The organism is Planctomycetaceae bacterium (genome assembly GCA_039680605.1).
GTDB lineage: Bacteria > Planctomycetota > Phycisphaerae > SM23-33 > SM23-33 > JAJFUU01.
Map to the genome: position 1 here is coordinate 1 of JBDKTA010000054.1, position 55,533 is coordinate 55,533.

At 64.2% G+C, this 55,533-nt stretch carries 62 protein-coding genes and 2 tRNA genes (1 of these 64 only partly in view); 54 read left to right on the top strand and 10 right to left on the bottom strand.

Annotation, left to right across the window (positions count from 1 at the left end; translation table 11 throughout):
• The 3 genes from ABFD92_16490 to ABFD92_16500 all read left to right on the top strand — a co-directional run.
• Window positions 1-92, top strand: a 92-nt coding sequence (locus ABFD92_16490) for an IS3 family transposase (protein ID MEN6506136.1), incomplete at its 5' end; no start/stop codon positions are given.
• 77 nt (window positions 93-169) lie between these two features.
• Window positions 170-442: a hypothetical protein gene (locus ABFD92_16495; GenBank protein ID MEN6506137.1), complete on the top strand. Its 273-nt coding sequence runs from the start codon at window positions 170-172 to the stop codon at window positions 440-442.
• Between the two features lie 1,047 nt (window positions 443-1,489).
• Entirely contained in the window at window positions 1,490-1,789 is a 300-nt protein-coding gene (locus ABFD92_16500; GenBank protein MEN6506138.1) for an acylphosphatase, read from the top strand.
• Here ABFD92_16500 and ABFD92_16505 read toward each other — a convergent pair.
• Window positions 1,773-3,386, bottom strand: coding sequence for an alkaline phosphatase family protein (locus ABFD92_16505; protein MEN6506139.1), 1,614 nt, complete (start codon window positions 3,384-3,386; stop codon window positions 1,773-1,775). The two genes, ABFD92_16500 and ABFD92_16505, sit on opposite strands and share 17 nt — an antisense overlap.
• A gap of 204 nt (window positions 3,387-3,590) precedes the next feature.
• Window positions 3,591-4,466 carry a DUF1571 domain-containing protein gene (locus ABFD92_16510; GenBank protein MEN6506140.1) on the bottom strand — a complete coding sequence of 292 codons (876 nt, stop codon included), beginning with the start codon at window positions 4,464-4,466 and terminating at the stop codon, window positions 3,591-3,593.
• Window positions 4,467-4,893: 427 nt separating this feature from the next.
• Here ABFD92_16510 and ABFD92_16515 point away from each other — a divergent pair, with 427 nt between their 5' ends.
• On the top strand, window positions 4,894-5,904 hold the full coding sequence (locus ABFD92_16515; GenBank protein ID MEN6506141.1) for an NAD-dependent epimerase/dehydratase family protein: 1,011 nt from the start codon (window positions 4,894-4,896) through the stop codon (window positions 5,902-5,904).
• Window positions 5,905-6,072: 168 nt separating this feature from the next.
• Here ABFD92_16515 and ABFD92_16520 read toward each other — a convergent pair whose 3' ends face one another.
• On the bottom strand, window positions 6,073-6,633 hold the full coding sequence (locus ABFD92_16520; GenBank protein MEN6506142.1) for a response regulator: 561 nt from the start codon (window positions 6,631-6,633) through the stop codon (window positions 6,073-6,075).
• A gap of 487 nt (window positions 6,634-7,120) precedes the next feature.
• Here ABFD92_16520 and ilvB point away from each other — a divergent pair, with 487 nt between their 5' ends.
• A complete protein-coding gene (gene ilvB / locus ABFD92_16525; protein ID MEN6506143.1) occupies window positions 7,121-8,839 on the top strand; it encodes a biosynthetic-type acetolactate synthase large subunit in 1,719 nt (572 codons plus the stop codon).
• Window positions 8,840-8,924: 85 nt separating this feature from the next.
• Window positions 8,925-9,437, top strand: a complete 513-nt coding sequence (gene ilvN / locus ABFD92_16530; GenBank protein MEN6506144.1) for an acetolactate synthase small subunit — start codon at window positions 8,925-8,927, stop codon at window positions 9,435-9,437.
• A 214-nt stretch (window positions 9,438-9,651) separates the two neighbouring features.
• Here ilvN and pncA read toward each other — a convergent pair whose 3' ends face one another.
• Window positions 9,652-10,281 carry a bifunctional nicotinamidase/pyrazinamidase gene (gene pncA, locus ABFD92_16535; GenBank protein MEN6506145.1) on the bottom strand — a complete coding sequence of 210 codons (630 nt, stop codon included), beginning with the start codon at window positions 10,279-10,281 and terminating at the stop codon, window positions 9,652-9,654.
• A 275-nt stretch (window positions 10,282-10,556) separates the two neighbouring features.
• On the opposite strand from pncA, the gene ABFD92_16540 reads away from it, so the two are divergent.
• Window positions 10,557-11,936, top strand: a complete 1,380-nt coding sequence (locus ABFD92_16540; GenBank protein MEN6506146.1) for a family 20 glycosylhydrolase — start codon at window positions 10,557-10,559, stop codon at window positions 11,934-11,936.
• Window positions 11,937-12,133: 197 nt separating this feature from the next.
• Window positions 12,134-14,314, top strand: a complete 2,181-nt coding sequence (locus ABFD92_16545) for a right-handed parallel beta-helix repeat-containing protein (GenBank protein MEN6506147.1) — start codon at window positions 12,134-12,136, stop codon at window positions 14,312-14,314.
• A 284-nt stretch (window positions 14,315-14,598) separates the two neighbouring features.
• Here ABFD92_16545 and ABFD92_16550 read toward each other — a convergent pair whose 3' ends face one another.
• From ABFD92_16550 to ABFD92_16565, 4 genes are all read right to left on the bottom strand, one after another.
• Window positions 14,599-15,447 carry a DUF4190 domain-containing protein gene (locus ABFD92_16550; GenBank protein MEN6506148.1) on the bottom strand — a complete coding sequence of 283 codons (849 nt, stop codon included), beginning with the start codon at window positions 15,445-15,447 and terminating at the stop codon, window positions 14,599-14,601.
• A gap of 24 nt (window positions 15,448-15,471) precedes the next feature.
• Window positions 15,472-16,224, bottom strand: coding sequence for a DUF4190 domain-containing protein (locus tag ABFD92_16555; GenBank protein ID MEN6506149.1), 753 nt, complete (start codon window positions 16,222-16,224; stop codon window positions 15,472-15,474).
• Between the two features lie 119 nt (window positions 16,225-16,343).
• On the bottom strand, window positions 16,344-17,804 hold the full coding sequence (locus ABFD92_16560) for a papain-like cysteine protease family protein (GenBank protein MEN6506150.1): 1,461 nt from the start codon (window positions 17,802-17,804) through the stop codon (window positions 16,344-16,346).
• 87 nt (window positions 17,805-17,891) lie between these two features.
• Complete coding sequence (locus ABFD92_16565) at window positions 17,892-19,250, bottom strand: alpha-L-fucosidase (protein ID MEN6506151.1); 1,359 nt, start codon at window positions 19,248-19,250, stop codon at window positions 17,892-17,894.
• A gap of 293 nt (window positions 19,251-19,543) precedes the next feature.
• Between ABFD92_16565 and ABFD92_16570 the strand changes: the two genes are divergently transcribed.
• The 5 genes from ABFD92_16570 (at window position 19,544) to ABFD92_16590 (ending at window position 22,954) form a co-directional block, all read left to right on the top strand.
• Window positions 19,544-20,518 carry a YafY family protein gene (locus ABFD92_16570; protein ID MEN6506152.1) on the top strand — a complete coding sequence of 325 codons (975 nt, stop codon included), beginning with the start codon at window positions 19,544-19,546 and terminating at the stop codon, window positions 20,516-20,518.
• Window positions 20,515-21,018, top strand: coding sequence for a D-aminoacyl-tRNA deacylase (gene dtd, locus ABFD92_16575; GenBank protein ID MEN6506153.1), 504 nt, complete (start codon window positions 20,515-20,517; stop codon window positions 21,016-21,018). The genes ABFD92_16570 and dtd overlap by 4 nt, the downstream gene beginning before the upstream one ends.
• A 325-nt stretch (window positions 21,019-21,343) precedes the next feature.
• Window positions 21,344-21,425 (top strand) — tRNA-Tyr (locus ABFD92_16580).
• Between the two features lie 82 nt (window positions 21,426-21,507).
• Window positions 21,508-21,579, top strand: a tRNA-Gly gene (locus tag ABFD92_16585).
• A gap of 112 nt (window positions 21,580-21,691) precedes the next feature.
• A complete protein-coding gene (locus ABFD92_16590) occupies window positions 21,692-22,954 on the top strand; it encodes a site-specific integrase (GenBank protein MEN6506154.1) in 1,263 nt (420 codons plus the stop codon).
• A 10-nt stretch (window positions 22,955-22,964) separates the two neighbouring features.
• Here ABFD92_16590 and ABFD92_16595 read toward each other — a convergent pair whose 3' ends face one another.
• Entirely contained in the window at window positions 22,965-23,516 is a 552-nt protein-coding gene (locus ABFD92_16595) for a hypothetical protein (GenBank protein ID MEN6506155.1), read from the bottom strand.
• Between the two features lie 383 nt (window positions 23,517-23,899).
• Window positions 23,900-24,763, bottom strand: a complete 864-nt coding sequence (locus tag ABFD92_16600; GenBank protein MEN6506156.1) for an XRE family transcriptional regulator — start codon at window positions 24,761-24,763, stop codon at window positions 23,900-23,902.
• A gap of 672 nt (window positions 24,764-25,435) precedes the next feature.
• Between ABFD92_16600 and ABFD92_16605 the strand changes: the two genes are divergently transcribed.
• The 41 genes from ABFD92_16605 to ABFD92_16805 form a co-directional block, all read left to right on the top strand.
• Window positions 25,436-25,819, top strand: coding sequence for a hypothetical protein (locus ABFD92_16605; GenBank protein ID MEN6506157.1), 384 nt, complete (start codon window positions 25,436-25,438; stop codon window positions 25,817-25,819).
• The gene (locus ABFD92_16610) at window positions 25,816-26,028 is read left to right on the top strand and encodes a hypothetical protein (GenBank protein MEN6506158.1); all 213 of its coding nucleotides are present in this window, start codon (window positions 25,816-25,818) and stop codon (window positions 26,026-26,028) included. Before ABFD92_16605 ends, ABFD92_16610 begins: the two co-directional genes overlap by 4 nt.
• Window positions 26,025-26,363, top strand: coding sequence for a hypothetical protein (locus ABFD92_16615; protein MEN6506159.1), 339 nt, complete (start codon window positions 26,025-26,027; stop codon window positions 26,361-26,363). The genes ABFD92_16610 and ABFD92_16615 overlap by 4 nt, the downstream gene beginning before the upstream one ends.
• A gap of 146 nt (window positions 26,364-26,509) precedes the next feature.
• On the top strand, window positions 26,510-26,740 hold the full coding sequence (locus tag ABFD92_16620; protein ID MEN6506160.1) for a hypothetical protein: 231 nt from the start codon (window positions 26,510-26,512) through the stop codon (window positions 26,738-26,740).
• Window positions 26,734-26,874 carry a hypothetical protein gene (locus ABFD92_16625; protein MEN6506161.1) on the top strand — a complete coding sequence of 47 codons (141 nt, stop codon included), beginning with the start codon at window positions 26,734-26,736 and terminating at the stop codon, window positions 26,872-26,874. Before ABFD92_16620 ends, ABFD92_16625 begins: the two co-directional genes overlap by 7 nt.
• Entirely contained in the window at window positions 26,871-27,557 is a 687-nt protein-coding gene (locus ABFD92_16630) for a hypothetical protein (GenBank protein MEN6506162.1), read from the top strand. The genes ABFD92_16625 and ABFD92_16630 overlap by 4 nt, the downstream gene beginning before the upstream one ends.
• 4 nt (window positions 27,558-27,561) lie before the next feature.
• A complete protein-coding gene (locus ABFD92_16635; protein MEN6506163.1) occupies window positions 27,562-28,101 on the top strand; it encodes a putative metallopeptidase in 540 nt (179 codons plus the stop codon).
• 641 nt (window positions 28,102-28,742) lie between these two features.
• On the top strand, window positions 28,743-28,931 hold the full coding sequence (locus tag ABFD92_16640; GenBank protein MEN6506164.1) for a hypothetical protein: 189 nt from the start codon (window positions 28,743-28,745) through the stop codon (window positions 28,929-28,931).
• 32 nt (window positions 28,932-28,963) lie between these two features.
• The gene (locus tag ABFD92_16645) at window positions 28,964-29,491 is read left to right on the top strand and encodes a hypothetical protein (protein ID MEN6506165.1); all 528 of its coding nucleotides are present in this window, start codon (window positions 28,964-28,966) and stop codon (window positions 29,489-29,491) included.
• Complete coding sequence (locus tag ABFD92_16650) at window positions 29,488-29,742, top strand: hypothetical protein (protein MEN6506166.1); 255 nt, start codon at window positions 29,488-29,490, stop codon at window positions 29,740-29,742. The genes ABFD92_16645 and ABFD92_16650 overlap by 4 nt, the downstream gene beginning before the upstream one ends.
• Window positions 29,743-29,801: 59 nt before the next feature.
• A complete protein-coding gene (gene bet, locus ABFD92_16655; protein ID MEN6506167.1) occupies window positions 29,802-30,722 on the top strand; it encodes a phage recombination protein Bet in 921 nt (306 codons plus the stop codon).
• Window positions 30,709-32,004, top strand: coding sequence for a hypothetical protein (locus tag ABFD92_16660; GenBank protein MEN6506168.1), 1,296 nt, complete (start codon window positions 30,709-30,711; stop codon window positions 32,002-32,004). Before bet ends, ABFD92_16660 begins: the two co-directional genes overlap by 14 nt.
• A gap of 20 nt (window positions 32,005-32,024) precedes the next feature.
• Window positions 32,025-32,831: a hypothetical protein gene (locus ABFD92_16665; protein MEN6506169.1), complete on the top strand. Its 807-nt coding sequence runs from the start codon at window positions 32,025-32,027 to the stop codon at window positions 32,829-32,831.
• 114 nt (window positions 32,832-32,945) lie between these two features.
• Window positions 32,946-33,551 carry a hypothetical protein gene (locus ABFD92_16670; GenBank protein MEN6506170.1) on the top strand — a complete coding sequence of 202 codons (606 nt, stop codon included), beginning with the start codon at window positions 32,946-32,948 and terminating at the stop codon, window positions 33,549-33,551.
• A complete protein-coding gene (locus ABFD92_16675) occupies window positions 33,541-34,527 on the top strand; it encodes a DNA adenine methylase (protein ID MEN6506171.1) in 987 nt (328 codons plus the stop codon). Before ABFD92_16670 ends, ABFD92_16675 begins: the two co-directional genes overlap by 11 nt.
• On the top strand, window positions 34,514-34,969 hold the full coding sequence (locus ABFD92_16680) for an XF1762 family protein (GenBank protein ID MEN6506172.1): 456 nt from the start codon (window positions 34,514-34,516) through the stop codon (window positions 34,967-34,969). The genes ABFD92_16675 and ABFD92_16680 overlap by 14 nt, the downstream gene beginning before the upstream one ends.
• Window positions 34,959-36,044 (top strand): phosphoadenosine phosphosulfate reductase family protein, encoded by a 1,086-nt coding sequence (locus ABFD92_16685; protein ID MEN6506173.1) that lies wholly within the window; start codon window positions 34,959-34,961, stop codon window positions 36,042-36,044. The genes ABFD92_16680 and ABFD92_16685 overlap by 11 nt, the downstream gene beginning before the upstream one ends.
• Complete coding sequence (locus ABFD92_16690; protein ID MEN6506174.1) at window positions 36,044-38,335, top strand: DNA cytosine methyltransferase; 2,292 nt, start codon at window positions 36,044-36,046, stop codon at window positions 38,333-38,335. Before ABFD92_16685 ends, ABFD92_16690 begins: the two co-directional genes overlap by 1 nt.
• Window positions 38,332-38,694 carry a hypothetical protein gene (locus tag ABFD92_16695; GenBank protein ID MEN6506175.1) on the top strand — a complete coding sequence of 121 codons (363 nt, stop codon included), beginning with the start codon at window positions 38,332-38,334 and terminating at the stop codon, window positions 38,692-38,694. The genes ABFD92_16690 and ABFD92_16695 overlap by 4 nt, the downstream gene beginning before the upstream one ends.
• Window positions 38,691-39,176 carry a hypothetical protein gene (locus ABFD92_16700; GenBank protein MEN6506176.1) on the top strand — a complete coding sequence of 162 codons (486 nt, stop codon included), beginning with the start codon at window positions 38,691-38,693 and terminating at the stop codon, window positions 39,174-39,176. The genes ABFD92_16695 and ABFD92_16700 overlap by 4 nt, the downstream gene beginning before the upstream one ends.
• A complete protein-coding gene (locus tag ABFD92_16705) occupies window positions 39,173-40,621 on the top strand; it encodes a DUF5131 family protein (GenBank protein MEN6506177.1) in 1,449 nt (482 codons plus the stop codon). Before ABFD92_16700 ends, ABFD92_16705 begins: the two co-directional genes overlap by 4 nt.
• Entirely contained in the window at window positions 40,618-40,923 is a 306-nt protein-coding gene (locus tag ABFD92_16710) for a hypothetical protein (protein ID MEN6506178.1), read from the top strand. The genes ABFD92_16705 and ABFD92_16710 overlap by 4 nt, the downstream gene beginning before the upstream one ends.
• The gene (locus tag ABFD92_16715; protein MEN6506179.1) at window positions 40,916-41,218 is read left to right on the top strand and encodes a hypothetical protein; all 303 of its coding nucleotides are present in this window, start codon (window positions 40,916-40,918) and stop codon (window positions 41,216-41,218) included. Before ABFD92_16710 ends, ABFD92_16715 begins: the two co-directional genes overlap by 8 nt.
• Window positions 41,219-41,223: 5 nt before the next feature.
• Window positions 41,224-41,688 (top strand): hypothetical protein, encoded by a 465-nt coding sequence (locus ABFD92_16720; protein ID MEN6506180.1) that lies wholly within the window; start codon window positions 41,224-41,226, stop codon window positions 41,686-41,688.
• Window positions 41,676-42,314: a hypothetical protein gene (locus ABFD92_16725; protein MEN6506181.1), complete on the top strand. Its 639-nt coding sequence runs from the start codon at window positions 41,676-41,678 to the stop codon at window positions 42,312-42,314. Before ABFD92_16720 ends, ABFD92_16725 begins: the two co-directional genes overlap by 13 nt.
• Window positions 42,311-42,922, top strand: coding sequence for a RusA family crossover junction endodeoxyribonuclease (locus ABFD92_16730; GenBank protein MEN6506182.1), 612 nt, complete (start codon window positions 42,311-42,313; stop codon window positions 42,920-42,922). Before ABFD92_16725 ends, ABFD92_16730 begins: the two co-directional genes overlap by 4 nt.
• Window positions 42,923-42,955: 33 nt before the next feature.
• The gene (locus tag ABFD92_16735; GenBank protein MEN6506183.1) at window positions 42,956-43,969 is read left to right on the top strand and encodes a hypothetical protein; all 1,014 of its coding nucleotides are present in this window, start codon (window positions 42,956-42,958) and stop codon (window positions 43,967-43,969) included.
• Window positions 43,966-44,313, top strand: a complete 348-nt coding sequence (locus ABFD92_16740; protein ID MEN6506184.1) for a hypothetical protein — start codon at window positions 43,966-43,968, stop codon at window positions 44,311-44,313. Before ABFD92_16735 ends, ABFD92_16740 begins: the two co-directional genes overlap by 4 nt.
• A 136-nt stretch (window positions 44,314-44,449) precedes the next feature.
• Complete coding sequence (locus ABFD92_16745; GenBank protein MEN6506185.1) at window positions 44,450-44,749, top strand: hypothetical protein; 300 nt, start codon at window positions 44,450-44,452, stop codon at window positions 44,747-44,749.
• A 223-nt stretch (window positions 44,750-44,972) separates the two neighbouring features.
• Window positions 44,973-45,242: a sigma factor-like helix-turn-helix DNA-binding protein gene (locus ABFD92_16750; protein ID MEN6506186.1), complete on the top strand. Its 270-nt coding sequence runs from the start codon at window positions 44,973-44,975 to the stop codon at window positions 45,240-45,242.
• Complete coding sequence (locus ABFD92_16755) at window positions 45,242-46,225, top strand: hypothetical protein (protein ID MEN6506187.1); 984 nt, start codon at window positions 45,242-45,244, stop codon at window positions 46,223-46,225. The genes ABFD92_16750 and ABFD92_16755 overlap by 1 nt, the downstream gene beginning before the upstream one ends.
• Window position 46,226: 1 nt before the next feature.
• Window positions 46,227-46,808, top strand: coding sequence for a methyltransferase domain-containing protein (locus tag ABFD92_16760; GenBank protein ID MEN6506188.1), 582 nt, complete (start codon window positions 46,227-46,229; stop codon window positions 46,806-46,808).
• Complete coding sequence (locus ABFD92_16765) at window positions 46,808-47,488, top strand: hypothetical protein (GenBank protein MEN6506189.1); 681 nt, start codon at window positions 46,808-46,810, stop codon at window positions 47,486-47,488. The genes ABFD92_16760 and ABFD92_16765 overlap by 1 nt, the downstream gene beginning before the upstream one ends.
• Before the next feature lie 27 nt (window positions 47,489-47,515).
• Complete coding sequence (locus tag ABFD92_16770; GenBank protein MEN6506190.1) at window positions 47,516-47,785, top strand: hypothetical protein; 270 nt, start codon at window positions 47,516-47,518, stop codon at window positions 47,783-47,785.
• 217 nt (window positions 47,786-48,002) lie between these two features.
• Window positions 48,003-49,406 carry a DNA modification methylase gene (locus tag ABFD92_16775; protein ID MEN6506191.1) on the top strand — a complete coding sequence of 468 codons (1,404 nt, stop codon included), beginning with the start codon at window positions 48,003-48,005 and terminating at the stop codon, window positions 49,404-49,406.
• A complete protein-coding gene (locus tag ABFD92_16780; GenBank protein ID MEN6506192.1) occupies window positions 49,366-49,917 on the top strand; it encodes a helix-turn-helix transcriptional regulator in 552 nt (183 codons plus the stop codon). The genes ABFD92_16775 and ABFD92_16780 overlap by 41 nt, the downstream gene beginning before the upstream one ends.
• Window positions 49,918-49,923: 6 nt before the next feature.
• Window positions 49,924-51,390, top strand: a complete 1,467-nt coding sequence (locus ABFD92_16785; protein MEN6506193.1) for a hypothetical protein — start codon at window positions 49,924-49,926, stop codon at window positions 51,388-51,390.
• Window position 51,391: 1 nt separating this feature from the next.
• Window positions 51,392-52,915 (top strand): hypothetical protein, encoded by a 1,524-nt coding sequence (locus tag ABFD92_16790; protein ID MEN6506194.1) that lies wholly within the window; start codon window positions 51,392-51,394, stop codon window positions 52,913-52,915.
• On the top strand, window positions 52,915-54,504 hold the full coding sequence (locus tag ABFD92_16795) for a hypothetical protein (GenBank protein MEN6506195.1): 1,590 nt from the start codon (window positions 52,915-52,917) through the stop codon (window positions 54,502-54,504). The genes ABFD92_16790 and ABFD92_16795 overlap by 1 nt, the downstream gene beginning before the upstream one ends.
• On the top strand, window positions 54,501-54,719 hold the full coding sequence (locus ABFD92_16800; GenBank protein MEN6506196.1) for a hypothetical protein: 219 nt from the start codon (window positions 54,501-54,503) through the stop codon (window positions 54,717-54,719). Before ABFD92_16795 ends, ABFD92_16800 begins: the two co-directional genes overlap by 4 nt.
• Window positions 54,720-54,912: 193 nt before the next feature.
• On the top strand, window positions 54,913-55,533 hold the 5' portion of the coding sequence (locus ABFD92_16805) for a hypothetical protein (GenBank protein ID MEN6506197.1). The gene runs 303 nt beyond the window's last position; the window shows 621 of its 924 coding nt (coding positions 1-621); the start codon lies at window positions 54,913-54,915; its stop codon lies off the right edge, out of view.

The window sequence follows — 55,533 nt, forward strand, 5'->3', positions numbered from 1 at the left end:
TTGAATACATCGAAGTGTTTTACAATCGTAAACGGCTACACAGTTCGATAGGCTATGTCAGCCCCGAAGCGTTCGAGGCGGGCCTGAATTGATACTTCGGCGCGCCCACCATTCGTGGGGAAGCCCACACAGTGACCTTGAGGCAAGATCACGTGTGTGTTTTGATGCCATGTCCGCATTTGTGGCGCCGGGGCTCGGGGCTGATTATACTCTTGATGTTCACGGTGAACTTCGACCTTTGCAGGGCACTGACCTTAAAACGGATATCCTGATTAAGGTCGTTGTATATGACTCAAAAGGCCGGGTCATGGGACAGGACGATCAGGAAATAACCTCGTCGGACTTCTATGGATTTGAAGTCTTTGCGATATCGGTGTTCCACCTGCCCTCTAACGAGATTTCCAAGATTGCCATAATCCCAAAGAAGTCCAGTTCAACCTGAGCTTGGTATGAATCGCTATTCTTGTCCTTTACAGCTTCGTTCACTTACTATTCGTGGCATTGGCTCATATATTCATGGTGCTCGGGTATCCGGGGGTATCCGGGGACACCATGTGTATCCGGGGACATCCATGAGCAAGTCTGTGTCAAGACTCTAGCGGGCGGGAACGTGGGGCAGTCACGTATTAGTGCTCCACAGAAACGGGGCGGCTCTGCTCTTTGTTCGGCGCTTGGGGGTGCGGCCGGGGGCTATTGTCGGGCGCCCCTGCCGGGGCGGAGAGGGCCCCCTGGAGTGCGGCGGCAGCGACGCCGCCTTGGCTGTTGTTGGCTGGTAATACCCCGTCGAGGCACAGACACTCAGGAAAAAGAAGATCGATGTCTTGGCGTTCTCGGCGGTTCTTGCTCCCCGCACGATGGCGTTTTGACCTGCCCGAAAAAACATCCAGGGCGGCGTCGCGGCCGCCGCACTCCAGGGTCGCTTTGCGGCGACGGGGGACGGATGGTGGACAAGGGCGGCTCCGGTTCTTATCTCCATCTTCTCGCTTTTCCCTGTGCCTCCTCTCAATCTCAAAAGGAAAGGGGACAGGCTATTTTGACGGGTTGGTCTTTGGATGTAGTTCCTTTATTCAGGGGCAGACTCGGGGGCGGAGGGTGTGATCCAGGCCCAGCGCTGCGGCCGTCCGCTTGGCGAGCATGGTCTGGCACGACACCGCCTCGAGCCCGGTTTGTTGCCCGCGCCGTTTGAGCGGAGCGCGCGGAGTGGAATGTCTACTATTAAGGTCTGCGCATACCACAATTGGACGGGCTTCCCGCGAAACGGCTGTGAAAAGTACAACAAAGTGCAAGGAAGTGGAATTGTGGTATAGGCCGTACCGCTGTCGGGGCGGTCTGCTGCCCCGGCCATGCCACAAGGCGGGGAGCATGGGCGAGACGCCCATGCCACAAAGCGGGAGCATGGGCGGGTCCTTCGGCAGGCTCAGGATGACCTCCGGTGGTAATGGGTTGAATTGATCGGCGCAGGGGCACTAAAATCCATCGGGAGCTTCTTATGGCTGATGAACAGACGGCAGTGGCGCAGAACCAGCAGCGGATCATCCGCTTTTTCGGCACGGTGCAAGGGGTGGGCTTTCGCTGGCTGGCGTGCCGCGTGGCCAAGTCGTATGACATTCGCGGGTACGTTCGCAACTGCCCCGACGGAACGGTCGAGTGCGTGGCCGAGGGTCCGGCTGACCAGATCGACGGCTTCATCGGCGACCTGAAGGAACGCATGTCCGGGTACATCCGCAAGGTCCAGCAGCAGACCGCCCCGGCGGCTGGCACGTTCGACAGCTTCACGGTGCGGTACTAGCAGGTCGCGTCGCGGCGGGTTGCGTGTCGGCCGCTCTGGCGTGGTAGATGTTGCTCTTGAGAATGCTGCGTCCGTCGAGGTGCGGCGGGATGGGTCGCCCCAGCAGTTCCAGGACGGTCGGCACGATATCGGTGGACCGGACCGTCGAGACGCGCCCATGCGGGATGCCCGGACCGGCGGCCATCACCGGGATGTAGGCCTCGCAGTCGCGCAATCCGCCGTGTCCGGCGTTGAGAACGGTATGGAAGTCCCAGTCGGGTCTGGCGAAGGCCATCACGTCCGCTCGGCGGTTCTCCTCGCGGAAGAACGCCAGCAGCGAGGCGATAAAGGCCGGAAAGGGCGTATGCTCGGTGGCGTCGAGCCACTGCCTCGGGGCAGCGGGCTTGCCCGCCAGCAGTTCGGCGGGCACCGTGCCTTCCCACTCGAAGGGGTCGGTTCCGCTGACGAGGCGATAGGTGACGTCGCCGCCGCGCCCGGCGGGCTGGCTGAACTCTGCCTCCCCCATGCTGCGGCGAACGCGGACACGATTGGGGCCGGCGGAATAGGCGATGGCTTCGACCGCATGCTGGTCCAGCAGCAGCTTGAAGATGTCGATCGTGCCGCCCCGCGCGGCGGGGTAGGCCGCTATCTCAGCGGCGGTGGGGCGCTGCGACCAGTCGTCCCAGTGTGCGAACCGCCCGTTCTTGAAGACGGGCTTTCGCAGCCACAAGCCCAGGTACCGGTCGCCCGTGCGATCCACGACGGCGCTGAAGCGGTCGTAGTATTTCTTGCGGTCGGCGAACGAGGTCTTTTCCCACAGGTACTTTTTGGCCACGTTCAGGTCGGGGTGGTCCTCGATCATCTCCTTGAGCCGGGAGTGGTTGTTGACGGGGCACATGCCGTGATCGCTGACCAGAAGGATCGCCAGTTTGTCCAGCAGGCCGGCCCGCTCGAAATCACCCAGCACCCGCCCGAGTTGAAAGTCCAGTTCCACCAGGCATTGGCGATAGTGGGGACCCTCCAGCCCCTGGCGGTAGGCACAGAAGTCCGGCGTCAGGAGATAGGAGATGGTCAGTGCCGGCCACTGCCCACGCTTACGGGCCAACTCGGCCAGTTCCTTAAAGCGGTACAGCGACACGCGATCGACCAGGTCGTACCACCCGAGGTAGAATGCCACGCCGGCCGACAGCCAGTTCTCGAACCATTTGTCGCTGCCGCGGTTGGCCTGGAAGAAGAGCGAGGCGGTAAACTCATCGTCGAGCATCTCGAAGACGGTCGGGGCGGCGTAGTCGCAGTCGAGCGTGTTCTTCTGTGCCAGCGTCTCGTAATTGCGGTAGACGTACTTGCAGCGGTCGAACCAGTGGTTGCCCGTGACGGTGTGGTGGCCGGGCAGCAGGCCTGTGGCGATGCTGGTGATATTGGCCAGCGTCACCGACGGCACGTGCGCCACCGCCCGCGGCGCATACAGACCGCGATCGACGAAATACTTCTTCAGCGTCGGCAGCTTGCCATCGGCGAGCATCTCCTCGACGATGATCCCGCTGAGACCGTCGACCATGAACACGATGGCGCCGGCAGCTTTCGCCCCCGGTTTGACCGTCACGGCACCGGGCGGCATGGACAAGTCCAGACCGAACGAATCGGCCGGACCGTGCGGGCCCGGAACGCCGCAGCCCTGCCAGAGAGCGGCACTCAGAAGAAGTAGCGACACGCTGGGCAGGAAGGAACATCTTGGCGAATGCATGGCCGGCGTCTCCAAATGCAAACGCCTCTGGATTTCAGAGGCGTCTGGTTTGGAGAATTATATTCGCGAGGGGTGCGGCTATTTGCGGCCGCTGATTTCGTTGGCCTCGGGCAGGAAGTCAGCCGCTTTGAGCGGTTCGTTCCAGCGGATGTCTTTGTACTCGTAGCTGCAGAGCAGTTCGGGGGTCTTCTGCCATCCCCATCCGCGTACGCAAATGGGAACGAGGTGCTCCAGGTCGATAAAGGTTTCGGTCTTGGCGGCGGGATAGTCGTCCTTGGGCGGCAGCAGGCGGATCAGGACGACAGCGTTTCGTCCGGCGACTTCGGCATAACCGCCGAACTGTTCCTTGAGATCGCCGGCGGCCTTGGCCTTGACATAGACTTCCAGCAGGCTCTGAAGGCTTCGTTCGAAGCCGAACTCATCAACGGTCCGCAGGCTGGCGGCGCGGGCGTCTTTGCCTCGGGGATCGACAGCCACCGATCCGCCGGCCAGCGCTCGGGCCAGGGCATTGGTGGGGCGGACGATCATCTTGTTGTCCCACTTCCCCTTGACGTACAGGACGCGGTCGCCCTGACCGGGGTTCTTCGTCCAGGCCATGGCGACGCTGAAGGGGTTCTGCATGAACTTGACGTCTACCGCCTGCACGGGCAGGAGCGTTGCATTAATGCGTTCCTGCTTGATCAGGGTGCAGCGGTAGCTGGAAATGGTCTTCTTGTAGTTTTCGAGGCACTTTTCGAGCAGGGCGATGTGGTCGGTCTGGGCCAGTTTCTTGACATTGATGCTTGTGTTCTTCGGCTCGGCGATCAAGGTCGTTTCGCCGGGAAGGACCGCGACATACTTGTCGGGCTGAAATGCCACCCGCGTGCATTGCACGCAGAACAGCACCGCAAGGAACAACCCTACCCACAGGCGAACGCGGCGATTGCGGGGGGCGAAAAATCCTCGTATGTTCATACCGGCACCTCGCGGTTAAGGTCGACCTTCTCGCAGCGACCGCGCAGCACAAAAGCACCTGTCGGCGCAAAGAGGGCAGACATTTCTCGTGATCGACTCGCGGCCAAGGATTCCATTAGGCCTTTTCGCATACAAACCGGCTTATCCTTTTTGCAGCAACCCCGCTTGCCATCCGCGCGGCCGGCACGGCCGGGCGAATGATTTGGATAAGTATAGGGACTCGCCCTCGCCAGTCAAAGAAAAAAGTAAATTCGTTGGGGCCGCTCTGTCCGATTATTCCGAGTTGCCGCCGGGGCAACAACACGGGGCATGAAGCAACAACGCCGCTCCGTGTTGTCGCTCCTGCACGTACACCGCCTTGACGGGCCTCTTGCCAGCGCGTATAGTCTACCCTCCCACCCCGATAGACCTTCAGAGGATGAGAACGATGAACCTGATCACCGGAGCCACCGGGCTGCTGGGCAGCCACATAGCCGAACAACTGGTCAAGGGCGGCCACAAGGTGCGGGTCCTTGTTCGCCGCGGCAGCGACACGGCGTTCCTGGACAGCCTGGGCGTCGAGAAGGCCGTCGGCGACGTGACCGATCCGGCCAGCATCGCTACGGCCATGCAGGGCATCGACGTGGTCTACCATTCCGCCGCCAAGGTCGGCGACTGGGGCCCCTGGAGCGACTTCGTCAACATCACCATCGAGGGGACGCGCAACATGCTCGATGCCGCCAAGGCCGCCAAGGTCAAGCGGTTCCTGCACGTCTCGAGCATCTCGGCGTACGGGCACCTCAACGGCGAGGGGCTGGTCGTCGACGAGAGCTACCCGCTGGGCGCCAACCTGTACAAGTGGGCGTACTACAGCCGCTCCAAGGCCACCGCCGAGGCGATGGCGTGGGAATACTTCAAGCGAGGCGACGTTCCGCTGACGGTGGTCAAGCCCAGTTGGCTGTACGGCCCGCGCGACCGCGCGTCGATGCCGCGGTTGATCCGCGCCATCCGCAACCGCAAGATCAAGCTCTTCGGCGGCGGCGACAATCTGTTCAACCTCACTTACGCCGGCAACGAGGCCCATGGGTGCATCCTGGCGGCCACCGCCGACAAAGCCCTGGGGCAGATGTACAACCTCTCCAGCGACGGGGCGATCACGCAAGGTCAGTTCATCAACCGCATCGCCCAATGCCTGGGTGTGGCGCCGGTGACGCGGTCGGTGCCGTACGGCGTGGCCAAGGGCGCCGCGTTCCTGATGGAATGCGTCGGTCACCTGACCGCCAGTGAGAAACCGCCCCTGCTGACCCGCTACGGGCTGTGGTTGATGGGCCGGCGATGCTTCTTCTCCCCCGAAAAGGCCCGCCGCGAATTGGGATGGCAGCCGACCGTCAGCTACGACGAAGGAATTCCGCTGTCAGTAGCCTGGTGCCTGGAGAACGTGATGGGGGAGAAGAAATAGCTTTCAGCGGTCAACTCTCGGGTTGCATGGCGACACGCGCGGCGGGTCGCCATGGGCGCAACGGGTCGGCGGCAAGAAACGCGCGGGGCAAGTCCCGCCGCTAACGGTTCAGCGGCGGCAGTTGAGACCGGTGGAAGACCGCTAATAGCTGATAGCTGTCAACTGCTTTCACAGGCACTTGCTGATTTCTTTCAGGAGCAAGTCCATGTCCAGGGGCTTTTCGAGGCAAACCTCCGCGCCACAGTCGGTGATCTGCTGGACGTTTTCCTCGCTGGGATAGGCCGTCATCGCGATCACGCGCGCGTGTCGCGTCTGGTCGTTGGACTTGATGATCCGGCACACGTCATAGCCGTCGACGCCGGGCATCTTCAGGTCCAGCAGCACCACCTCAGGCGCCAGCGTAGCGACCAACTGCCCCGCACGGAACCCGTCGTTGGCCTCAATGACCTCGAACTCCTGGAAGGCTTCCTTAATGGTCCCGGCCAGCAGTTGCGTGATTGCCGGTTCGTCGTCGACGATCAGGACGCGGCAGGGCCGCGCCTGAGCTTCCGCCGGAACGGGCATCCCATGCTGGCGGCAGAAATGAATCAAATCGTCCACGACCACCCGCCGATGCCCGCCGGGCGTACGGTATGCTTTGAGCAGACCCTGATCGATCCAATTGGCCACCGACCCGGGGTCCACATGAAGCATCTGCGCTATCGCGAACGTCGACAAATTTTTAGCCATTGCCGCCTGCCTCAAGCCTCGCTGGGGGGCTCTTATCGCCGAAAACAAGCCACTAAATCATGATAGGCAGCATGTGTCGGAAAAATGCCGCCAAGAAATATCGAGAAGGCATGAAAAAAAAGCCAAACTTACTCGCCCCCCTCGGAATACACCCTCGGATTTTTGCAGGAAGTTCAACGAGAAACATTGACAACCGGCATTCGCAGCCGATATCATAAACAGGCGTCTGTTTCTTTGGCAAGAGTTAAAATGATGCTCCTCAGGTATATTTTGAGCATGTTCTTCGCGGCGATGGCTCCCCGCCCCGCCCTCTGCCCTGTCGTGTACACACATCCGCGACTGGTCGCTGTACGATAGGCTGCTGCGGGGATTTGTCGCGCAGCAGCCGTCTTGAGTCCGACTCCCGGATCGTCCCGCGGTCATGATGCAGGAATATGAGGTCGCCGGCCGATCAATCTGATAATATCCAAAAAAAGGTATAGGTAAAATGGCAGAATCAAACGCAAAAGCAACGCCCTCCGCGGGCTACATCGGCGCCTCGGGCGCCCAGATGATCGAGCGCACGCTGCGCGAGGAAGGGGTCGACCTGATCTTCGGATTCCCCGGCGGGGTCGTCCTTCCGCTGTTCGACGTGCTGTACGGCTCGCCCATCAAGTTCGTCCTGACGCGCCACGAACAGGGCGCCACGCACATGGCCGACGGTTACGCCCGCGCCACCGGAAAGCCCGGCGTCGTCATCGTCACCTCCGGTCCCGGCGCGACCAACACCGTCACCGGACTGGCCAACGCGAACATGGACTCCATCCCCATGGTCGTCATCACCGGGCAGGTCAAGAGCACCCTGATCGGAAACGACGCGTTCCAGGAAGCCGACATGACCGGCATCACGCGCCCCATCACCAAGCACAACTTCCTGGTCAAACGCGCCGAAGACCTCGGCCGCGTGCTCCACGAGGCCTTCCACATCGCCCGCACCGGCAGGCCCGGACCGGTGCTGGTCGACGTCCCCGTTGACGCCCTGGTCAACAAACTTGCCGAAGAACCGGACCTGGCCATGCGCCTGCCCGGATACAAACCCCGCTACAGCGGGCACACCGGGCAGATCAAGACCGCCGCCGACGCCATCAACGCAGCCCAGCGCCCCGTCCTGTACGTCGGCGGCGGCGTCGTCATCAGCGGCGCCACGCAGGAACTGCGCGCGGTGATGCACAAGGGCAAGCTGCCGGCCACCACCACGCTGATGGCTCTGGGCAGCGTCGACGAGAGCGACCCTCTGGCCCTGCAGATGCTGGGGATGCACGGGTCGGCCTCGGCCAATTACGCCGTCCAGGAGTGCGACTGCCTGATCGCCGTCGGCTCGCGGTTCGACGACCGTGTCACGGGCAAGCTCGAGACCTTCGCCCCGCACGCCAAGATCATCCACGTCGACATCGACCCGACGTCGATCTCCAAGAACGTCGTCGTCGACATTCCCGTCGTCGGCGACTGCAAGGACATCCTCGCGCGGATGCTCGAACACATCCAGACTCCCGACCGATCGGCCTGGCTGGACAAGATCGCCAACTGGAAGAAGAAGCACCCCTTCAAGTACGACCGCAGCGGCGACGGCAAGATCAAGCCCCAAGCCGTTATCGAGGCCGTCGGCGACCTGACCGACCACGATGCCATCATCGCCACCGGCGTCGGGCAGCACCAGATGTGGGCCGCCCAGTTTTACGGCTGGCGCAAGCCCCGCCAGATCATCACCTCCGGCGGGCTGGGGACGATGGGCTTCGGATGCCCGGCCGCTATCGGCGCGCAGTTCGGGCGTCCGGACGCCGCGGTCATCGACATCGACGGCGACGGCAGCTTCTCGATGACGATGGTCGAGGTCATCACGGCGGTGGCTCACGACCTGCCGGTCAAGTTCGTCGTGCTCGACAACGGATACCTGGGCATGGTTCGCCAGTGGCAGGAGATGTTCTACGGGCGGCGGTACTCGTCCGTGAACCACCCCTGTCCGGATTTCGTCAAGGTCGCCGAAGCCTTCGGCGCCCGCGGGCTGCGGGTCTCGCACCCGGGCGAACTTCGCGACGGCGTCAGCGAAATGCTCAAGAGCCCCGGGCCGACGATCCTGGTCGCCGACGTCGAAGAGGAAGAAAACGTCTACCCCATGGTGGCCTCGGGCAAGAGCCTGCACGAGATGGACCTGGGCAAACTGGCGTAGTGGCACAGGCTTTCCAGCCTGTGGCCTCGGAAATGAAAATAGACTCAGACACAGCCTGGAAAGGCTGTGCCACGGAGAACAGCACATGAAACACGTTATCAGCGCTTTGGTCGAGAACCAGTCGGGCGTCCTGGCGCACGTCGCCGGGATGTTCGCCGCCCGCGGGTTCAATATCGATTCCCTCGTCGTCGGGCGAACAGAAGACAGCAACCTGTCGCGCATGACGATCGTGGTCGTCGGCGACAGCCGCGTCCTCGAACAGGTGCGCAAACAACTGGGCAAGATCGTTCCGGTCGTCAAGGTGCGCGACTTCACCGACGTCGCGTACGTCGAGCGGGACCTGCTGCTGGTCCGCGTCCATACCCCGCCGGAAAAACGCCCCGAGGTGCTCGACCTGGTCACCCTCTTCCGCGGGCGCGTCGTCGACGTCGCCCGCGACAGCGTCATGATCGAGATGGCCGGTCCCGAGGAGAAGCTCGAGGCCTTCATCGACCTGGTGCGCCCCTACGGCATCCGCGAGTTGGCGCGCACCGGCGTGATCGCCATGCAGCGCGGCCAGCAGAAACGCCCCGCCGAAACGCCCGACAACGGCGAGTAGAACACCGTTCGAAGTTCGCATTCGAAGTCGCGGACGCCGTCGTCGGGTGGCATGGCGACACGCGCCAGCGGGTCGCCATGGGCTTCGGCGATCAGGAAAACAACCGCGTCGAGCAAGCTCGACCGCTAACGGAACAAGACGGTCCTGCAAACCGTTAGCGGCGGGGCTTGCCCCGCGCGTTCACGGCGGACTCTGGCCGCTCCGAACTTCGAACTCACGTCCTGAGCGGTTGCAGCACCAGGCTCGAGTCGATGGGCACGGCGCCGGCGGCGACGATGTCTTCCAGCGCCTGCTGGATGTCGCCGCTGTGCAGTTCGATGCCGCGGCAGGCGTCCTGGATCAGGTACGTCGCGAAGTCCATCCGGCAGGCGTCGACGGCCGTGTGCCGCACGGCGTACTCCGTCGCCAGGCCGCAGATGTAAACCTCGCGCACGAGATTGTCGACAAGGTAGTCGGCCAGGCCCGTGGGGTTGCGAAGGTGAACGTCGAAGAAGCTGCTGTGGGCCTCCGTGCGCGCGTCCATGCCTTTGTAGAGCACGTAGTCGACGCGGGCGATGTCCAGGGCGTCGGCCAGTTCGGCCCCGCTGGTGTGCTGCACACAATGTTCCGGAAGGAGGATCTGCCCCACGCCGGCGGCTTCGATCACCTCGCCGGGGCTCTTGCCGGGGTGGCTCGACGCGAAGCTGACATGCCCGCTCGGGTGCCAGGCCTTGGTGGCGATGACCAGGTCGAAGTGGTCCATCAGGCGGTTGATAACCGGGATGATCCTCTCGGCGTTGGGCACGGGCATCGCCCCGCCGCTGAGATAGTCGTTCTGCAACTCTTCGATGATAAGGGCACTCATGGCTCGTCTCCCTCAATTCATCATACGCTCGCCTATGGAGGATGGGCTGTCTCCTCAGTTACGGGGGAATAGTCGCGGCGGAGGCACTAAATGAAGAAGTAATTCGTTGTGAATTACTTCTTCATTTGGGGCCGCATACCCCTGTCCATCGCAAGTATTCATCAAAGCCACACAAGGGCTTTGATAAATACTTGGTGCCTCCGCCGCGACTTTTCCCCCACGCGGGCGGGGGAGAGCCTCTTGCCAGAGCCCGCGCGCCGGGCGAGAATGGCCGCATGATCCCATACCCACTCAAGAGCGTGACACAATCCGCAAGCCTTGCACTAAGCCGCAGCAGCCGCATCGTGCCCTGCACGCCCGCCCTGGCGCCGCTGGCGAAGGTTCTCTCCGGCGAGATCGCCCAGCTCACCGGCCTGCAGTTGGCGGCGGAACATGCAGCCCCGCGCGACGGCGACATCGCCCTGGCTCTCGATGCGACGATGGCGCCCGAGGCCTATGAATTGACCGTGGGCGCCTCGGCCGGCGTCCGGGCCGGGTCATACGCCGCCGCGGCGATGGGAACCGTCACGCTGCTGCAGGCGCTGCGCGGAACGTCGCTGCCGCACATGCAGGTGCAGGACGCGCCGCTGGCGCCGTACCGCGGGCTGCTGATCGACACCGCCCGGCGATGGCACACGCTCGAGACGCTCAAGAAGCTCGTCGTGCTCTGCCGCTGGTACAAGATCAACCACATGCAACTGCACCTGACCGACGACCAGTCGTTCACCTTCCCCAGCCGCGCCTATCCCAGCCTGGCCACGCCGGATCGCCACTACACGCTCGATCAGATCGCCGAACTCGTGACGTTCGCCGGCGACCGCGGCGTGGCCATCCTGCCCGAGCTCGAGATGCCCGGTCACGCGGCCGCCGCGGTAGGAGCCCTGCCCCAGCGCGTTGCCTGCGACCCGCCGACGGGCAACGTCCTGTGCCCCTCGCACGAGCAGACGTACGAGACGATGGACACGCTCATCGGCGAGATGTGCGAGGCTTTCCCGGCCAGCCCGTACTTCCACATCGGCGCCGACGAGGTCAACAAGACCCCGTGGGAAACCTGCACCCGCTGCAAGGCGTTCATGGCCCAGCGCGGCATGGAGAGCACCGAGGAGCTGTACCGCCACTTCATCGTGCGGATGAACGAAATCGTCAAGCGACATGGCAGGCGGATGATCGCCTGGGAAGGCTTCGCCAAGACGGGCAAGATCGCCATCCCCACCGATATCACCGTGATGATCTTCGAGAGCTACTACAATCTTCCGCCGGACGTGCTTGCCGGCGGGTACCCCGTCATCAACGCGAGTTGGCAGCCGCTGTACGTCGTCAACGACCGCAACTGGACCCCCGAGCACATCTACGGCTGGAACATGTACCGCTGGGAGCACTGGTACAAGATCTCGCCGGCGTTTGAAAAGCCCATCCAGGTGCCGCCGACGGACCAGATCGTCGGCGCCCAGATGTGCGCCTGGGAACAGCCCGACGAGCTCGAGCTGCCCAGCCTGCGCCATCGCGTGCCCGCGATGGCCGAGCGCCTCTGGAACCCCCAGGCCGCACGCACCTTCGCCGACTTCGAGTCGCGCCTCAAAGACATCGACGCCAAGCTCGACAAGCTGCTGGCCTAGCGCAGGGTGCCACGCACAACTCCGTTGTGCGTGTCTGCGACCTATCGCGGCGGAACCGGCGAAGCGTTGCGGTGTTTCTTATGATGAGGTTTGCACTGCCGCAATTGTTCTGGTGGTCTGGAATCCCGGACACGCACAACGGAGTTGTGCGTGGCACCCTGGTGCGGCATCGCGCTTAATACACGAACGAGGTAGCAATGCACAAGGCAATCCTGATCGCGGTGGGATGCGTGGTTCTGGCCGGCTCGGTCGCTCGGGCGGACGAAAAGGCCGATTTGTTCGTCTCGCCGGATGGCAAAGATTCCAACGCCGGAACAAAAGACGCGCCGCTGGCGTCGCTGGCGGGGGCGCGGGACGCGGTGCGCAAGATCCGCGCGGGCGCGCCGGACCGCGCCACGCCGATCGTCGTCGAGTTCGCCGCGGGGTTCTACCCGCTCGAGGCCACCGTGCATTTTGTGCCCGCCGATAGCGGCACTGAAAAGTCGCCGACGATCTACCGCGCCGCGGCAGGGGCCAACGTCGTGATCTCCGGCGGGCGGATTCTCACGGGCTTCAAGAACGACTCCAAGGGACGCTGGACGCTGGAGATTCCCGAGGCCAAATGCCCCGAGCGCGACCCGACGGACTCCGAGGCCTGGGACGCGTACCTGGCCAAGACCGAGCTCAAGCAGCCCTCGGCAGGCAAGTGGGAGTTCAGCCAGTTGTTCGTCAACGACCAGCGGCGCTACCGCCCGCGGTTCCCCGAGACGAGCTACCAGCGGGCCAACCCCGGCCCGCCGGATGAGTTCGGGGCCAAGTTCAAGAGCGAAGGGACCAACTCCGTCAGCGGCTGCGGCGGCGATCCGAAATGGCACAACATGTCGGATGTCGAGTTCGTGCTGATGAACGGCTGGAACACCGGGCGCTACCGCGCCAAGAAGATCGAGAATGACACGCTATGGGTGACCGGCCCGGGCTGCGGCGGGGCGTGGTGGAACGGCATCGCCCGTGGACGGCGGTATTATCTTGAGAACATCTTCGACCTGATGAAGGAAGGCAACTTCTACCTCGACCGCAAGATCGGCGTCCTGACCTACCACCCCCGGGCCGGCGAGACGCCCGAGAATTGCACGGTCATCGCCCCCAAGGTCAACCGCCTGCTCGACTTCAAGGGCGACCTTGCGACGGGCAAGTTCGTCGAGCACCTGCAGTTCGTCGGCCTCACGTTCGCCCATGCCAACTGGAACCTGCAGCGCGGGACGCCCAAGGGCGGGCGCGGCTTGCCGCAGGGCGAGTTGGACGTCGACGCGGCGATCAAAGGCTGGGGCTTGCGGCATAGCGTGTTCAAGGGCGTGACGGTGCGGCAGATCGGGCAGTACGCCCTGCGTCTCGACGCCGGGTGCAAGTACAACCGCGTCGAGGACAGCGAGTTCATCGACCTGGGCGGCGGGGGCATCTGGCTGGGCTCGACCCATAACGGCGGCTGGGGCTATCACGACGACCTGCCGCTGGTGGAGAAGGTCAACAAGGAGACCGGCAAGAAGGAGATGGTTCCCGGCGACCTGACGGACGAGCTGGCGGCCTCGCACAATCTTGTGCGCAACTGCCTGGTCGCGCACGTGGGTCGCCTGCATGCCGGAAGCCTGGGCATCTGGCTGGGCCAGACGCACCACACGACGGTGGAGCACTGCGATATTTTCGACGTGTACTACAGCGGCATGAACGTCGGTTGGAACTGGGGCCCGGCGCCCGGGGCCGCCCATGACAACATCATCCAGTACAACCACATTTCGCAGATCGGTCAGGGCGTGCTGGCGGATATGGCCGCGATCTACACGCTGGGCTGGAGCAAGGGTACGGTGATTCGCAACAACGTGCTCAAGGACATCTGGTCGCACCGCAACAACCAGGGCTGCGGGTTCTACAACGACTCGGGCTCGCGGCTGTTTCGCTTCGAGAACAACCTGGTCATCGGCGCCAACGACGGGGCGTATCACAACCACCAGGGCCACGATATCACGCTGGTGAACAACATCTTCGCGCTCAACAACGGCACGATCAAGATGCAGGAGTCCGGACCGTTCACCTTTAACAATAACATCGTGTACTGGAGGCACGGGTACGGCACCAAGGGCGGGGCGCGGGTCGATGCCGCCAACAACCTCTGGTCCGGAAAGGGCGGGTTCCGCGGCGAAAAGAACTCGCTGCAGGGCGCCGACCCGATGTTCGTGGACGCCGCCAAGGGCGACTTCCACCTCAAGCCCGAGTCCCCCGCGTTGAAGCTGGGCTTCAAGCCCTTCGACTACGAAAATGCCGGCCGACTCAAAGGCTTCAAGCGCTGGTCCGACCTGGCCAAACAGCCGCAGGTGATGTACTTCGACACGCGAAGCTGGAAATAGTTTTGCAGCAGTGGTGAGTTGTGGGTTGTGAGTGGTGAGTTAGCGGCGGGGCTTGCCCCGCGCGTTGCAGAGCGAACAACCCGCCACAGTCGAACATGAACCTTCGGTGCCACCCGAAACCATGAAAGTCTCGGGTGGCATGGCGACACGCGCAGCGGGTCGCCATGGGCGTGAGATGAGCATCGTGGCGCCCCACGAAAAACGGAAACGTGTGTCGCCTGCCACCCATCTGCTCGCGTCATTCTCCTGAGGCAGAGACAACAACGCGCGGGTAAGCCCCGCCGCTAACGGTGCAGCACGACGTGCTTGGCGCCGGCGGCTTCGAAGGTGCGCAGGGCGGCGGCGAAGGCGGCGTTTTCCGGCTGTGACAGCGCGGTCTGGAACGTGTCTTCGGTCATCCACCCGACATTGCCGCTGCGGGTCAGATAGGCGCGGCCGTTGCCGTGATTGTCCTTGAGATCGCAGGCGATCATTGCGCGAGGATTTGCCTCGTCCGAGGTCTGGCTGCTCCACTGAAAGAAGTAGCTGCTCAGACCCTCCTGCCATTTCTTGTCGCCGCCGCACCTGAAGGCGCTGGGGGGCAGATATCCCGCATCGACCAGGTCCCAGGGTTTGGCGGGCACGGCATCCTTCGACCGCTCGTATTGGCGCATTGCCCCGCCAATTACCTTGAGGTTCATCTGACACGAAGACTTTTGGGCTTCGCCCAAGGCGCTGCCGATCACGGGAATCAGGATGGCTATCAGCACACCCACCAGCAGAATCGTACTGCCGGAGACGACCGTTGCGGCGATGGCCATGCCCTTGCCGCGTTTCGCGTGGGCGCTGCGCACCCAGGCCACGATCCCCACCACCAGCCCTGCCAGCGAGAACAGCACTCCCGCGCCCCAGAGCACCAGCAGCGGCAGGGCTACCAGCGACAAGATCAGCGCCACGATCGACAGCGCCGGGATCGGAGCGGCGGCGACCGGCGGGGCGCCCCACGGACCGGACATCGGCGGGGGGCTGACGGCCGGCGGCGCTGCTGCGGGCACCGTGACGACCTGTCCGCACTTGGGACAGCGGCCTTGCTTGCCGCCCATGTCGTCAGCGACTTCGATGCTCTGCCCGCACGTGCAGTTGAAGGTGATCATGCTATGACGCTTTCTGAAGAATCGCTATTTCAGCGGAATATTTTTAGCGCCCGAGGCCTCGACGGCGGCCAGGGCGGCAGCGAATGCCGCGTTGTCCGGCTGTTGCAGCATAGTGCGAAATGCGTTTTCCGGAACGAACGTTACGTTGCCGTGGACGGTGAGAACGCAGCGCCCGCCGCTGTGGTGGTCTTGGAGGTCGCATGCGGCCAGGGCGTGGCCACGATACTGATCGAACTTTCGAGCGTCCGGGGCAAGATAGAAATAGCTGCTGCGCCCCAGGGTCCAGGTGGTGTCGCCGCCGCACTTGAAACCGCTTTCGGGCATCAGGCCCGCTTTCACCAAGTCCATCGGGCGCTGAGGCCGGACGGCGTTCTGACGCTCATACTCGCGCAGGGCGCTGCCGAACATCTTCATGTTGCTCAAGCAGGCGGCCTTTCTGGCCTCGCCCAAACTGCTGCCGATGACGGGAACCAGGATCGCCACGACTACCGGCGCGGCCAGCAGTGTCATGCCCGAGAGAATGGTGGCCGCCAGGGCAACACCGATGCTGCGTCCCTTGCGCCCGCTGGTGGCCAGGGCGATGATGCCCAGGACCAGCGCTATTATCGTCAACAACAACCCCACGCCAAAGATGACCGTGAGGATGCCGATGATGGCCAGCACCAGCGCCGTGACAGCCATGCCACCGGCGGGCTTGCCCGCTACCGCCGCGGCGTAAGGCGATGGTGGCGGACTGGCATTGGCGAATGCGTTTTCAGGTTGCTGGTTCTGACTCATGATGTTTCCTTTCCCGTAGCAGAAGGGCGTTTATGCCGTGTTGCCCAAGATGTACCCTCTGCGCTAAGGCCTGTCAATGGAGGGAGGATATGGAATATCCAGCGGGTTGTTGGCTTGGCTTATGGAAACCGCAGCGTCAGCACCCATTTCTCCCATTGCTTCTGGAAGACGGCCATGTCGGGATTGCCCAGAACCGTCTTGAGCGTCTGGTAGCCGGTGGGGTCCTTGGCCGCGTTGGCGGTGAACTCCTGGTAGTACTTCTTGAGCAGGCCCTTCTGCTGGAGGTAGTAGCAGAGGTAGCGGCTTTGTCCGTAGTTGTCGCCGCCGTAGAACGTGCGGCTGTCCATTGCCGTGAGCTTCTCGAACGTCGGCAGGCGTTTGGCGGCGATGGCCTTTTGCAGGTGCGGCAAGCGCCAGTTGGTGTATCCGCAGATGCGTCCGTCCTGCTCGCCGGACTGCTCGTACAGCGAGCCCAGCCCCTCATTGAACCACGCCGGGCAGTCGGCGAAGTTGGCGGCCATGAACGGATGCACGATCTCATGCACCAGCGTGCCGCCGCCGGTGGCGATGTTCATCACCAGCGCGCCGTCGGCGTCGCTGAAGTACCCAAACGGCGTGCTGGGCTTTGATCCGAACAGGGCGGTGGCGTTCTTGTAGTAACTGTCCTCATCCTTGAACAGCCAGATGTCGAGGATCTGCGTTGGGTCGCGCGAAAAGTATTCGGCCTTGAGTTTATCGACCGCCCATTTGACGGTGCTGACGCTGCGGCGGCGGAGAGTCGCGGCGTCCTCGTCGCCAATGACCACGAACGGCGGCTGCAACACGATGGTGAACTTGTCGCTGGGCAGTTTCTTCTTGAGCTTCATGATGTGCTGGGCGTAATCGGCGGCGGTGAAATGTCGCGGCGTCGGGCCCAGGGTGTGCGGCGGCGGCGCGGGGGTGGGCTTGCCCTTGAGGGGCAGGCGGATGAGGGTCCACTTCTCGCTGCTGTACTTCAGCGGCCAGAGCTTCAGCAGCATCGGGCGCTTCATGCGCAGGTACGCTCCGCCGGCCGCGGCGGGCTCGTGGTAGATCACTTCGTCGGCGGCCGCGTCGTAGCCCAGGATCAGGCGGAAGTGCTCGCTGGCGTTGGCGGTGTCGTCGTAGTGCATGCAGATGATGGAGGGCACGCCGGCTCGCAGGTCGCCATGGAGGGCGGCGAACTGGGCGTCGATGTCGGCCGCGGCGCCGGCGGAGACGGTCGCGGCGCCGTCGCCGCATTTGAAGCCGATTCGCTCCAGGGCGGCCATCAGATCCCGCGTGTAGCATCCCCGCCCCAGTTCGGCGGACAGGCCCGAGACGTTGAAGACATAGTCCTGATTGATATCGGGGCGCCCGAGGTGCGCCGCCCACATGGCCGCGCATGCTTCGCCGCAGAAGTCCGGCTTTTGCTGCACGTGGGGCACGCCCGCGATCGCCACCGATTTGAGTTTCGCCGTCGCCCGAGCGGCGGTGGAAGACGGCGCTGCGCCCAGCGACGCTGCCGCAAGGGCCGCCAGCAGGACCGGGATGATAACGGCATTTTGCAGGATCAGTCTCATGGCAGCTTCTCCGCGCCGCTTACGGGCGAGACGCCCGTGCTACTCATGGGCAAGATGCCCATGCTACTCACGGGCGAGACGCCCGTGCTACTGTCGCTTGCGCTTGCTCAAGGCGGCATTTACCTGCGCCAGTTGTTCGGCCGCCGCTCGCGAGATGTGCCCTTCCTGATAGATCTCCAGGTTCAGCGTGACGGCACACCTGCGGCGTCTGGCCTCGGTCAGCATGCGGATCAACTGCGGCGTCTGGTATGCCTGCCCCCCGACGGGAGTGTTGGGCGTGCTGTGGACCCACCCGCCCTTAGTCGCCGGCGTGGTGATGTGCGCCTGCAGGCCTTCCTGTGGACCGTCGGGATATCGCCCGCCGGCCGACAGCGGCAGATGCCCATGCCCGCGGATCAGCTCCGGCGAGAGCATGTCTTCCCAACTCGCCAGGTCGCCCCAGTCGGTGACCTTGGGCATCACCCAGGAGTTCCAGCAGATCAGGCGCTGGGGGTTGCCGGTGCGGGCGGTCGCGGCGAGCTTCTGCCACGGCGGGTTATACGGATAGTAGCAGAACATCGCGTCGTCGAACCACCACCCGGCCAGGCGCCGCCCGTACCGCTTGCCCGCCTCGGCGATGATCTTCATCCAGCTTTTGAAGAACGCGCTCTTGTCGGTCTTGTCGAACCCGGTGAGCGACCACCACGGCCCGTCGTCATGGCCGGGGTGGTAGTACAGCATCAGCCGCGCGCCGCGCTGGGCGAGGGCGTCGGCCAGTTCGCCGATCAGGTCCCGCTTGCAGGTTCGCCCGGGCAGGATTTTGTCGATGGCGGCATTGGGACCGGGCCAGAAGAACCCCGCGTGGCTGGTGGTCCAGATGACGTGCCCCGCGCCGGCGGCGGCGACGGTGTCGGCCACGCGGTCCACGTCCAGGGCGTCGACCGCCTGGGCGTAGGGTAGCGGCCCGCCGTGATGCGGGCAGGTCTGGCTGGTCCAGTGGAACATGAGTCCGTAGCCTGCCTCGGCGAGCCACTGGCAATCGCCGCCGCTCTTGCGGGCCTGCTGGGCGATGCGTTTGGCAACGGCGGGTTTGACGATCTCCAGCGAGAACAGCCGCTGGAGATGCCCCTCGACGGAGCGCAGGCTGATGACGTTCTTTCCGCCGGTCAGCCGCGCTTTGCCCAGCGCCACGCGCTGCCATCGCGGACCGACGTGCGCCCGCAGCGTACACTTGCCCGCGGCGACCTCGATGAGCGGCCGGCTCTTCATGCCCTCGGCCACCACCGCCAGTTCGTACTCGCCCGCCGACGGGACGTTGACGTGCCAGCCGATGATCTCGTTGTGCCCGGTCCACCCGCCCAGCCAACCGCGTTTGGCGATGCCGACGGCGGCCTCGGTCATGGGGCCGAACTTTTCGGCGTCGGCGGCCAGCAGAACCGTTCGATCCGCAGGGGCAATTTTAATCATCGCCAATCTCCATACCGTGGCGCAGACGATTGTCAGTCCAATTCCGCGGGGATTCAATGCAAAAGAAACTGCTGCGCCGCCAGCGGCGCCGTCGGGGTCCCTGGCGCGCAACAGGGAACTTGCGTATATAATCGCCGCCGCAGAAGCAGTCGAAAAATCTGCACCTCCGAAAAAAATTCTCAAAATAGTTCCGCGGCAGTGACATAGGGTTGTCACTGCCATAACCGATGCTATCCGCAGAGTCGCCCGAAGCGAGCGGCCCCGGATAGCCGCATGAAAGGCAGGACGGGGCCATGAGCATCAGTCGGGTACACCGGTTGCTGAAATTGATCACGCTGCTGCAGAGTTCAGCGAGCTTCACGGCCGACGAACTGGCCCGCGAGCTCGAGGTGTCCAAGCGGACGATTTTTCGTGATTTGAACATGCTGGAACTGGCGAACATTCCGTATCACTTCGATCCGCAGCGCGGATACACCATCGGGCGGCACTTCTTTCTGCCCCCGGTGAACCTCACCCTCGGCGAGGCGCTGGCGGTGCTGCTGCTGGCCGGACCGCTGCGATCGGGCAAAGACCTGCCCATGATGGGCAACGCCTCGCGGGCGGCGATGAAGCTCGAAAGCGTCCTGCCCCCGGCCATCCGCCAGCACATCGGCGACAGCATGGCCAACTTCAGCTATGACGCCGGCCCGGTCAGCCGCCACCATGGGCTCGATCAGGACTTCGAGAACCTCTCCAAGGCCATCGCCGAGCGGCGTCTCTGCCGCATCGTCTACATCAGCTTCTTCGAGCGCAAGCAGCTCGAGCTGGAGGTGCAGCCGCTGCGGCTGTCGTTCGTCGCGCGGGCGTGGTACCTCATCGCCTGGTCGGTCTCGCACAAGCAGGTGCGCACGTTCAAGCTCGGGCGCATCCGCAAGCTCACCGTCACGCAACAGACCTTCGTGCCGCCGGATATCGATCTCGACGAGCATTTCGGCCAGGCATGGGCGATGATCCCCGAGGGCCGCCTCTACGACGTGCATGTACACTTCGAGCCCAAGGTGGCCGGCAACGTCGCCGAAGTGCAGTGGCACCCCAGCCAGAAGGCGCAGTTCAACGACGACGGTTCGGCCGACCTGTACTTCCGCGTCGACGGCATCGGCGAGATTTCCTGGTGGGTCATGGGCTACGGCGACCAGGCGCGGGTGGTGGCGCCGCCGGAGTTGCGGCAGCGCGTCGCGCAGATCGCCGGCGCCATGCTCGCCCAGTACCAGCGGGAGGGCCTGCAATGAGACTGCTCATTCAGCGAGTGCTCTGGGCCCGCGTCGAGGTTCTGGGTCGAAACGTCGGCCGCATCGAACAAGGCCTGCTGGTCTACGTCGGCGTGTCCGCCGGCGACGGAGCCCGGGCCGACCAGTGGCTGCCTCTGGCCGACAAGGTCGCCCAACTGCGCATCTTTGAAGACGACGCCGCCAAGATGAACTTAAACGTCCGGGACCGCAGCGGGGGGGCGGTCCTGGTCGTGCCTAACTTCACCCTGTTAGCCGACGCCCGCAAGGGGCGGCGCCCCAGCTTCGATGCGGCCGCTCCCGCCGACGAAGGGCGTCAGGTTTTCGACCGGTTCGTCCAGGCCCTGCAAGCGGCGGGGCTCGAGGTGGCCCAGGGGCAATTCGGAGCCGACATGCTCATCGACAGCGCCGCCGACGGACCGGTGAACGTGATCATCGACAGCCCCAGCCCCGAAGCGGCCGCGCCCTCCGAGGCCGCCCAGCGCGGGGCGGGCGGTCTTTAGTCTGGATATTTCACCGCGGAGAACGCAGAGACCGCAGAGGTTTATGAACGAAAATAGATGGCTCCGCGGTTCATGGTGTTCTTGGGTTAGCGAGCCCCTGGCATGCCAGGTGGGACCGGCAGTTGTTTGGAACTAACGAAGCCGACAACAATACCCGACCCGCCGGTCCCACCTGGGATGCCAGGGGCCACGCAGTTGTGAGCAACAGCAGTTGTGAGTGGTGAGTGGTGAGTGGTGAGACTCACAACTCACCACTGACAACTTCTTTCAGGCCTTCTTTCAGAGCTTGACGGCCAGCGAATCTTCGCCTATGCTTACTCGTGCCGGGAGTGTGCCCGAGTGGACAAAGGGATCAGACTGTAAATCTGACGGCTCAGCCTTCGGTGGTTCGAATCCACCCGCTCCCATAAGGCAGTAATCAGTAACCAGTGATCGGTAATCAGTTTTTCCTGATTACGGATTACCGATGACTGATTACTGCTTTGGTTTGCGGGCGTAGCTCAATGGTAGAGCGCCACTCTTCCAAGGTGGATGTTGAGGGTTCAAGTCCCTTCGCCCGCTGAGTACAAGCCGCCGCAAGTAAGGCACTTGCGGCGGTTTTCTTTTTGGGGAAAATCAGGGTTTGGAGGTTTTATAACAAAAAATATAATAGCCGTGTTATAATCTGCGGCCCATGACCTCCGCTAGCACAGTGCGAAAACGCCTCACGGTGCCCGGTTCGATCTACCTCAACGGCCGGCGATACTGGTGGCGCGTGAGACTTCCCGGCCAGCCCTCGCATGTCGCGCGGCCTCTGGTAGCTGACGGCGCACGGTTCGCCACGACCGACCGCGCCGCAGCGGTGGAGATCGCCAGGTCGATGTACGCCGCCGCCTTGGCACGCGTCGACCCGGAAAAGATAGACGCCCGCGCCACCGTGGAAACGGCCCTGGCGGCCTACCAGACTTATGCCGACCAGTATTACCGCGCTGCCGATGGAACGCCCACCGGCGCCGCCGACAACGTGAAGAACGCCATCGCCCACGCTCTCGAACACTTCCGGACCTTGCCCGTCGCCGACTTCGACGCGACGGCCCTCGAAGCGATCCGCGACCGGATGATCGAGGAGGATTACGCACTCAACACGATCAACGGCCGCGTGAAGATCATCCGCCGAGCCTTCCGTTGGCTGGCCAAGAGGAAGATAGCGCCCTGGTCGGCGTACCACTCGCTGACGACGCTGGAGCCGCTGCAGCCCCGCGGCCGAACGGAGAAGCATGTCAGCGGGCCCGTCAAGTTCGCGCGCGAGACTACGCCGGTCAGGCCGGCCGATGAATCAGACGTGCTGACGGCCGCCGGTTACGCCGGGCCGGTCGTCGGGGCCATGATGCGCCTGCAGCTCCTGACGGGTATGCGATCGGGGGAACTGGTCATCATGCGGGCCCAGGACATTGATTCCAGCGGCAAAGTATGGGCGTACCGCCCTCTTCACCACAAGGGCACCGCCCGCGGGCTCTCGCGCGTGGTGGCGCTGGGGCCGCGTGCCAAGAAACTGCTGCGGCCGCTGCTGAAGAATTCCGGGGAGTATCTATTCAGCCCGCAGGCCGCCACGCGGGAGAGGTTTGCCACCTGGCGAGCCGCCCGCAAGAGCCCGGTCCAGCCCTCGCAAATCACCCGAAAGAAGGAACGGCCGGCGCTGGCTCCAGGCCCACGGTACACCACCGAGACCTACGCCCAGGCTGTTCGCTATGCCATCAAGGCAGCGCGCAAGGCCGGCCAGACGGTCGGGGACTTCAGCCCCCACCAGATCCGCCATGCGATGGGAACCCGCGTCCGGGGGCAGCTCGGTCCTGAGGCCGCCCAGGCAGCCCTCGGGCACCGACACCTCAAGACGATGGAGATCTACGCGGCGCTGACCTGGCAAAAGCAGCAGGACGTTGCGCAGCGGATGGGCTGACGCCTCAGCGTTAGTTTGGGCGAGGCCTGCCGCTCTGCTCCCACCAATCGTCTGGGGACCGCTTCTTATCCTGCCTGGGATTGTGGTCCTCAAGGGCATTCCAGGACTGGAACCGCAGCGCGGCTGTCACGCGAATGTCTTCATTGGAGGCAACGTTGTAGGCCTGCTCATACAGGATGGCGGGGTCCTCGATCCATCTGTCCTGGTCGTCGTTGCGTATTCTCGATCTGATTTTGTCGGCCTCCGAGATGCATCGCGTGGCATACTCGTCCCGAGAGGCCCTATTAAGAGCGGCGGCCCAGGCCAGCATTTCCTCCGCTGACAAATCGATGGAGGTAGGCTGGCCTTTTCTGAGCCGGTCGCTGATCCGGACCTGCATGGCACTGTCAGGATTGCGGCATTGGCCAAGTCTTGCTTCGTTTGCTTCTACCCAGTTGAACTGCGCGGCGGCGACAGGAACGGTCTTGGATGGCTTGGAGGATGATGGTTGGTTTCTCGAGCAGCCCCAGAACAGGCTCAAGATGCACAAGGCTGCCACGGGGATAATTCGTCGGTCATTCATGGCGCGTTGTGTTCTCCCTCGCCTGAAACTCCAAGGCGCTAACCTTCTCCCCGTGCCAGTACCAGGCGTGAACCGTGACCGGCGGAAAGCCTGGACCGGTGAATTCCCAATGACCGTGAAACTTTCTTTTGGAGTCGCACGGTCCATGGGACCACCCATTCCAACGTCCGTCAGGTCCTTCATCGTTATGTATCGAAATCTCAATCGGCTGATCGGTCCACCGGCTATGAGTAACCCAGATGGTGCAATCCGACCCTCGCTCCTTCACGGAATACTTCCCGGTATATGACGATAAGGTACATAAGGCGATTGCCAGAGCCACGACGCTAAGAACGCCCACAACCCAATGCTTCCATCTAAGGATGAGCGTTAGTGCGGTCACCTTATTCCCCTTGTTTCATCAGCGGCAGGTGGGCGATGATCTTGTACGCCTTGACGTCCGAGGCCTTGACCTCCATGTCGGCAAAGCCCTCGGCCAGAGACGCCAGGATCACCCTGCGGCCCTTGAGAATCACCTTCTTAACCTTGGCCCGCCACTCCCCGCCGCTTTTAACCAGCACGCAGCAGACGCCCGAGGTCGGGTGTCGGTTGGGATCCACCACCACCATGTCGCCGCTGTGGTAGTCGGGCTCCATCGAGTCGCCCACCACCCGAACGGCAAAGGCATTGCGCGGGGCGTCGGCGAACTCGAGGAACTCATCGGCGGCGCCGGGCTCGAACTGCTCGGCCTCCACGGTGTCCACGCCGTGGCCGGCGGCCAGGCGCCCGATAACAGGGATGTGCTGGCCCGGCCGACGCGATGATGTCTGCTCGGGTGAGATCGTGCTGTAGCCTCGAAGGGCGGGTCTCACGGTTGCCAGCAGTGATGCCTTGGGCGCTGCCGGCTTAGCAGCCTGAGGTTCCTCACGTGCCGGCGGTCTGGCCGCCAGGTCCGCCACGGCGCGGGCATAGCCGATCATCTCCATGCGCTGGGCGTCGTCGAGGCGGCGGAATACGTCGAGCATCCTCGCCTCATCGGCGCTGGTGGCCATGTCGTATCCGGGCGTGGCAACGCGATAAAAACTCTCCACCGCAACGCCGCAGGCCTTGGCGATGGTGGCGGCGTCCTTGTAGTCCAAATCGTGCCTGCCGGCGAGGATCCGGCTCAACGTGGTCGGGTCCTTGCCGATCAGGCTGGCGATGTTCTTTCCCAGAACGCCTGAGGACTTGATGGCAAGGCGCATCTTGTCGCGGTCGAATGCGTCCATAAGGCAAATCGTACGGGCAATTAGAGATTTTTCGCCACAAAACAATTTTTTTTCGCGCACGCAAGCTGCGCGTACTTAGCGTTTTACGACAAGTATGCCTGCAACTTGTCATAAAATGCCAAGGCACCGCCTTGACTATCGGCATAAAACGCCGATAATGAAGGCATGATGACCTCCGCCGTTCAGCACGCTTCCGCGTACACCCAACAACACAAGACCCCATGGTCTTTGTGCACGGTCCCTTCGGGAGCCGAGTACCCTCTTGGCGGAGGTCGCACTCGGTTCTCAGGCGAGCAGGGTTCCGCAGCCGCCAAAACGGCTGCGGTCCCTGCTTCTATTTTTCCAACTCAAGAATCGCGCGTGTCGCATGCTCCTCCACATGCGTCACAGTCGCAGGCCGGGTCCTTGGCGCCATCCCCTCGCCAAGGCCCGGCCGTTGTTTCTTCAGCCGCCGCTGGCGCAGCCGGCGTGGCCACGAACGGAGTATCAAGCCAGGACTCCCATGGTTGCCAGCGGCGGTTCATTGTTCTCATTGTCGCCCCAGCGCGATCGCGCGTGAAGGCCGACCTGTTGCCCCCACAGACCTACGGACGGGCTCTTGACCTTGCGGCAGCAATCTGTTGCCCCCACGACGGACGTGGGGGCAGCGCCGCCCTGACGGAGGTCTTTGAGATGGCCGTTTTCACTTCCTTCGGGCCTACGCCATGGACAACCGGGCAGCTTGCCGCGCTGCACGGCGTCAACGCCGGCCTGGCCAAGCGCCGCCAGCAGGCCCTCGACGAATGGGTCGTGACGGTCCTGGCCGTTCCGCTGGTGGCCCGTTCGGCCCGCGCCGACCAGGCGGCCTGCTCGATCGCGGCGATGGTCGAACGCCTCGCGGCGCTGCTGGACCGCGACCGCCAAAGCGTCATGGCACACCTGACGCGACTGGTGAAGGTGGCCTACGACCGCCAGGCCTCCAGGACGCTCGACGACGCGGCCAAGCGGCTGCCGTCTCAGAGCCGTCAGATTTCAGCTATCAGCCGACAGCCGTCTCGAAAGGTCGGTGTCGCATGAGCGCAACGCAGTACTACGTCGGCCAGCGCGTGATCTTGAATCAGAAGCCGTTCATTGTCGTTGGTCTTCGAACCTCGTCCGAGGCCGCCATAAAGCTGGTCGCCGAGAACCCCGGCAGCAAATGGACAGCCATCGATAACGGATGGTTCCTGGTCGTCAAGCCCGCAGAGACGTTTGCCCCGGCTCCAAGCACGGGAGGGGCGAAATGACGCAGTCCGCTACAAGCCGCCACACCCCCTCTGGCGCCGAGAGGGTCCTGGACGCCCTGACCGGTCCGGATCGTGGCTCGAAGGCCCGTTTTCGACAGCCTCACGATAGCGAAACGAGCCTCAAAAACGATGCGGCCGTGCACCAGATGCGCGTGGCGTTCCTGGCCGACTTGCCCGTTCGGCAGAAGGGCCTGTTCATCCGGGCCTTTACCGGCAAGAGCCGCAAGGCCGCCATGCGGGCCATGTGCCTACAGTGCGTCGGCAATGAGTCAAAAAACGTCGCCGCCTGCAACGCGGTCTGCTGCCCGATGTGGCCGTACCGGGAGGTGCGCTGATGGTCGCACTAACCCGGAAGAACAGATGCGCTATCTGCCGTCGCCCTGTTCGTGCGGACGCAGAGAACACATGGGACCGCCAACACCCGGACTGGGACCTTCCGGCCCACTGGATTTGCGTCGACGAAGCGGTGCACAAGACCGCGATGCCGACCAACCGCGGGGCAATCCTCGTCAACGGCCGCAAGGCAGCGGCGCTTCTGGACATCAGCTACAAACAGTTCACTCGCCTCCTGCCCAGGCTCAAAGCGGCAGGCCTCAAGGTCGTGGAAGTCCCATCGAGCATCCGGGGTGGACGCCCGACCGTTCGCTACGTCTCCAAAAGCATCGACGCCATGATCGACCGCGCCGCGCGTCGGGAGGAGTCGCTGTGCTAGAGCTCATGGAAAACCCCGCCATCCAGTTCCTGCAGTGCCTGGCCGCGATGGGCGCTCTGGCGGCCATGGGCCTTCTTGCCGGCGCGTGCATCGACGCGATGATCCGCTCGCATTCGAAAGAGGAGGAATTATGACCACCGAAACCAAGAGCCGCGATGTCTACCTGGACCCCAAGGCCTACGCCGACGTGTTCGAGCAGTGGCTTGTCATGACCTACCCGGCCGTCTCGGGGCCGTCGACGCTTGAAGACGCGGCCGCATGGCTTGAGGCCGAGTGGAACGCCGGCGACTACCGCAAGGAACCTCTGGCCGGCGGCTTTGCCATCGAGACCCGACGCGACGACAGCTCCGGCGGCATCGGCCGCGCAGACGTGATCACGGCCCTGAGGGGCCGGATCGCCTACTTCCTGCCGGTGCCGACGGACTGGCTGGCTGTCACCGACGCCGGGGCGGACCTGCTGAGCATCGACAACGTCCCGGTGCCCCTGGCCGAGGCGCTGCTGGACATCCAGGCCGTCGAGTACGGCCTGAGAGCCGACCTGATGGAGCATCTGGGCCTGGCCGACAACGACCCGGCCGCCGAGGGCTTTTACCCGCACCTGTCGGTGGCCTCCGTGCGGCCCGTCGGCGACGGCACGCTGACATGCGTGGGCATCGAGAGCCGGCTCGAGGAAGGCCGACAGACGTTTTCACCCATCAAGCATGCCGACGGGGCGGGACGCGGAAACCGGCGCTGGGCACTAGACACGCCCGCCGGACATGGGCTCGTTGCCCATGCCGCTTCCCGCTCCGGCGGCACCACACGTGAAGGAGCATAGCACTATGGCACGGAAGCGAAAACCCAAGGTGGTGCAGGTGGAGTTGATCCCGCGCGAGCACGAGGGCAAGGTCCGCCAGCCCTACCAGATCATGGAGGCCCTGGTCGACAAGCATCACGACCACCTGGAAAGCGCCAAGATCGCCCTGGCGTGGCGCAAGGGCTGGAAGCCCAACCCCGACGGCCATCTGCAACTGGGCAAGGCCAAGAAGTCCACCGACCTCGATCGCGAGATGCACGTCTTTGACTTCGTGATCCTGTTGAACTTCGAGGTCTGGAACAAGGCCGACTTCACCCGCGAGCAGATGGAGGCCCTGATCGACCACGAACTGTGCCACTGCGACGTGTCCAAGGACAAGACCGACGAGGTCAAGATGGACAGCCTCGGCCGGCCCATCTGGCGCATCCGAAAGCACGACGTGGAAGAGTTCCAGGAAGTCATCGCCCGCCACGGCGCGTGGACGCTGAACCTGCAGAGCTTCGCCCAGATGCTCGACCAGGCCCCCCAGCCGCTGCTGGAAACCGCCGGCGCCGCCGGCGCATAGACCCGAACGCTTCACGCTGTTTGACAACCGAATATTTCACCGCAGAGGACGCGGAGAAAGCGGAGTTGCTGGGCGGCAATGGCCCGGCTTCGTGGTTTCTTCGTACTCTGCGGTGAATCAAGAATGCTGTCGTGCTGCGAAAGCAGAGCGGAGTAATTCGGAGCACCAATGGAGAGACAACTCCATCAACGCGCGAACTTGCGATGTTTGCCCCCCGCGACCAGGCTACAAACGGAGCTACTGCGGCCCGGCTATGCATGACGACACGCCAGCATTCAATGCCGGGAGCCATGTGGCCAAAGCCACGGTTCCGCGGACTCTCGCTCTCCGCCGCCTCGGGCCAGATACCCGACACGCGGCGGGCTCCACACCGCGACGGTCTCAGCGGGAACCAAACCGGCATCTGAAACCCACAGGATCTCTGCGGCTTTCCAAGGCATAAACAGCCCGCTCATTCTGAACTTGGAGGCGGGCTAGACGACGGCCTCCGTGCAAGGCCGTTCGAGACACGGTCAGGAGTTCAGGGAAAAGAGATCCGCCTTACCACCAGAAGAAGTGAAGACTCAGATGTCAATGTCGGCAAGGCCCTGCCAGGCACGGATGGCAGGGCCGGCGGCAACGGAAACGGAAAGGACGGGCCAATGTGCCAGGGATGTGAATGGGAAGACCTCATCGAGCGGATCGACGAGATGCTCGATGAGGAAAAGTACGAATGGGCCGCCGACACCCTCGAAGGCATCCGGGGATGGGTGGCCCGCAACGAGCACTGCACCGACAAGCAAAAACAGGCCGTCGACAACATCGAAGAGGCGGCCGCCGGCCGCTCCTGATCGGGCGGCAAAAACGAAAGGACACGACCACCATGAATGACATGAAAGACACAGCGGCAGTTGTTGCGTCGATTGCCCGAGCGCTGCCGACAGCTACGAACTTCGAGTTCTACACCAACGCCTTCGGCCATGATGCCGTCGCCTTCGATTATGAAGGCATCCGGTACTGCGGGGAATGCAGCTACCCGATCAAGTTGGATGAAAGCAGGGGCAACTTTGCTGTCGGCACTGGCGCGGCGATGGAGTTGTCTGCCAAGATCAACTTGCCGACAGTCAATGCCGGCCATGAACCGAAACCCATCAGCGAAATGACCATGGCTGACATCGAGGCCTGGGCCCGCCAGCACCTGCCCCAAGGCGCAACGATCCAGATCGAGATCACGCACTACCGTCACGGCGGCTGCGAGTTCGTCTCCGAGGCTTCGATGTACGTCGACGAGAAGTGGCGCGACATCAACCCGCAGCGCACCCTCGACGACGCCATGGCCCAGATCAACCCGCCCAAGACCATGCTGGCGGAGATCGCCTCAGAGGCGGCAATGAGGGAGGCGACGGAATGAGCCTGGCACTCAACGCCATCCGAAAAGAAATGGCTGCCACGCGGCCGTACATCACCACCGCCGGCGACTACGCATGGGGCCGGTTCAGCGGCCTGTCGCTGGCGGCTTTCCTGATCGACTGCAACCACCCGGAAACTGGCCACTGCCCCGACTGTGCCGCCGCCCTGCCCGCCGACGGGTCCTGCTGCGACGCGTGCGGATGGGTGCTTTCCAGCGACGGCTTGAAGCGACGAACACAACCAAAACCTTAGAACCTCTGCGGGCTCTGCGCCCTCCGCGGTAAAGCTTGCAACGAAAGGACAAGACCACCATGACCACGACCACCAAACCCACAGACGCCCCTCCTGAAACTGTCGAAGCGGAGGTTGTCGACCCGACGGAACAAATCGCCCTGGCGCCGGTGCAGAAGGTCCGCACGGCCGACCTGGTGGTTTACACGCCTGAGCAAGTCTCGCTCCTCAAGCGAACCATCGCACAGAACACCACCGACGACGAGTTCGCGCTGTTCCTGCACGTCTGCAAGCGGTCGGGGTTGGACCCGTTCGCCCGCCAGATCTACGCCATCAAGCGCCGCACCAAGAGGGGCGACGTGATGACGATCCAGACCGGGATCGACGGCTACCGCACCATCGCCCAGCGCACCAATCACTACGCAGGCCAGGACGATGCGGTATTCGATATTGACAACAAGGGACTGCCAGTGTCCGCGACGGTGACGGTCTACCGCATGGTGGACGGAATGCGATGCCCGTTCACGGCTACGGCGCGATGGAAGGAATACTCATCGAACACTAACCCGATGTGGTCTCAGATGCCCTTCAACCAGCTCGCCAAGTGTGCCGAGGCCCTGGCGCTGCGCAAGGGCTTTCCAGCCGAACTGTCGGGCCTTTACACCGCCGAGGAGATGGACCAGGCCGACCGGCCCGAGCCCCGCGAGGTTCCAGCGGCTGACCCGGCCCAGCCCAAGGCTGCCCCGAGGCACCAGCGCGTCAGCCCGCCGCCGCAGGCCGCCGCGACGCCTTCCGGTGCTGCGGCCGTGAGCGTGTTCAAGACGCCCGAATACGCCGCGATGGTCAAGGCGTTTCAGGCGAAGTTCCCCGGCTCCAGCCAGAAGCAGTTCCTCAACTACTGCATCGACGTGGCGGCCGGTCTGGATCTGACCCGGCCCGATCAATGGACGATGGGCATTGTCAAAGACATCACGGAGGCCCTGAGCCATGGCCAGCGATAACACCCACGACAAAGACGCCGGGATCCCCGGCGTGATCGACATGGCCGCGGCGCTGGCTAACGCCAAGCCGGTCAAGAACCTATTCCCCGGCGACGTGCAGGAGATGATGGACGCCGCCGCGGCCGACAAGGCCTCCGGAGGCGGAATTCCATTCGGCGACGGCGCCTCGGCCATCCCGTTCGACGACGTCATGGCCGGACCGCCGGCGCTGCCTGCGGTGCTGCTGGACCGCTCGACCCTCGAGCGCTACGCCGTCTGCCCGCTGTCGGCCTGGGCGATCGAGACCGGCGCCGTCGAGGACGCCAGCCGTGCCGCCGCCAGCGGGGATGAATGCCACGGCGTTTTGTCCGGGGCCGTCGGGCTCTACGCCGACCAGGGCATCGCCGTCTATGACTACATCCGCCAAGAGATGCTCAAGGTTCGGCCGGACCTTCAGGAAGACGTGATGGACGGCCTGAAGCGATCGGCGTGGAAGATCTCCGAATACCTCAGCGCCCGAAGTCCCGCGGACCTGGTGGCCTTCGACGGCGGCGCCGGCCCCCGAAGCGGACAACTGGCCGCCGAACTTCTGCCGGCCAACGACAGCCGCGGGCCGATTGTCGCAACCAGCGAACTGGATCTGCTGGTCGCCGGGGCCACGGCCGCCGAGATGGAAGAGACGGACTGGAAGAGCGGCCATACGCCCTGGTCAAGCGCCATGGTCCGCGACAGCTTTCAGTTCCGCATGCACGCCTGGCTGGCCTTCAAGAACTTTCCGGACCTGCAGCAGCTTCACGTGCGGGTGTTCATGACCCGCGTGGGCTACGCCACGCCCTGGGTGACGTTCGAACGCGACATGATGGAGGCCTTCGAGGCGAGGATGCTCATGGCGGTTCGTTTCCGCGAAGACGCGTTCATTCTCGCCGCCGACGGCCGCAGCGAGGAGATCCCGTGCTGGCACGACGCCGAGGAACTGATGGAGTGCCCGGCGGTCCACCTGTCGCGCCGCGTCAAGCACCCGGCCGCCGATCTGCTCGAGGACCCCGGCCGCTTCGCCTCTGACACCATGGCGATGGCCAAGGCCCTCGACGACCGCAAGAAGCTCATGCGGCAGTACGTGATGACCCACGGCGACATTGTCGATGCCGCCACGGGCATCGCCTTCGGTCTCGACCGGCCGCGCGAGCCCAAGAAACCCACCGCCGCAGAGTACCAGTTCTACAAGCCCACCGGCGACCAGGCCCCCGAACTGAAAGACGAACTGGCGGCCGTGATGATGGGCCCGGACGCTAAGGAAGGATGAAACAGGAAAGGATGCCTGACGTGAAAAATACAATCCCGCTCCACCAGTTCACTCATGACGGCGACCGCGTTCTGATGGTCAAGGCGCTGGCGCAAAACGGAAGTTCTCACGGCGGATTTCAGTGGCCAGTGGAGGCCGGCAAAACTGTCGAGGCTCCAGACTGGAACGAGAAGCCTGTCTGCGGCGGTGGCCTTCACGCGTGGGCGTGGGGCATCGGCATCGGCGATGGAATAGAGGTTTCAGCGTCGATGAGATGGCTTGTTCTCTCGGCTGATCCGGCTGATGTCGTCTTGATAGAGACAAGCCGTAAGGTAAAAGCGCGCAAGGTTCGCATCGAATACGCCGGAGACATGGCCGGTGCGATGTATCGAACCAGCCAGGGCCGCATCGCATGGGTCGTTCAGGACTCGCGCGGTTCGGCCAGCGCGTCAGGCTATGGCGGTTCGGCCAGCGCGTCAGGCGATGGCGGTTCGGCCAGCGCGTCAGGCGTTCGCGGTTCGGCCAGCGCGTCAGGCGATGGCGGTTCGGCCAGCGCGTCAGGCGTTCGCGGTTCGGCCAGCGCGTCAGGCGCCATGTCCGCGGCCTGCGCGACTGGTGAGGACAGTTCGCTCGACATATCCGGCACGTCTGCGGCGGCGGTGGTGATGACGAAGTTCACGTGGATTGCCAGACGGGGGGCCGTCGTTCTGCATCGGTGGAAGGACGCGCGTGGTCGAATGCACACGAAAACTCTCTCGGCAACCAGGGCTATGGACGGCAAACGGTATCTGGTTGACGGTGAGAAAATCAAGCTAATGGGCACGGAGGCCCGCGGCCATGTTAACTGATACCTGCCATAACCCCACGCGCCGGGCGGGGACTTTTCGCCTTTGGTGGTCGAAGGCGTCCTTTCACCCCGTCCGGCGCTCCATTTATCTCACCTGCCGTCAAGGACGATAGCCATGCACAGCAAGACGCGTTTCCCCCTGACTGCTCGAGGCATTGCGGTAGTGGTTTTTCTGGCCGCAGCCTCGGTGTACGCCATGATCGCCCCATCGGGGCCTTGCAACCTTCAGGCCGGCCAGCAGAGCGACCCGGCCTACCAGAGGCACCAGGTGGAGCCGACGGGCGAAGTGGTGCAGCCGCCGCTGCTGGACTGGCAGGCGGAATTGCCCATTTCCAATTTCCAATTTCCAATTGAACAGCCTTCGGCTTCGCCGTGCCAGGCCCCCGCCGCTGACGTCCGGCCCTCCGACGTATACGACGAGGCGGTTGACCTGATCCACGCTCGCGAAGGCTGCTGCGGAAAGGACCCGCGATGCAGGCCCGGCTTTATCGGTGAGGACGGCGAGGAGGGGGAGATGCAGTACAGGCCGATCTGGCGAGAGGACTTCCGCACACTGTTCGGCCGCGATGCAGATCCGCATGCCCCTGTCGCACAACTTAGGGCTGACGTGCGGGCGTGGTTGATGGTCCGCGGCCCGCAGGTTGGCGCGACGACGGCGGCGCAGCTCGACGACCTCTACCGCCTTGGGCCCGGCGGATACCGGAGGGCCTATGGCCGCTGACATGAAAATCAAGTCGCTGGCCCCGTGGTTCGGCGGCAAGCGCACGCTGGCGCCGCGGATCTGCGCCGAACTGGGCAAGCACACGCAGTACTTCGAGCCGTTCGCGGGATCTCTGGCGATCATTCTGGCCAAGGCACCTTCGCAGAAAGAGACGGTCAACGACCTCCACGGCGACATGATCAACCTGGCCCGCGTCGTCGCCGATCGCCTGGCCGCTGAAGATCTGTACGACCGGCTGCAGCGCGTGGTCTTTTCCGAAGGCCTGATCCGTGAGGCGCAGTGGACGCTCAAGGACACACCGGTGCCAGAGGGCGGCTGCGGGCCTAACGCCGTCGAGAGGTCTTACTGGTACTTCCTGGCCTGCTGGATGGGCCGCAACGGAACGTCCGGCACCGCGCGCGTGGATTATCAGATCGCCGTGCGCTGGACCAAGAACGGCGGTTCGCCCACTGTGCGGTTTCGCAACGCAGCCGACAGCCTGCCGGCCTGGCATCGCCGCCTGCAGAACGTCGTCATCCTGCGGCGGGACGCCTTCGAGATCCTGCCGCGATTCGAGGACGTGCCTCAGACCGCCATCTACGCCGACCCGCCCTACACCGACGAAAGCCGCGGGGACAAGCCCGGCCAGACGCGCTGCCCGGACCATCGCTACCAGCACGAGTTCCGACATGCCTCGACGCTGCTGGACGTCAGCGACCACCAGAGGCTCCATGACGTCCTGGCGACCTTCAGAGAGGCCCGAGTCGTCGTCAGCTACTACGACTGCCCTCGCGTTCGGGCGCTCTATGAGGGCTGGACGTTCGTCGACTGCATGATGAATAAGAACCTTCACGCCCAGAACGGCCGAGGAGCCCGCGCGAAAGTCGCCCCCGAGGTCCTGATCATCAACGGGCCGTCGTACACAAGCACGGCAAGCTCTTGGCGTGGGCCGGAGACAGCAGTTCCAGTTGAAGAGGGGGCCGATGATCGTCCTTAAGCCCATCTCGTTTCGACAAGCCTGCGCCTTCATCGTCGAACATCACAGGCACCACAAGCCGCCTCAGGGCTGCAAATTCTGCATCAGTGCAGTCGTGGGTGATCAGATCGTCGCTGTGGCTGTGGTGGGCCGCCCAGTGGCTCGGAGGCTCGACGATGGGGTGACCGCTGAAGTAACGCGGTTGTGCACCGACGGCACGCGCCACGCAGCCAGCAAGCTCTACAGCGCATGCTGGCGCGCCGCAAGGGCCATGGGCTATCAGCGGATGATCACGTACATCCTTGGTTGCGAAACCGGTACAAGTTTGCGCGCGGCGGGATGGAAGCTGGTGGGTACTGCTGGCGGCGGGACATGGAGCCGCCCCAGCCGCCCCCGTTGCGACAATGCCCCCACGGCTGCCAAGTCTCGTTTTGAGGTTACGGAGGGCTGCGATGGCCACTAAGACGCTCTTCGACGCGACGCGGATGTCGATGCACCAGGCGATAGACCTGACCATCGAGTCCATGCGGACGCACGGGCCTCGGCTGGACCACTGGGCGTTCGCCTGGTCGGGCGGCAAGGACTCGACGGCCGCTCTGACGTTCGTCATCGCCATGATGGAGAAGGGGCTGATCCCCCGGCCGCAGTCCATCACCGTCCTTCAGGCCGACACGCGATTGGAGATCCTGCCGCTGATGATCTCGGCACAGGCCATCGCCGCAGAACTGCGCGACCGGGGCATCGAGCACCACGTGGTAGTGCCCGAGCTCGACCAGCGGTTCTTCGTCTATATGTTCGGCCGCGGGGTGCCCCCGCCCAAGAACCGGTTCCGCTGGTGCACGTCGCAGCTCAAGATCAAGCCCATGGAGGCCAAGCTGCGCCAACTTGCCCGCGACAAGGGCACTAAGTTTCTGACGATCACGGGCGTTCGCCAGGGCGAGTCGGCCCATCGCGACGGCACCATCGCCATGTCCTGCGGCGTCGACGGCGCCGAGTGCCGCGGCTGCCCTAACCGCTGCCGCCGATGCCTGGTCCCCAAGCGGGAAGGGCCCATCCGCCTGTTGCCCATCCGAGAGGGCTTCGACGTGCTGGACAACAACATCCTGGCCACGCCGCCCGAGCACCTCGATGGCGTGCTGGAGATGCTTAGGAGACAGAAGGCCCGCCCGCGATTCACCGGAGGCCTCGAGGCCAGCCGCTTTAGCGAGGCCGTCGCCGCCAAGATCCTCTCGGTCAATCCAGACGTGATGTTCTTCGCCTACGACCGGCCCGGAGAAAAGCGGCATGTCGCCCAAGCCTTCCGCCTCATCAGAGAAATCAGCGGCTGGTCGCCCGGCGTTATGAAGCACCACGTCGGTTGCTACATCCTCTGCGGTTATGAGGGCGACACGATCGCCGATGCTGAGAAGCGCATTGCCTGGGTGATCAGCCAGGGCGTCCGCGCTTACCCCATGTTTTATCGCGATGAAAACAATACCAAGCGCCCGTCTCCGTGGCACGACCTGATCGGCGGGACTCTATGTTTCGGAGCCAAGTAATGACGACACTGCTTCCAGGACTGATCGACCGCCAGACCGCTTACGACGTCGGGGCGGACACCGAACTGATCATCGACAACTTCGCCGGCGCCGGCGGGGCGTCGCTGGGGATCGAGAAGGCCATGGGCCGCTCGGTCGACATCGCCGTCAACCACTCAGCCTTGATGCTGCGCATGCACGAGGTGAATCATCCGCACACCCGGCACCTCTGCGAGGACGTATGGCACGTCAACCCGCTCGAGCAGACCGGCGGGCGGCCGGTGGGCCTGGCGTGGTTCAGCCCCGACTGCAAGCACCACTCCAAGGCCAAGGGCGGCGTTCCGCTTGAGAAAGGCATCCGGGGCCTGGCGTGGGTGGCCGTGCGGTGGGCCATCGAGGCGCGGCCGCGGGTGATCATCCTGGAGAACGTCGAGGAGTTCGCCAAGTGGGGCCCGCTGGTGCAGAAGAAGCACCCCAACGGCCGGCCCGTCTGGACGGTGGACCCCAGGACGGGCAAGAAGAAGCCGCACCTGGTGGCCGACAAGGCGCGGGCGGGCGAATACTTCCGCGCCTTCATCGCCGCGCTGGGCGATGGCATGTTGCCCTCGCTGGAATTGGTTGATGAGCTTCAGGAGTTCTGGGGCGGCAAGGCCCCGCTCTTTCGGCTGATGAAGGGCTGCGGCTACAAGGTCGAGTTCCGCGAGCTCGTGGCGGCCGACTATGGCGTGCCGACGACCCGCAAGCGGTTCTTCATGATCGCCCGCTGCGACGGCCAGCCGGTCCGCTGGCCGGCCCGAACTCACGCTCCCCGCCACAAGGCCGCCGCGATGGGCTTGCTGCCCTGGCGGTCCGCAGCCGAGTGCATCGAGTGGTCGCGGCCGTGCCCGTCGATCTTCGAGCGAAAGCGTCCGCTGGCCGATGCGACCATGCGGCGGATCGCGCGAGGGATTTACAAGTACGTGATCGCCGCCGATGAGCCGTTCATCGTCACGTGCAACCATGCCGGCGATAGCGGCGGCCTGCGTTCGGCTGCCGAGCCGATGCGGACGGTGACGGGAGCACGCGACGCCAACGGCGTGGTCAGTCCCACTCTGGTCCATTGTGCCCACGGCGAGGAATCAGCCTCGGGCAAGCGGTGGGGAAAAGGCGAGCATACCGTCGAAGAGCCCATCGGCACGCTTACGGCGTCGAAGGACTATGCCTTGGCTTCGGCCAGCCTGATCAGCATCGCCAATTACAATGGCAGCACGCCGGCGGCCGATGCATCCAACCCGCTGTCGACGGTCACGGCATGGCCGCGTGGCGGGCACCACGCCCTTGTGGAGTCTTTTCTGACAAAGTACCACGGCGAGCGAAAAGGCGACGCCTCCGGCCGCTCGTGCAACCCGGCCGAGCCGATCAAGACCTGCGACACACAGAACCGCTTCGGGCTTGTGTCGACGTTCCTCGCCAAGCACTACGGCGGCGTGACCGGGCAGGAGCTTGAAAAGCCTATCGGGACGGTGACGTCGGTCGATCATCACTCGCTGGTGTCGGCGTCGCTGGTCGGGCCAACGCTACAGCCAGCACAATATACCCACAAATGCGAAGCCCAAAGCGGCTTGACGATAGTTTCGGCATCTAGGGCAAAGTGCCGCCGATGCGGACTGTATCCGGAGTCTTGCATCGCCGCCGCGTCGCTTATCGGCGCCGGCGGACCGGCCTACAGCGGCAAGCCCACGGACCCGGCTGAGCCGGTCGGGACGATCATGCCAGAGAATCACAGGGCTTTGGTGTCCGCTTCGCTGGTAGGCGTCGGCGGCCGGGCCGGTCAGTCGCCCGAGCGTGGGGCGGATGATCCGTTACACACCGTCACGGCCAAGGGCGATACTGCCATCGCCGCCGCCTCGCTGGTCAAGCACTACGGCACCAGCCAGCACGGGCAGGACGTGGCCGAGCCGATGCCTGTCATCACCGGCGGGGGCAACCACGTCAGCGAGGTCCGGGCATTCATGGTCAAGTATTACTCCAGCGGCGGGCAGGACCAGTCTCTTGCATCGCCCCTTCACACGCTGACAGACCGCGCGCGGATGGGCTTGGTGGAGGTCAAGGGCATCCTGCATCAGATCGTGGACATCGGCCTGCGGATGCTGGAACCCTGTGAACTGCTCATCGCCCAGTTCGGCCGGTTCGCTAAAGAGTACGTGCTGATGGGCACCAAGGCCCAGCAGGTCGCCGCCATCGGCAACTCCGTCCCGCCCGAACTGGCCGAGGCCATCGTGCGGGCGAACTTTCAGAGCGCCACCGCAGAGAACGCGGAGGTTCAGAAATGATCGTTCACTGCGACCGATGCCATGTACCCTGCCGCACGGGCACGCCGGACCCAAAGGCGCGGCTGCTGATGCTCTCAGAGGGGCCGCACGGGCTTTGCGTCAACTGCGCCGTCACGGACTTCTTCAAGAACGAAAAGTACGGCGTCTCTTTAGAACAGGTGATGCGCGGGTCCGATCTGGACGGGCCGACTGACCCGGCCGCCTGCCCTAAAGCCCTGGCTCTGCCGCATGTCCAAAAGCAATTTTCAGAAGTACTGAGGGTGGGTTGCGCACAGGTCAGCCCTGACGACATCGACTGGCTTGAGATCATCGCTAACTGGCATCTGCCATTTCCAAAGAAGAAAGGCAAAAGATCATGAGGTATGCATCAGGCACCAGCGTCAGCGAGGAAAGGTCGCGGTCGGAGATCCAGTACTGGCTGGAGCGGTTCGGGGCAGACCAGTTCTGCTACGCCAGCGACAAGGTCACCTCCATGGCCCAAATCAGGTTTCGATTCAAGGGCGCCAGCTTCGCCTTCAATCTGCCGCTGGCCACGACGCAGAGCCCCTGCGTCCGCCGCACCAAGGCTGGCAAGCTGCGGACCGACATCCAGGCCGGCGAGGCGATGGTGATCGAAAACAGACGGCGCTGGCGAAGCCTGGCCCTGGCCCTCAAGGCGATGCTGGTCGGCGTTGAGGATGGGATCTTCAACTTCGGCGAGGTCTTCCTGCCGTACATGATTTTCGGCGACGGGAGAACCGTCGGCCAAAGCATGCTACCCCAGATCGAGAAGGTGCTGGCCGAAGGCCGGAGCCTTCCGGCCCTGCCCCCGCTGAACCGCCAACTGGAGGCATCGCGATGAGTTCGAATCCAACCATCCAACCATCCAGCACCCGAGCCTATCCTGTCAGTCCCGATCGGCTGGCCAATGGGATGTGGTGGCAGAAGGCCTGGAGCCTGGTCAGCGGGTGCACGCCCGTCAGCGGCGCCTGCAAAAACTGCTGGGCGGCGTCCGAGAGCCACATGAGGGCCAAGAACCCCAACGCCAAGGTGGCCGCCCGCCACGCGGGAGTGACCAGCCCCGCCGGCGCCTTCAACGGCACGGTGCGGTTCAACGAGGAACTGTTGACCGCGCCGGTCAAGGAGAAGAAGCCCATCGTCTGGTCAGTGTGGACGGACCTCTTTCACCCGGCCGTGCCCTTTGAGTTCCTGGACCGCGTCTGGGACGTCATGTGGTCGACGCCCCGGCATCGGTTTCTCGTGCTGACCAAGCGGCCCGAGCGGATGCTGGAGTTCATTCGAGAGCGGGCCTATCGGCGGGCGTTCGGGCGGACCGATCTCGACCGGCCGGCCTTGGCGCTGTATGACTGCATTAGCTACGACGATCTGGTGATGCGAAATCAGTGCGGATGGGTTGGCGAAGGTGATTGGACGTGCGATTGCCCGGCCAACAATGAGCACGGCCAGGAAGAATCCTGCTATGAAAGTAATTGCCCTATCGCCAACGAAGTCTATGACAGGCAAACGCTGGAGCGGATTGGCGTGGCTGCCGAGCGAGAGGACGACTTTAACGCCGACGGCGAGTTAAAGGATGGCAGCGGGTGGATGCAGTTGCTCACCCGGCCGAGGCACGCCTTCGCCTCCAACGTGGCCTTCGGGATCACGGCAGAAGATCAGGAGACCTACGCTCAGAGGGTCCGGGTCTTTCGCCAGATGAGGGATGAATGCCCTCCCGAGACGGTGCTGTTTCTCAGCGCCGAGCCGCTTCTGGGACCCATTGACTTCCGCATTCCGTACTGGCCGGAAAGCGAGGAAGCCGTAACCTCGACCTGGAGCCCCCTGACCGACGTGCAGGAGTTCCAGCACGGCTCGACCATCGTCAAGAGGCCGTACCTCGACTGGGTGATCGCCGGCGGCGAGAGCGGCCGACGGGCCCGGCCGTCGCACCCGGATTGGTTCCGCAGCCTCCGCGATCAGTGCACCAACGCGGGAGTGCCGTTCTTCTTCAAGCAATGGGGCGAGTGGCGACCGTTGGATGACCGCTTTTACTACACCCCCGCCATCGGCAGCGGAAACGCCCACTATAACAGCGCCCTGAATCGCTTCATGCGCGAGCACAAGGCCTCCGAGTTGGTCGACGATCGGCCGGATGGTTGGCCTCACATGGCCGCCGGCATGTACGGGGCGATCGAGGACGGCGGCCTGGCGATTGGCAGAGTCGGCAAAAAGGCCGCCGGGCGGCTGCTCGACGGGCGGACCTGGGATGAAGTGCCCGAGGCGATCAAGGTGGAAGGGGGCGCCCAGTGAATGCGCTGAAGGCCATGCAACTGGAAATTGAAGACATCGATTTCATCCGCCGCGACGAGGGCGTCGTGCTGTCTATCTTCTGCGACAACCCCGAACCCGGCGCAGACGGCCCCGGCTGCTCGGTCGAGGTCCTGGACGAATGGGGCGGCCGGTGGATCGAGCGTCGCTTCGACGGCGACACCTTTGCCCAGTCCCTCCACAGAGCCCGGATTGCCTGCCAAGAGAACCGCATGGACCGCCAGGCGAAGCAATTGGCCACAGAGACACAGAGACCACAGAGAAAGGCGGATGATAATGGGTAACAGAATGGACGAAAGGTGCCTGACGCCGATTCGATACAAGCACTGCAACACCACGCTTGTGGCGGATGGGTGCAATGATCTTCCGGTCTTCAACGACGGCCAGCAGTACCTTACGTGCTGGAAACTCTCTTGGCGACAGCTCATCGACGTGATCTTTCGACGACGGGTGTGGCTCTGCATCCTCGGCAGCTACCACCCTCCGGTCTGGGTTGCATCGCACGTGTTCTTTGTTGGACCCAAAGCATCCTCTGCGGACTCCGCGTCCTCTGCGGTGAAAGACCCGGTGCAGCCATGAGGAACATGAGCTTCTCTCTGACCGAGGCAGCCCTGATCGACGGCAGCAAGACCGTCACGCGCCGGCTGGGCTGGCAGAGCCTCCGCTGCGGCGACTATGTCCGCGCCGTGCGAAAGGCGATGGGCCTGAAAAAAGGCGAGAGGGTCTTTGCCCTGGCGGTGCTGCGAATCATCTCTGCCCGCCGTGAGCCGCTGAACCGGATCAACCGCCACGACGTCAAGCGCGAGGGGTTCCCCCAGATGAGCCCTGACGACTTCGTCGCCTTCTTCGTCGCCGAGATGCGCTGCCCCGTCGGCCAGGTCGTCACGCGCATCGAGTTCGAGATCTGCCGCTGCCGCACCTGCGGCCATTTCTCGCGCGAGTTCGCCGACTGCGGCAACTGCAGCGCCGGACCGCTGCCGTCAGACGTCGTAGAAACCAACTTCTGCAGCGACTGGTCCAAGCGCGTGGAGACGCCATGCCCAGCATAATGGCCAACTGGATGCTTGACGCGATCGAGCGGTGGGCGGAGGGCTACTGGCTCGTGCGCGAAACCGGCATCGTCGACGTCGAAGGACGCCTCGACGGGCTGCTCGTCCCAACCAGTGGAGAGGCCCACTGCATGAAGCACCAGGGCGGCTGGTTCTGGGACCGCATCAGGTTGGTGGGCGTCGAGTGCAAATGCTCCAGGCCAGACTTCCTGAGAGGGCTGCGCGAGGGGCAGTTCCAGCGGTATGCCGCGTCGCTGTCAGGCCTCTACATCGCAACCAGCGTCGGCGTCTGCAGCCCATCGGAGATCCCACCGGGGACCGGCCATCTCGAATACCGCAACACGACTGGAGGACCGCGCTGCGTCTGCCGCCGGCATCCGGTCTATCAAGACCGCTGCTGGACGGCGGATGTACCGTGGCGCCTGCTGTTTGACTTGAGACAGAAGCAGATCCACGATCTTCGGGCCGAGCACGCCAGATACGACAAAGCCCTCGAAGCCATCACCAATGCCGCCAAGGGCATGGTCTTCAGGCCGTTGGGCAAGATCATCAACCACGTCAACGAACAGATGCGCAAGCCTCCGGCGGAGCCGGCAGACCTGCAGATGAAGGAGACGCAGCCGTGACCACATTGTTGTTCACCGAACCTGTTGTGCAATCGCCCGAGCCTGCGGCCAGCCCTGCAGCGGAGCCCATCGTCCTGCGGATTGAAGGACTGCCCAAGGGCCAGCCGCGGCATAAGCCCTACGCCATGAAGATGGGCGACAAGTGGGTCGGCCGCGTCCACCCGGATCCCGGAGCAGGGGGAAAGATCGACTCGTGGCGCGACTCGGTTACCCTGGCGGCCCAGAATAGCCCGCGGCGGCCGCTGGTGCCCCTGAGCGGGCCTATCCGCGTCGATCTGGTATTGCTGCTGCCCCGGCCCAAGGGCCACTACGGCGGCGGCAGAAACGCCCAGGTGCTCAAGGGCTCCGCGCCCGCCTGGTGCACCGCCAAGCCGGACCGCGACAACGCCGAGAAACTCATCCTGGACGTTCTGACGAAGCTGCGGTACTGGCTCGACGATAAGCAGGTCTGCGCGGGCGAGGTCCGCAAGTATTACGCCAACGAGTACCAGGGCCAGCGAAGCGGCGCCATCGTTCTGATCACGCCCCTGGACGAGGCCGGCGGCGAGGCCTTCAAGAACGCCTTCCTGCAGAAAATATCTGACGCAAACGCGGTCGAATCCGCTTGATCGTTCCGCGCCGTTGAGGCTGATGGAGCGCACGTGAGCGAAGACGCCAACACAAGGATGCCGGACATGAGCCAAAAACAAAAAGCCCTGTACATCACCGACTGGGAAAAGCACTACGAGACCAACTCCGATTGCGGCAGGTGGTTGCCCAAACAGAAAAAACGCGTCAAGCCCCATGAGTACATACGACTGTACGTCCTGGGGCCGTCCGGGGACAATATGGCCTATCAGGAGGTCGCCGACGCGGTCGCCGAAAAGTTCGGCGAGGACGCATGGATCGTCGCCTGGGGGCTGTTCATCAAGCTTCTGGAGCTTGCAGGACGAAATAATTTCATGTACCGGGGCTATATTCTCGGAAAGAACCGTTCGCCGATTTCGCCGAGAATGCTGCAGATCATGACGTGTTTCACCGAATCGCAGATAAATCGCGGTATAGAAATACTTTGTGACAGCGTCTGTGGGTGGGTTCACTACCGCGACGTGCCTGAGGAAAATACCCCTTCGGCGGATTCGGCGAATGGCCCCGACGCTGCGGCGGATTCGCCGCCCCTTCAAGAAGCGAAAGCGAAAGCGAAAGTAGAAGAGGAAGTTAAAGCGAAAGACGAAAGCGAACGGCAACCGGAAGAACCGCGTTCGCGTTCGCAAAAACCTTCGCCAGTCGCTCCGCTTCCATGTTCGCCTTCGCATTCGCAACCGCAGGCCGCGCTGCCCTTGCCGCACCAGTACGAGCCGACGCGGTTCGCCTTTGACATCTGCTCGACCGCCGGGGCCACGATGACGGATTTCAACAAGCACACGCTTGCGAAGATCTGCCGGCTGCACGTCAACACCGGCCATCTCGGGCCCAGAGCCCGCGAGGACTGCATCGAGCAGGTCCGCGCTTTCAAGAGCGACCCGACAGCCAAGAACCCGCTGAGCCTGTTCATCAACTGGGTCCGACAGAAGGTCGAGGCCAACGGCTATGTCTGGGACAGGTGGACAGACCGCAGGGACGCCGACACCGGCCAGAGAGCCTCCGGGAAAACCTTGGCGAGGGCACAGGCATGAACACCGCCGCAAGGTGCAGAAACGGTCAAGATTCGCTGTTTTGCGTCACGCGGACGCGGTTCGGCGAGACTTACCACGTGCCCGTCGAGCCCGGCGTCGTGCAGATCGAGCCTCACGTTGCCGACGCTGCCGACAAGGCCCGCCTGACCGATCAGAACGCCCGCGTGCTCGAGCGGCTCAGGCAGGGTCCGGCCACGGGCGTGGAGCTGGCGGCGATCTCGCTCAAGTACACCAGCCGGGTCAGCGAAGTGCGGGCGTACCTGGCCAGGTGCGGCATGACGGTCGTCTGCCGGCGGCACCAGGGCGGCCAAAGCGTGTACCTGATCGAGAAGGCGTCGAAGTGAAACCGGCGATGGGGCAAAACAAGGCGGCCAGCCGGATCACCGCCGGGTGCACCCGGGAAGGCGACGTACTGACCGCAAGGGAAGTTTAACACAGTCCGCCGGCGACTGCTGAAAAATTCGTAACAAGGAGCCACGGATGGCTGCACATCAAAATCGCAACGAGCCCCAACCGCCCGTCTGCACCGTCTGCGGGGGCAAGATCGAACGCCCCAGCGCCTCATGCCCGGACGTGTGCTATGGCTGCTGGCTCGACAGCCTGGTGCCGGATGACTACTGGGTTGCCGAGTCGTATTCGTACAGTTCCTACGCCGGCCACCGCAACGCGACGCTGCGGCCGCCGACGGGGGTGGAGATCCTGGACGAGTCGCTCAAGCACCTGCCCCCGTCGATGCAGGCCGTTCCACGCGGAGCCCACCCGCCGCGGTACATGGCGTGACGGCGCAAAAGACCCGCGAAATTATGCACCGGGATTATGCATGCCCGTGACAGAGAAAAAAAACGCGACAGGGAGTGAACCGATGGCATGGCCGAACCCGAATCAAGAGCTTGTGTGCTGCCTAAACTGCGGCAGGGACACGCGTAACAGAAACGGCATCTGCAGACGCTGCGAACCTGAGACATTCTCCGGTCACGGGAACCGGTCAGGTGACAACCCCCATATGTTAGAGGGGGACCATGCCCTGGTCGGTCGAATGACCCCTCGCGAGCGCCAGTGCTGGCAGCTTGCCGACGTGGAGCATCTCAGCCAGCGCCAGATAGCCAGCCGCCTTGGGATCAGCCAGCAGGCCGTCAGCAAGCACCTCAGAGCCGTGGACATGATTCTCAACGGCATCCGGCCCAACAAGCACAACGGAAAGATCCAGTTGACCCCGACAGACCCGGAGAACCTCGACCAGCTGTCGCCATCGCAGATCCGGGCGGTGATGTGATGGCCTCGCTTGTACCCATGCGCCGCTTCGTCAAGGGCAGACGCGTCAAGTGCGTCGACTTCACGGCCAGCGGCGACGCTGTGGCGGCCGAACTGGAGGCCCGTGGCTTCGTCGAGGAAGGCCGCCAGGCGGATCCCCATGCAACTCCGGGCGCAGTGACTCCGGGCGCAGCGGCCAAAGCTCCGGGCGCAGACGGCGCCACGGGCGGTGTGAACCGATGGGTCTTTCCCGGCGGCAAGCCGGTGGATCCGCCGCCCGCGCCGATCGCCCGGCGGCCGCTGGTTGTCGTCACGGCCTGGTCAACGCGGGAACACGACATCGGCCCGATTATCGAGACGCACGCGGCCCTGCAGGGTGTCGACCGCTTCGTGTGGCTGGCAAACGGCGTCGACCGCCTGCGCTTTCGCCAGCTGGACCGCGCCTCGTCGCGGCTGCCGGTGACGCTGGCCCGCACCGCACACACCCAATCCATCGCCCAGGCGTACAACCTGCTGCTGATCGAGGCCACCGCCGACGCCGTCGACGCGGACGTGCTTGTCATCCAGGATGACGTGATGGTCACGCCCGATCTGCCGGCGGCCCTGTCGGCGTCGCGATACGACCTGCCGGCGGCCTGGCATGACGACCGGCCGCGCCGCGGCTACGAGATCGGCGGCTATCCGTACGTGGTGAACATGGCAGTCCTGATCCGCAGGCGGCTGTTCGACCGAATGGGTTTCTTCAACGAGCTCTTTGTCCGAGGCGTCGACGCCGAGTACGGCGTGAGGGCCTCGGTCGCTGGCTTGTCCTGCGGGTTCATCGAGGCCCCGACCGTGCACCACGTAGGGCACATCACCACGCACGGCGACAACGGCTCGGTCCGGCAGCTGCACCGCCAGGCCCATCGGCTCATCGAGGCCCTGCTGGAGTGGGGCCGCATCGGCATGCGGGTCGAGTCGGCCTTCGTCCAACATCCGGAAACCTCGCCGCTGTTCAAGTTCTGACATGAACGACATCACCGCCCTCTACGACGACCCGTTCTACTCCACGCGCGAGAGGTACCGCGCCGTCTACGACCACTTCGCCGCCTGGCTGTTTGAGCGGTACGCCCCGTCGCGCGTGGTGGACATCGGCAGCGGCGCCGGGTACCTGCTGTCGGGCTTTGCCACCCGCGGCTGCACCGTCCTGGGCGTCGAGGGCAGCGGCTCGGCGTTCCAGAACATCCCGGGCAACATTCCAACGCTGTACTTCGATCTTCGTAACGCCGATCGTCTGGCGGTGATGATCCAGCCGTACTGGGACCTGGCGGCCAGCGTCGAAGTCGTCGAGCATCTCGACGAGGCCTGCGAGGACGCCTTCTGCCGCCTGTTGGCGAGCCTGACGAGCAAGACGCTGTTCTTCACCGCCGCGCCGGCCGGCAAGCCGCCGCTGCACGTCAACTGCAAGCCCAAGGAATACTGGGTGGCCAAGATGGAAGGCCTCGGCCTGCGCTACCAGCGCGAGGCGGTCGACCAGTTCACCGCCGACTGCAGCGCCCACGGCTGTATCTGGGTGGTGCAGAACGCGATGATTTTCACGAGATACTGATGGACTACGGCGCGGTCATCCTGGGCTGGAAGCGGCCTGAGAGCCTCAAGCGCACGGTCGATTCGGTCAAGGCCCAGCACCATCCGCCGGCAACCATCGTCGTCTGGCACAACGCCCCGTCGTCGCAGGTCATCGAAGGCGTGGTGAACGTCGTGGCCGGCGAGAACTTCGGCTGCCCGGCTCGCCACGCGGTTGCGCTGCTGATGAGCGAAGAGGTCGTGGTCTTTGTCGACGACGATCTGGAACTGATCGACCAGTCCATCTGCGAGCGGCTGGCCTCGTCTGCGATTGCCGCCGGCGTCGGCGTCGTCGGCTGGCGCGGGCGAAACATCGCCCCCGACGGCCCGAGCCCGTACTCGATCATGCCCGAGACGCCCCCCGGCCCGGCCGACGTGGTCAAGGGGCTGCTGCACGCGACGCGGCGGCAACTGCTGGCCGAGGCCTTCAGGACCGCCGCCGGATTAAGCCAGGACATCCGTCGCGAAGACGACATCGTGCTGTCGGCCTCGATCACGATGCAGACGGGCCTGACGCACTGGGTCGACGACCTTCCGGCCCGCTCCGTGGCAGTCACGCGGGACGGCTGCGGCCTCGAGAACCGCAGCGACCACATGCAGCGGCGCGACGCGGCGGCCCAGGCGATGATCGCCCTGGGCTGGCGGCCGCCGTCCTGGGACTGAGCCTCTGTTTGCGTAAGGGAGACCGTAGTGGGCAACGCCGACGCTTTGTTGCAGCCGATCGTGCAGTACGGGTTTGCCGGATTCTGCGCGGTGCTTCTGGGGATCGTGTTCTGGCTGGTCAAGCGGCTGCTGGCCGTGCTCGAGGCTACCAACGCGGTGATCGCCCGCAACAGCGAGGCCATCAGCGACCTGTCGTCGCTGACCAGCGATCTGCTCAAGCTCAACCGCTCTCTGCATGACAAGCTCATTTCCCGCCCGTGCATCGCCAAGGGCGAGCATGGCGCCAACTGCGGCTAAGGCAGCCGCCGGCAGATCCAGAACCTCAAGAGCGTCGGCGAAGCGGCCAAGGAAGCCGCAGCGCTGGAAATCGAATAGGCGCCCCACCAGGTGCCAGGGCGGCGGGGCAGGCGACGGCCAACCCCGCCCCAGGGTGGTTCAGACCCCGGCAAGGCCCTGGCGTTACCCACAGCAGTTTCTTTTATCGACATCAGGCGACGGAGAACGCGACTTATGAATGCCCCTTTCCATCGAGTATGTGCCCTTCGTCACGCTGGCCGCCGCCGATTACAATCCCCGCACCATTGACCAGGCGTCCCTGAAGCGCCTGGCGGCGCTGCTGGACAGCCATGGATTCGTCGACCCCCTGATCGCCCGGCGCGAAGACCGGCTGGTCATCGGCGGCCATCAGAGGCTCAAGGCCAACGCCATCCGGCAGTACCCCGACGAGTTGGTGCCGGTGGTGTTTCTCGAAGGCCTCAGCGACGCCAAAGCCAAGGCCTTGAATATCGCCCTGAACAACCAGGAGGCCCAGGGCACGTTCGACCCGGCGATGCTGGCCGGTGTGCTTAAAGACATCGACTCGGCCTGCCTGGGCATCGACATGACGTCGGTTACCGGCTTCACCGACGCCGAGATTCAGAAAGTGCTTCGTCTGGCCGGCGACCCGGACGTCCACCAGGACGCGGCCCCGCTGCCGCCGGACAAGGCGACGACCCTTCCGGGCGACCTGTGGACGCTGGGTGAACACCGCCTGCTCTGCGGCGACAGTTCAAGCGTCGAAGATCTCGACCGCCTCATGGGCGGCTCGACGGTGCACCTGGTCAACACCGACCCGCCGTACAACGTCAAGGTCGAGCCGCGCAGCAACAACGCCATCGCCGCGGGCCTGTCGAGTTTCGAGGGCGACGGTCTGAGTCAGCGCAAGTTCCTGAACAAGACCTGCCGCGTCGGGGACCTGACGCACCACCAGCAGTCGGACGTCTCGCGCAACGGCCTTCCCCGCGCCACGCACGACAAGCTGCGGGCCAAGGACCGGCCGCTGATGAACGATTTCGTCAGCGACGAGGCCTTCGACGCGATGCTCAAGGCGTGGTTCGGCAACATCACGCGCGTGCTGGAGCCCGGTCGCGGCTTCTACATCTGGGGCGGCTATTCGAACATCGCCAACTATCCGCCGGCGCTGGTCGAGGCGGGGCTGTACTTCAGCCAGATGATCATCTGGGACAAGCAACACCCGGTGATGACCCGCAAGGATTACATGGGCTGTCACGAGTGGTGCTTCTACGGCTGGAAGGAAGGGGCGGCCCATCGCTTCTACGGCCCGGCCAACGAGCAGGACATCTGGCAGGTCAAGAAGGTCAGCCCCCAGAAGATGGTGCACCTGACCGAGAAGCCCGTCGAACTGGCGGCGAGGGCGGTCCGCAACTCCTCGCTGCCGGGCGAAAACGTGCTGGACCTATTCGGCGGCTCGGGCAGCACGCTGATCGCGTGCGAGCAGACGGGCCGGCGGGCCTTCCTGATGGAACTCGACCCGCTGTACTGCGACGTGATCGTGCAACGATGGGAGGCCCTGAGCGGACAAAAGGCCCAGCGCGGCAATGGACCAAGCCCAGCCCAACCCGACGCCGCCGGCCAGTGAGATCGTGCCGGCCGCAAGCCAGCCCTCGCCGGTCGCCAAGAAAGCTAAGCAGTACGACGACGACGAACTGTGCCTGGCCATCGCCAAGGGCAATCTGACACAGGCTCAGATGGGCGAGCAGTTCGGCCTCACCGAGGACATGATCGGCAAGATCTCCCGCGGGGAACGTCGGCCTGACCTGCAGCCGCGAATCCGGGCCATCAGCGATGGCTTTATAGACCAGGCCCGTCGGATGGGCGCCAGAGCGGCACTGCCGGCGTTCGCCAAGCTGTACGCCATCATGTCCGACCCCACCACGCCGGCCGAGACCTCGCGCAAGGCCGCGCGGGACCTGCTGACGTTCGTGATGCCCCCCGGCAGCGCTCCGACGGTGAACGTCGAGGTCAACCAGACTCAGCAGACCACCAACGACCTGCCGGCCGGGATCCCCGCCGACATGGCCCTGAAGTTCTACGAGTTCCTCGCCGCCTCGGGTGGCCCGCCGGTGGATCCGGCAAAGCAAAAGCCGTAGTGCCATGTGGACCGACCAACGACACAACAGCAGCTGTGGGGCTTCATCGCCCACCACTTCGGGCTGAAGCTCCCATGGAAGAGTTTCACGGCGGGGCACTCCAACCCGTTCGCCTTTGTCGCAGACGCCTACTTCAACCCAGGCCAGGACCTGGCTGCCTGGGCCAACCGCTCGGGCATCAAGACGCTGTCGGCCTCGGTCGTGGCGGCCCTGGACTTCCGCTTCAACACCGGCCTGCTCGGCCGCGTGCTGTCGGGTTCGCAGGACCAGGCCAATAACCTCTACGGCTACTGGGCCGCCTGGTGCCGGGGCGTTCTGGCCGACGTGCTCCAGGGCGAACCGACCATTACCCGAACGGCCGTCAACGGCGGCTCCTTCGCGGTGCTGGCGGCCAGCCAGAAGCGCGTCCGTGGGCCGAAGATCCAGCGGCTGTTCAACGACGAACTCGACGAGATGGACCCCGAGCTGCTCGAGGCCTCCGTCGGCATGATGGCCGGCAGGCCCGACACGCCCTCTCGGACGATCTACGACAGCACGTGGCACCGGCCCGCCGGGCCCATGGGCAAGCTGATCGACGGCTGCCCCGCAAACGGCGTTCGGCTGCACCGCTGGAACATCTGGGAGGCCCTGGCCAACTGTCCCCCCGACCGCCACCAGAACGGCCGGGGCTGCGCGATCTGCCCGCTGGGCGACTGCTGCGTGGAAAAGGCCCGGCAGTTCCACCAGGACAACGACCGCAACGTCGGCATCGCCGCCGAATGTTGCGGGCTTCTGACGATCGAGGACGCCGTCAAGTTCCGCCAGCGCATGAGCGCCCGAATGTGGGACGCCGAGATCCTCTGCAAGCGGCCCTCGTCGGAAGGGCTTGTCTGGCCGGAGTTCGACCCACAGGTTCACGCCTGCCCGCGGCCGCCGGCGGACCTGAAGATCTACCGCTCCATCGACTGGGGCCACGGCGTCTTCGTGTGCCTCTGGATCGGCCAGGACAAGGACGGCGCCGCGTACGTGCTGGATACCTACCAGGCCGAAGCGGGCACCATCCACGAGCACGCCCGCTATATTCAGTCCCACGCCATCAAGAGCGTGGTCGAGACGTACTGCGACCCGGCCGGCCGCAACCGCAGCGACCAGACCGGCAAGAGCAACGTCGACGTCTTCGCCCAGCAGTACGCCATCCGCTGCACCTACACGCTGGCCCCGGCCATGCGCGAGGTCCGCAACGGCATCGAGATGGTCCGGGGCCTTCTGGCGCCTGCGTCCGGGCCGCCTCGGCTGATGTTCGTGCCGTCGGCCAACAACGCCGCCTTCGTGCGGGCCATGCAGAGCTACCACAACCGCAAGGTCAACAACATCTGGCTCGACGAGCCGGCGGACCCGCAGGAGTTCGAGCACATCCCCGACGCCCTGCGATACTTCGTCGTCAACCGCCAGAAGCCGCGAACCATCGGCGTCAAACGCCTCGGAGCCGCGTGAAATGTCAACGGTCCCCCCGATCCCCACGGTGATGGAGTTCGACCCGCAGGCGGTGCACCCGCTCTACAGCAAGCTCCTGCCGTCGTGGCTGCTCAACCGCGATTTCGCGGAGATGCATCTGCACGTGCTGCGCGACGGGGAGCACCTGGACAAGTTCGGCGGCGACACCGGCGACAACGTCGAGCCGGCGGCCCAGTACGCCTGGCGGCGAAACGCCTCGTTCGCGATGGACCACTGCCAGGACCTGATCAACCTTCGGGTCGACAACCTCTTCCGGTCGCTGCCTTCGCGGCACTACGACGCCAGCGCGTACAAGGAGATCATCGACCGCTTCGTCAAGGACGTCGACGGGGCCGGCACGAGCATGGACAAGCTCATGCGCCGCGTCGTGGCGATGCATTACATCAACGGCGTCGACGTGGTCGTCGACAAGAAGCGGCCGCCCGAGGGCTCCGCGCCCAAAGACCGCGCCGAGGAGGCCGCCCTGGGCCTGAGGCCGTACGTGCACGTCTTCAGTGCGATCGAGCGCATGGACTGGGCCGTCGATTACGCCGGCAAGTACCTCTGGGCCCGCTACCGCCTCGGCGCCCCGTCCAAGGCCGACGAGACCGACGCCCAGATTGCGGCCTGCCAGTACCTGACGATGACCGCCGGCCAGTGGCGGCTCTACACCGTCAGCGGCGACGGCAAGACCGCCACGACCGTCGAAAGCGGAACGATCGCCATCGGCCAGGTGCCCGTGGTGACGATGTACTTCAAGGAATCGATGCGGGCGGATTTCCCCAAGGTGCCCCTGTCGCTGCTGAGCCGCATCGCCCCGATCGCGCGGTTCCTGCTGAACCTCATCAGCCAGATCCAGATCGACATCTACCGCTCCATCGGCTTCATGGTGGCCACGGGCGTGGGGTCCGATCAGATCCCCTCGACGATCACGCCGATGGGCTGCTGGGCGCTGCCCGAGGGTGCCAGCATTACCCAGATCGCCGCCGAGTTCGACCAGATTCGCGGCAAGATCGAGTTCGCCCAGATGCTCATGGAGTCGATCCTGCGCATCGGCAAGCTGACGGGCAACCAGGGCGACCTGCAGAGCCGCGCCGCCTCGGGCGTCCAGGTGGCCGTCGAGCGGACGGACCTGGACAACGAGATGCGTTCGACCGCCGGGGCCGCCGAGGAAGTCGAGCGGGAAATCATCCGCCTGATGGTCAGCCGCGAACTGGGCAAGCCCATCACCGCCGACGAACTGGGCTACAGCGTCGAGTACAACAAGAAGTACGTCCTGACCAGCGTCTCGGAACTGATCGCCCAGGCCCGCGCGTGGGTCTCCGTCGGCGTCCAGGACGAACTGCCCTCGACGACCAAGGCGATGTTTTCCAAGATCGTCGACGCGATGATCAACGACGACGACCCGATGCACGAGAAGGCCATGAAGGAAATCGAAGCCGCGACGTTCACCGTCGTGCCGATCCTTGGCAACGCCTCCGCCGAGGGCCAGAGTGGAGAACCCGTCGACCCTGAGGCGCCGTAATGGCCGACTCCATTCTCAAGGCGGTGGCCATCCGGCGAGATCTGATCGAGGGCGCCGACACGGCCGTCGGTCTCAACGCCCTGATCAACCGGTACGCCTCGGCGGCGCTGTATGACGGTTCGCCGCGGAGCGACCGGGCGATCGCGAGGCTGGAGACCGCCATTGCCAGGGCGATGGCGAAAGAGTATCTGCCCCAGGCCCGGGCCATCGGCCGAAAGGCCGCCGAGCCGGTGCTCAAGGCCGAAGGGCTGACGATCGCCGAACTGCGGGGCGGCATCCGCCAGCAGGACGAGCGGTACGCCAAGAGCAACCTGGCCAGCTTTTACGCCTCTCTGAAGCGCGAAACCGGCGGCCTGTCCAACGACATCAACGTCGCCTTTGTCGAGGCCCTGCGCGACGGGCGAAGCCGCAAGGAACTTGTCGAGGCCCTCGTCAGCGCCGACCGCTCGGAACTGATCTCCATCCGTCAGGGCCGCCTGCAGCAGCAGAAGGCCTCGCGAGTGCTGCGCAGGGCTGAAGAACGCGCCAGCCGCACGGGAAATTACGACGTCGTCGACGCCGCGCGAGAGAAGCTCAACCGGATCAAGGGCAACGTCAAGGCCCGCAAGAGTTTTCTGGCCCGCTTCGAAACGCGGGTGCAGGCCCAGGCGCGCGACCACATCCGCCGCCAGGCCGAGCACTCCCAGACCATGGCTTTCCGGCAGGGCGGCTACGACACCTTCACGTGGATCGCCGTCAACGCCTCCGGGGCCTGCCCCAGCTGCCAGGCCCGACACGGCAAACAGGTCAAGGCCGAAGAGTACGCCAGCGAGTCGCCGGGCAACGCCGAGACGTACTGCGGGTCGGCCTGCATGTGCGTCCTGGTGCCCGAGGGCACGGCCGCCGACCAGTCGCGGCCCAACTCGCCGCTTCACGTCGAAGAGACGGCCGCCATCGACGACGTGCCCGAGGTTCGCGGGCGGCCCGTCGAAGGCCGAATGCCAGGCCCGGCGCCGGAGGTTATCCGCAAGGTCACGGGATGGAAGCCGTTTGAGTCTGTGGAAGAGGCCCGTCGAATCGTCATCAATGAAGGCGTCGAACGCGCCGAGTTCGGCGGCGATCTGGCCATTGCCAACAACGTCGCCCAGGCCTTGGCCGAGGCCAAAGCCCGAGGCATCCAGATGCCCAGGAGCGTCGAGGTGGCTCCGGCGGAGTTCAGCGTCCGAAGCACCTCGCCGGCCAAGACGCGGGACGGGCGGATTCTGATCAACACCGACGCCCCGTTCTGGAAAGATCCGCAATCTTATGCCAAGAGGCGGTACATCGTCGGAGATTGGTCCACCGAGGACTCTCTTCACGTGATTCTTCACGAGACGGCCCACGCCCACCAGCAGTTGGATGATCCGGAGGCGTACAAAAGGCTAAAGAAACTGGCCGACTTTGCGAGCATCGGCGAAATCCACATTGCCGGCCAGGTCAGCGGCTATGCATCGCTTAACCCGGCGGAGTTCATCGCCGAGCTCTTTGTTGGCCGGGCAGCCGGAGTGCGTTATAATACATCAGTCATGGACCTGGCCCGAAAGTACGGGCCTCGGAAACTCAGACGATGAATATCATGCTGTGCACAACCTGCCGCCACCTACGGGACATAAGCCGCAATCCCAGAACCTGCGACGCATTTCCTGACGGGATCCCGGTGGATGTCTTCAGTGGCGAGCGCTCCCATGATGTTCCTCTGCCCAACGACAACGGCATCCAGTTCGAAGAGATGGACAGCAGCTTGACCATGCATCCGGCCGTCGAGGCCGTCATGGGCAAGCGGTAAGCAGCCCTATCGTTCCCGTTCGCCCCAGGCAGTCGCTCGGGGCGGTTCAACATCCGGCCCACGGCTTGGCGCAGCAGCGCTGAGCCTGCGGCCACGCGTTTGCCCGCAGCAGCGGGCAGGGTCCACCCGCAGGCAGCGCTCTAGATGCGGCCTGCACACCAACGGCCCCGTCGGGCCAAGAGGAGTCCCAGCAATGAAGCTCGTGCAGTCCCGCTATGTCAACGTGTTCGGCCGCATCGTTCCGCTGGTCAACCCCAAGCCCTTCGGCTTCGGACGTTCGTTCGTGGCCTACCTGACGCCGCCCGAGGAAAAAGGCGCCGGCGGGGAGGGTGGCGAAGGCGCCGGTGAAGGCGCCCCCTCGCCTGACGAGTGGCAGACGAAGTATGCCGCCGAGGCCGCCCAGTCCAAGAAGTACCGGCAGCGCGCCCAGGCGGCAGAGCAGCAACTCACGGCGCTGCAGCAGCAGCAGGCCGATCAGGCCCAGCGCCTGGCGGAACTGGAAGAGCTCGCCCACAAGCGGGACACCGACCAGCTCGTCGACAAGGGCCAGTTCTCCGAGGCCCTCAAGAAAGAGCAGGAAAAGCTCAATAAGCAGCTCGATGCCGCCCGTGCGGCCGCCAAGGCCGATCAGGACAAGGTCACGCAGCGCCTGTCTCGCGTTCAGGATCGCCTGCGCCGCCTGCAGGTGCTTGAGCCGCTGACGTCGGCCCTGGCGAAAAAAGGCGTCAAGAGCGACCGGCTGGGCGTGGCCATGAAGGTCCTGCAGCCGCGATTCCGCGTCGACTTTGACGAGGAAGACAGCCCCATCGTCAAC

Coding starts and splice junctions, on each gene's coding strand:
- ABFD92_16750 (MEN6506186.1), top strand. CDS start 44,973: ATGTTAGAGGGGGACCATGCCCTGGTCGGTCGAATGACCCCTCGCGAG.
- ABFD92_16560 (MEN6506150.1), bottom strand. CDS start 17,804: ATGAGACTGATCCTGCAAAATGCCGTTATCATCCCGGTCCTGCTGGCG.
- ABFD92_16680 (MEN6506172.1), top strand. CDS start 34,514: ATGATCGTCCTTAAGCCCATCTCGTTTCGACAAGCCTGCGCCTTCATC.
- ABFD92_16570 (MEN6506152.1), top strand. CDS start 19,544: ATGAGCATCAGTCGGGTACACCGGTTGCTGAAATTGATCACGCTGCTG.
- ABFD92_16605 (MEN6506157.1), top strand. CDS start 25,436: ATGGCCGTTTTCACTTCCTTCGGGCCTACGCCATGGACAACCGGGCAG.
- ABFD92_16660 (MEN6506168.1), top strand. CDS start 30,709: ATGGCCAGCGATAACACCCACGACAAAGACGCCGGGATCCCCGGCGTG.
- ABFD92_16635 (MEN6506163.1), top strand. CDS start 27,562: ATGGCACGGAAGCGAAAACCCAAGGTGGTGCAGGTGGAGTTGATCCCG.
- ABFD92_16505 (MEN6506139.1), bottom strand. CDS start 3,386: ATGCCGCCCGGTGCCGTGACGGTCAAACCGGGGGCGAAAGCTGCCGGC.
- ABFD92_16720 (MEN6506180.1), top strand. CDS start 41,224: ATGAGCTTCTCTCTGACCGAGGCAGCCCTGATCGACGGCAGCAAGACC.
- ABFD92_16675 (MEN6506171.1), top strand. CDS start 33,541: ATGGCCGCTGACATGAAAATCAAGTCGCTGGCCCCGTGGTTCGGCGGC.
- ABFD92_16630 (MEN6506162.1), top strand. CDS start 26,871: ATGACCACCGAAACCAAGAGCCGCGATGTCTACCTGGACCCCAAGGCC.
- dtd (MEN6506153.1), top strand. CDS start 20,515: ATGAGACTGCTCATTCAGCGAGTGCTCTGGGCCCGCGTCGAGGTTCTG.
- ABFD92_16595 (MEN6506155.1), bottom strand. CDS start 23,516: ATGAATGACCGACGAATTATCCCCGTGGCAGCCTTGTGCATCTTGAGC.
- ABFD92_16800 (MEN6506196.1), top strand. CDS start 54,501: ATGAATATCATGCTGTGCACAACCTGCCGCCACCTACGGGACATAAGC.
- ABFD92_16515 (MEN6506141.1), top strand. CDS start 4,894: ATGAACCTGATCACCGGAGCCACCGGGCTGCTGGGCAGCCACATAGCC.
- ABFD92_16495 (MEN6506137.1), top strand. CDS start 170: ATGTCCGCATTTGTGGCGCCGGGGCTCGGGGCTGATTATACTCTTGAT.
- ABFD92_16645 (MEN6506165.1), top strand. CDS start 28,964: ATGAATGACATGAAAGACACAGCGGCAGTTGTTGCGTCGATTGCCCGA.
- ABFD92_16795 (MEN6506195.1), top strand. CDS start 52,915: ATGGCCGACTCCATTCTCAAGGCGGTGGCCATCCGGCGAGATCTGATC.
- ABFD92_16790 (MEN6506194.1), top strand. CDS start 51,392: ATGTCAACGGTCCCCCCGATCCCCACGGTGATGGAGTTCGACCCGCAG.
- ABFD92_16620 (MEN6506160.1), top strand. CDS start 26,510: ATGCCGACCAACCGCGGGGCAATCCTCGTCAACGGCCGCAAGGCAGCG.
- ABFD92_16590 (MEN6506154.1), top strand. CDS start 21,692: ATGACCTCCGCTAGCACAGTGCGAAAACGCCTCACGGTGCCCGGTTCG.
- ilvN (MEN6506144.1), top strand. CDS start 8,925: ATGAAACACGTTATCAGCGCTTTGGTCGAGAACCAGTCGGGCGTCCTG.
- ABFD92_16650 (MEN6506166.1), top strand. CDS start 29,488: ATGAGCCTGGCACTCAACGCCATCCGAAAAGAAATGGCTGCCACGCGG.
- pncA (MEN6506145.1), bottom strand. CDS start 10,281: ATGAGTGCCCTTATCATCGAAGAGTTGCAGAACGACTATCTCAGCGGC.
- ABFD92_16520 (MEN6506142.1), bottom strand. CDS start 6,633: ATGGCTAAAAATTTGTCGACGTTCGCGATAGCGCAGATGCTTCATGTG.
- ilvB (MEN6506143.1), top strand. CDS start 7,121: ATGGCAGAATCAAACGCAAAAGCAACGCCCTCCGCGGGCTACATCGGC.
- ABFD92_16550 (MEN6506148.1), bottom strand. CDS start 15,447: ATGATCACCTTCAACTGCACGTGCGGGCAGAGCATCGAAGTCGCTGAC.
- ABFD92_16640 (MEN6506164.1), top strand. CDS start 28,743: ATGTGCCAGGGATGTGAATGGGAAGACCTCATCGAGCGGATCGACGAG.
- ABFD92_16775 (MEN6506191.1), top strand. CDS start 48,003: ATGCCCCTTTCCATCGAGTATGTGCCCTTCGTCACGCTGGCCGCCGCC.
- ABFD92_16690 (MEN6506174.1), top strand. CDS start 36,044: ATGACGACACTGCTTCCAGGACTGATCGACCGCCAGACCGCTTACGAC.
- ABFD92_16545 (MEN6506147.1), top strand. CDS start 12,134: ATGCACAAGGCAATCCTGATCGCGGTGGGATGCGTGGTTCTGGCCGGC.
- ABFD92_16755 (MEN6506187.1), top strand. CDS start 45,242: ATGGCCTCGCTTGTACCCATGCGCCGCTTCGTCAAGGGCAGACGCGTC.
- ABFD92_16725 (MEN6506181.1), top strand. CDS start 41,676: ATGCCCAGCATAATGGCCAACTGGATGCTTGACGCGATCGAGCGGTGG.
- ABFD92_16510 (MEN6506140.1), bottom strand. CDS start 4,466: ATGAACATACGAGGATTTTTCGCCCCCCGCAATCGCCGCGTTCGCCTG.
- ABFD92_16740 (MEN6506184.1), top strand. CDS start 43,966: ATGAACACCGCCGCAAGGTGCAGAAACGGTCAAGATTCGCTGTTTTGC.
- ABFD92_16705 (MEN6506177.1), top strand. CDS start 39,173: ATGAGTTCGAATCCAACCATCCAACCATCCAGCACCCGAGCCTATCCT.
- ABFD92_16700 (MEN6506176.1), top strand. CDS start 38,691: ATGAGGTATGCATCAGGCACCAGCGTCAGCGAGGAAAGGTCGCGGTCG.
- ABFD92_16670 (MEN6506170.1), top strand. CDS start 32,946: ATGCACAGCAAGACGCGTTTCCCCCTGACTGCTCGAGGCATTGCGGTA.
- ABFD92_16610 (MEN6506158.1), top strand. CDS start 25,816: ATGAGCGCAACGCAGTACTACGTCGGCCAGCGCGTGATCTTGAATCAG.
- ABFD92_16715 (MEN6506179.1), top strand. CDS start 40,916: ATGGGTAACAGAATGGACGAAAGGTGCCTGACGCCGATTCGATACAAG.
- ABFD92_16615 (MEN6506159.1), top strand. CDS start 26,025: ATGACGCAGTCCGCTACAAGCCGCCACACCCCCTCTGGCGCCGAGAGG.
- ABFD92_16500 (MEN6506138.1), top strand. CDS start 1,490: ATGGCTGATGAACAGACGGCAGTGGCGCAGAACCAGCAGCGGATCATC.
- ABFD92_16685 (MEN6506173.1), top strand. CDS start 34,959: ATGGCCACTAAGACGCTCTTCGACGCGACGCGGATGTCGATGCACCAG.
- ABFD92_16540 (MEN6506146.1), top strand. CDS start 10,557: ATGATCCCATACCCACTCAAGAGCGTGACACAATCCGCAAGCCTTGCA.
- bet (MEN6506167.1), top strand. CDS start 29,802: ATGACCACGACCACCAAACCCACAGACGCCCCTCCTGAAACTGTCGAA.
- ABFD92_16780 (MEN6506192.1), top strand. CDS start 49,366: ATGGACCAAGCCCAGCCCAACCCGACGCCGCCGGCCAGTGAGATCGTG.
- ABFD92_16745 (MEN6506185.1), top strand. CDS start 44,450: ATGGCTGCACATCAAAATCGCAACGAGCCCCAACCGCCCGTCTGCACC.
- ABFD92_16760 (MEN6506188.1), top strand. CDS start 46,227: ATGAACGACATCACCGCCCTCTACGACGACCCGTTCTACTCCACGCGC.
- ABFD92_16765 (MEN6506189.1), top strand. CDS start 46,808: ATGGACTACGGCGCGGTCATCCTGGGCTGGAAGCGGCCTGAGAGCCTC.
- ABFD92_16555 (MEN6506149.1), bottom strand. CDS start 16,224: ATGAGTCAGAACCAGCAACCTGAAAACGCATTCGCCAATGCCAGTCCG.
- ABFD92_16600 (MEN6506156.1), bottom strand. CDS start 24,763: ATGGACGCATTCGACCGCGACAAGATGCGCCTTGCCATCAAGTCCTCA.
- ABFD92_16695 (MEN6506175.1), top strand. CDS start 38,332: ATGATCGTTCACTGCGACCGATGCCATGTACCCTGCCGCACGGGCACG.
- ABFD92_16565 (MEN6506151.1), bottom strand. CDS start 19,250: ATGATTAAAATTGCCCCTGCGGATCGAACGGTTCTGCTGGCCGCCGAC.